Raw genomic sequence first — 57,671 nt, 5'->3', positions numbered from 1 at the left:
ATGCCATCCATCTCGGGCATTTTGATATCGGTAATAATAAGATCAAATCGTTGGTGGACCAGCAGCTCCCACGCCTCGTATCCATCGGCAGCCTCTGCGGTAACCGTCCATTGGTCATGAAGAAAGGGAATATTGGTCTTCAGATATTCCCTTGTCAGTGGTTCGTCTTCAACAATTAGCAAGTTGTACATAGCACGCCACCTTATTTAAAATAGGAGAATAAATTTGTTTCACACGATATTCGACAGCGTCTTTCTGGATTCCTTTGCAAAAGTCAGCACCTAAAAAGATCGCACCTTTACCTAAAAAAATCGGTGTCTAATTAGGCGATTTCGAAGCGGGCATGATCATTCTATTAGCCCAAAATATGATATATTGATAGAACAACTAGAATAGCTCGTAAGGTTCGAATTTACCCACTAAGACACTGAGGTGCTCTTCATGATCCCATATATTCGACCAAGAAAGTATAAGGATTGGAGTATTAAGTCAAAATTACTGATCATGACGGGTATGCTTATCCTCTGTTCGGTCATCGTGGTATCGCTGCTTTCTTATATTCAATATACAGGTGATTTTGAGAAACAATCAGCGGATAGTGTGCAGCAGATTATTGAGCAAGTATCGTTAAATATTGATTCTTATTTAGATGATTTATCTCGTTTGTCCGTTGCCCCTTATCGGAATCGAGAAGTGATGGCTGCCTTAGAAAAAAATACAGAAGGTTCTGAAATAGATACATTAGATAAAACGAGAACTATTGAGAGCTTTCTAGATGAGATCATGATCATACCTAGAAATGATATTCTGAACGTATTTGTGTTAACGGATAATATCTATGCTAGTGGTAAAGAACAGATTAATCTCAATACGACAATCGATTATAAAAATTTCGACTGGTATAGAAATGCTTACTCCACGCGTGAATCCATTTTCATTCCGACACATCTGCAGCAAATTATTAAGAACCCGAAGAGAAAAGTGTTTTCCATTGTCAGGCAGTTGAGAAGCACGAAGGATACGGAGAGAATTATCGGGGTCATTAAAGTAGACGCAAATTATAGCGGAATTGAGTCGATCTGTAACAAGGTTCGGATGGGGGATAGAGGTGGACTTTTTATTATCGATGGCAACCGAAATCTGATTTTCTCTAATATTTCAGAGGGAAATGAACAGGATTTCTATAACACTATTCACAGTCATGGGATCTCCAACACGAAAATCAAACAAGGCAACGAATCGTATTTGCTGAATGCCGTTCCCATTCCCCGTTCCAATTGGACGATTGTCGCGATAAATTCTGTATCCGAACTCAACAAGAACGCCTCCCAAACCCGGAATAAAGCCTACTTAATGGCCTTGTTCTCCTCACTGCTGGCTATCTTGGTTCTAATTTTTTTTATCAAAAGATTCTTAAATCCCTTGTTACACATTGTGAAATTGACAAAAGAGATCAATCGCGGTAATTTGTCCATCACGTTTCCTGAACTTAGAAATGACGAAATTGGCTATTTGAGCTCATCTTTTAATAAGATGATCCTTAGAATTAAGGATATGTTTGAACAAAACTCGCGACTTGTAGGCGAAGTCTATGAAGCGAATTTCCTGCAAAAAGAAGCCCAAATCACAACGTTATTTAATCAAATCCGTCCTCATTTTATATTTAACACCTTAAACATGATCAGTCTGCTCATGCAGAGCGGCAAACAAGAGCAAGCCGTGGATCATATCAATAAGTTAAGCAGCCTCTTAAGAAGCATGGCAACTTGGGATACTGAAATTACAGTTGGGCAGGAGATCAACTTGCTTCATGCTTATCTCAGTATTCAAAAAGGTCGTTTTGAAGGAAGGCTTACGTATGCCATTTCCATTGAGGAATCGTTATTTGATTATCAAATTCCTTCCTTTTTACTGCAGCCAGCAGTAGAAAACGCAGTTATTCACGGTTGCGAAAGGAAGAAAGGAATGACAAGCATCACCATCACAAGTAAGGTGGAAGATGAGCTGCTTTACTTTTATATTGAAGATGACGGCAAGGGTATGGACGCAACTGTGTTGGACAGGCTGAGGAGCAAGGTAGAGCAGCTGAATGTTCAGGATGTAGTGCTGGTTGATAGCCGTAAGTCTGGGACGGGTATTGGACTCGTCAACGTGAATAAACGCATAAAAATGAAATATGGCGCGATGTATGGGCTCACGATTGACAGTATTCCTGAGAAAGGGACGTGTGTAACGATTGCACTTCCTAGACATGATCCTGACATGAGATTGCTTTCTCATAAGGAATAGGATAGGGTTTGGGGGGAGCGCAGCTTACCCCAGTGCACGATGTTTTCCTTAACCGGTGAATATAAATAATTTTTCGCGTGAAGCAAACGCCGCTATCTCCTATTTGTCGGAGCTGGCGGCGTTTGAATTTTATAGGAGACGGTCGGAGTATTCGAGAAGATCAGCTTCGTCCCTAACGCCGAGAAAACCACGAGTAATGAGGTAGGCGTCGTTGAGTTAGTCGAAAAAATCGACTAATTCTTGAGAAGCAGTGGCAGTGGGTGTGAAGTTAGTCGGAACCACTCTTAACTATCAGTAGAAGGCATAAATCCAAGGCACATCTGATCAATAGAAGCGGTTAACCACCGCTATTTCACTCCTAAGTAGCCAATCCTTTAAAATAAGAGTGGTCAACCACTCTTAACTATAGGCATAAATTCAAGGCACATCTGATCAATAGAAGCGGTTAACCACCGCTATCCCACTCCTAAGTAGCCAATCCTTTAAAATAAGAGTGGTCGACTAATTCGTGAGAAGCAGTGGCAATGGGCGAGAAGTTAGTCGGTTATATTCAAAATAAACGCAACCGTCCAAGAAGGACGGTGCGTTTATTTTGGTCACATAAGAACCAGGTCTAGTACTTATTTTTGGGCTGAGAGCCAATTTGCTAATGCTTCGATGTCCTCCGGTTTCAAAGTGTCTTTGAAAGGGGGCATTTCGACCTTGCCGTTCATAATTTGCGCGACGATTTGATCCTTGGTCTTACGCGAACCGACTTTCGTCAGGTTCGGACCGTAATCTCCTGCTAAGCCTACGCCATGACAGACTAGGCAATTATCCTTGTACAGCAGCTCGGCTTTTGCACTGCTGCTGCCCGTGCTGCTTACCGTCGCCTGCGGCTTAACGGAAGGCGTCGGCGCCGGCGTCGGCGTGGCGCTTACCGGAGACGGCGTTGATGTCGGCTTCGGCGAGGAAGGCGTAGGTGACGCCGAAGCTTGTGGCTGCGGCGCTGCGCTGGCTACAGCTGCCGGGCTTGCCGTTGCCGTAGGCACAGGCGACGCCGAAGGCACGATCGTTGCCGACACCTGTGGAGTCGGCGATGCTGCCACCGCCGTTGCCACAGGTGACGGCGTGTTCATTACAGCGGCCGGCGAGCCTGTCGCCGGCCCGGCTTCTTTCGCGCTGCACCCCGTGGCAGCGAGTATGATCATGCCACAAATGCTTGCTTGCATCCATTTGTTCAAAGCTACCAACTCCTTAACGTGTATTCTAATTAAGGTAACGGAGCATAAACGATTTTGGTTTTCTTGGTGTATGCCAATTCTCCTAATTAGCATGACGCTATAGTGGATGGAAAGGAAATCGTCATCGGACCACACGGATGTGCTAGGATTTTGACGAGCTATCACAATGTTCAGGTTGGACCAGTCTCCGGTAGCTGCAGTTCCCGTACTGGAAAGTGTGGATAATGCCAGTCGATTTGGACGCAGCTGCGCTGTTCTTCAGGTCTGTTCCATACACGTACATCCCGAATTTAGGCGTTGCACCGGAAGCTGGCAATAATCCGCTTTTATTTTTTATACGGACATAGAGGTTGTTTGCGTCATTCGAAACGTACACCTTTGCGATATCTGTATCCGCAGACGTGGAGGCTGTATCAGCTTTCACATCTTGATAATAAGGAACATTGCTCCACTGCGACAGATCAGAGGACACGTTCGTTGTCACATTAATCGTTTTGTAAGCACCCACATTGACTTGTATAGGAAGCACACGAACATCGGATTTCCCTTCATAGGCAAGTGCGCCTAAGTCGAACCATGCGGCCGTAACAGGCTCAACGGCTGTGCTGATTAGCGGTTTTCCATCAAAGCATAAAAAACCGTACCATGATCATGAAAAAATGGTGTATTCAACGCCGCTCAGATCGAAGTAAGATTAAGCTGTAGCAACCAAACATCGCAAGCATAAAAGGGAGGAAGCAGCGTGATTAAAAAATCATTGTCGTTGGCTGCAGCCAGTGCGTTACTCGTATCCACATTAGGGGCATGCAGCAGTGGAAGTTCAACGCCTAGCAGTACGCCGGGGGCAAGTACGGCAGCAGCCACAGCAGCACCAACTCCAGCGCCGGCGAAAGAAAAAGTGAAGCTGAAATTTTTTACGGGCAAAGTAGAAACAGTTGAGTTAATGAATGATCTGATTAAGAAGTTTAACGCAGCAAATCCAGGAATTGAAGTTGAACAGGAATACCAGAAGGACGCGAGCAATGTCATTAAAGTTAAATTTGCCTCCGGAGATGTCCCTGATATCACCACGGTTGTTGAACAGGATTATATCGATCAGGGCAAATATTTAGATCTGTCGGGCGAGGCATTCTGGTCTAGAGTGTTACCATCCGTGAAAGAATTGTCCACCGATGTGAAGACAGGGAAGCAGTTCCGTGTAGCGACCAACGTTACAATGGCAGGTATTTTCTATAACAAGAAATTGTTTGGGGAGCTAGGCTTGAAGGAAGCGCTAACCTGGTCGGAATTCGAGTCCAATCTCAAAGCAATCAAAGCCAAGAAACCAGATATCACACCGATGTTCTTAGCTGGTAAAGATTCATGGACACTTGGACATTTGATTGAGTTTATGGCGCATGGTGTTGTGAAGCAGAAATACGGAGTGAACCCTGCACGTCTAGCTTTCATCAATAATGAGAAAGACAAATTGGCATTTGATGCGCCTAACGGCAGTATCGATACCTTTGCGGCAAGACTGCTCAAATTGAAAAGCGATGGTCTGATTAACAAAGACGCGCTGACAGCAACCTATGACAACCAAAAAGAATCGTTTGCTGCAGGCAAAACGGCTTTGATCTCTCAAGGCATGTGGGTACTCGGCGATTTACTCAAAATTAATCCAAATCTGAAGGACGATATCGGATTTAGCCCATTCCCGGCGCTGATTGACGGAACGAAGCCAGTGGTTATCTCGGCTGACGATTCCAGATATGCGATCACAGCAGATTCCAAACACAAACAAGAAGCCAAGCTTTTCTTAGACTTTCTCTTCAAACCTGAAAATCTGAAAACCTACAGTGAATTCTTGAAAACGCCTCCTTCCTTCACAGATGTGAGCGCAGACTGGGGTCCACTGAAGGATCAAGCGTCAGCTGCCTTGAAAACCGGTGTGAACATTGCATTCACAGATACACCTTCCGGGTTCTCCGGTGATGATGCGGGAAGAATGGTGCAGGAGCTGTTGGCAGGTAAATATAAAACATCCATCGACTTCGCCAAAGAGTACACAGCTACATGGGACAAAGCTTGGAACGCTACGAATAAAAAATAGCACATCAAACAAAGTCAGGTAATGTGGGGGAGAATTCACGGGAATCTAGGGTGAATTCTTCCCACATTAATCAGATAGGAGAGAACACACTTATGCTGCTTCGTAGAATTAGCACTCATTTGCATAAATTCATGGCACTGCCGGCCATTCTGTTGTTTACTTTCTTTTTCATATATCCCCTCACGCAGGGAATAGGCATCAGTTTAACCGACTCGAACGGAATCAAGGCAGCCACGTTCATCGGATTGGATAACTTTATCGCATTTTTTCATGATGATCGTGCCATGACTGATGTGAAGAACACAGTTCTATTCGCACTAGGGAGCGCTCCGCTGCTGAATCTTTTTGGCTTTTTGTATGCGTTACTGTTAGACCGTCAATTTAAAGGCAAGAGTATCGTTCGTACGATTGTCTATTTGCCTGCCGTAATTAGTCCGCTCATTATGGGCTATATCTGGTATTTCATTCTTCAACCTGAGCGGGGCTTTCTGTATCATGTGCTGAATCAGCTTCATCTTGGCTTTTTGAGTGGGGATTGGCTTGGTGACAGCTCTTCGGCTTTAAAAGTATTAGTTTTGGTCAACGTCTGGCAATATGTAGGCATCACGATGGTTGTCTACTTAGCTGGACTTCAATCGATCCCAAAGGAAATCTACGAACAAGGCAAAATAGACGGCGCTAGCTACCTCGCAACTTTGCGGTATATCACCATTCCCATGTTGTACCCTTCGATCAAAATCAATATCGTGACCAATATCATTGGCTCCCTCTCCGTATTTGACGTGATCATAGCACTCACGGACGGTGGACCAGGCTACAGTACGGAATCCTTAAGTATTTATATCCTGCGAATGTTATATGGCAGCTTTACGGGCTATTCGACAGCAGTGGCTCTCATTTTGTTCGCCATAATTATCATACCGGTCTATGTGTTTCTTCGAACAACCAAATCGAAAGAGTACGAAATGTGAGAGGGCAGTCCTATGAAATTAACCAACCATATTAGTAAATATGTAATCGTATTCATGATGGCTTTGCTTTCGATTATTCCTTTCTACGTCTTGTTATATTTAGCCTTGAATCCGCCATCGCGCACCATGTTTGATGGGATCAATCTCCTTCCGGATTTCCATTTCCAGAATTTTAGCAGTGCTTGGAAATCATCGAAGCTAGGCAACGCGATCATCAATTCTCTCATTATCACAGTGGGAGCGGTGCTCGCGATCGTTCTCGTATCTAGTACGGCGGGCTATTCAATCGCTAGGTTTAAAAACAAGTGGAACTCGGCGATCTATACGACGTTGCTGTTGTGTATGATGATTCCTGCAATTATCATTACGGTCCCCCTGTATACGTTGATGAAAAACATTCATGGAATTAACTCGCATTGGGCGATGATTTTACTGCTTGCAACCAATTCACTGCCTCTTGCCATCTTTCTGTACACCAGCTTCATCAAGGCGCTGCCACGAGAGGTAGAGGAGTCGGCTATCATGGACGGCTGTACGTATTTCTCGGCTTTTTGGCGAATCACCTTCCATTTCCTAAAGCCTGTGACCGCGTCTGTGGTCATTATTTCGGGCTTATCCATCTGGAATAACTATGGGCAGGCTGTATTTTTTCTGCAAAGTCAGTCCATGAGAACCGTACCGCTGGCGATCAACATGTTTTTCCAAAGCTATGGTGCACAATGGAACCTGATGGCAGCGGCAGCGGTTATTGGCGTATCGCCTGCGGTCATTACGTTTCTTATTTTCCAAAAGTATTTTATTAAGGGCATAACCGCAGGAGCGGTGAAAGGATGAACACAGTGAATCCAGCGCAGCCTTATATTCATGATACCTACCCGAAGAAGGCACAGTTTATTCGAAATGAGAGCATTACCATTGTCATTGAGATTGCCAATCCCACTGATGCATCTCTAATGCTCCATTTGGGCACCAACCTGACATTTTTACAGCAACAATTGGAGGTGTACACGAGAGATGTAGTGGCAAAGCCTTCTGGGATAACGATGATTGAACTGGCGATTGCCCCTAAGGATGCTGCGTGTAACGGCTACGGGGTGGATGTATTCCTCTATGAGAAGGGCGTTCTGATTGATGAGCACGCGACATCCTTCGATGTTGTTTCCAATTGGCGTAAATCCATCCGCTATGGATTTCTGAGTGATTTCTACACCTCAGAGGCGGGCGTTACGGCGGATGTAGACTATATCAACAAGCTGCATTTGAATGTTGTGCAATTTTACGACTGGATGTATAAGCATGACGATCTTATTCCGCCACAGGATGAATTTCGTGATTTAATGGGACGCGATCTCAGTATAGGAGTTGTGAAGGAAAAAATTGCGCTTTGCCATCAGTACGGCATGAAAGCGATGGCCTATGGTGCGGTGTATGCGGCGAATAAGGGATTCTACGAGAGGCATCCAGAATGGGCACTTTATGACAGCACGGGGAAAGTGCATACATTTATCGATATTTTCTACATCATGAATACCTCGCTGGAATCCCCATGGCACCAACATATTATTGGGGAGTATGTCAAAGCCGTCGAGCAGCTAGACTTTGACGGTATCCACATGGATACGTATGGATTTCCGAAAACGGCCATATCACGGCTGAACGATGTTGAGAAATTAGAGCGGCTGCAGGAGCATTTCCCGATATTGATCGATAACACGAGAAGGGCACTCGAACAGAGCAAGGATGATATTTGCCTCATATTCAACAATGTCGGCAATTGGCCTGTGGATACGGTCGGTTTGGCGGAGCAAAATGCGATCTATGTGGAGGTGTGGCATCCTTATGAGCGTTACCATCACATCCAGGGGATCATTTCTCGTGCGAAGCTGGTCAGTCAAGGGAAGCCAGTTATTCTGGCTGCTTATCTCAAGCCATTTAAGGAAGCTGCACCAGAGACAATTGAGCAAGCTAATGTGTCGGCGCTCCTCTTAACGGCCGTTATTACGGCTAACGGGGGCTCTCATCTCCTTCATGGGGAGAAGAATGGAGTGCTGACACAAGGTTATTATGTGGATCATACTACGCTGGAGGATCCGGCATTTATGAGGCAAATCCGAGATTATTATGATTTCATCATTCGCTATACCAATGTGCTGCATGATGATTCCTTGCGAGACGTTTCGATGACGCACACAGATGGCGATAATTTCGAATATATGTTCGAAGGTTTGGCACGCAGCTCCTACGGTGAAGCGGGGAAGGTTTGGACGATTATTAAAGAAAACGAGAGATATAAGACAGTTAACTTCATTAATTTGACTAATAATGATGATTTATGGAATGAAGGCAAGAACCTCCCCCTAACGCAAAAGGCATTTAAGGTAAGTATACTGCTAGATGGAGATGTAAAGTCTGTTTTTATGGCGTCGCCGGATAGCCATCTGGGACGTCCTCAGGAAGTGGACTATTCCATGCATACAGGGGAAAAAGGGAAGGTCCTGACGGTTACGATTCCGGAATTGCAGATCTGGGAATTGTTGGTAGTCGAGATGGAGGTGTAGATTGATGATCTATTGGCGAGATGGGGAACCTAGAGCTTTTATTTCAGCGGAAAAAGGGGCAAAACCGACTAAATCGGACAAATGCGCATCTACGTTCCGCCTCGGCGTCAATTGAGGTCTAAAAGAAAAGGGGCTGTTTCAAAAGAGCAATTTCTACTTCGGAGCGGCCCACTTTGAGTAGGGATAAGAGTGGTTGACCACTCTTATTTTAAAGGATTGGCTATTTAGGAGTGAAATAGCAGTGGTCAACCGCTTCTATTGATCAGATGTGCCCTGAATTTCCACCTTCTACTGATGTTTAAGAGTGGTTGACCACTCTTATTTTGGAATGATTGGCTACTTAGGAGTGAAATAGTGGTGGTTGACCGCTTCTATTGTGTATCTATGACCTAAAGGAGCACCTACTTTTGGCGCTTAGTGATGTTTCAACGTTATATTACATGCAGATTATTTCCGTGCCTCTGTATGGATGGTTTTCACGCTTTCAGCATATGTGTGAGTCTATCCCCTTAAACAAAAAGGCCGTCCCTAGAGGTTAATTTCACCTTTTGGGACAGCCTTTTGCCGTTACCCAGAGCTACACCGTAGCTCCGGTCAAATCAAGCCAGGCTAGCTCCTGCGCCGACAGCACAAGTTCTGCGCCGTCGCGGCAGGAGACCATCTCCGCCTCTGTGCGCGGACCGATGAGCGCGCACGCCGGGAACGGCTGGCTCAGCACATAAGCCAGCGCAATCTGGATCGCGCTGACGCCCTTCTCCTGACCGAGCTGCTGCGCCCGCTGTAGCCGCGTCCAATTCTCGTCGCTGTAGAAAACGCGGACGAGATCGGCATTGTCCCGGTTCTCCGTCGAGAACCGGCCGGTGAAGAAGCCGCGCGCCTGCGAAGACCAGGATAGCAGCGGAAACTGCTGCTCTTCGTACCAGCGCAAGGCCTCCGCATCTGCCGACACGCAGCCAGACCAGAAAGGCTCGTTGGGCTTTGCGAGACTAAGATTTGGCGAGCTGAAGCTAAAGCCTACAAGGCCATGTTGAGCGGCGTACTCGTTCGCTTCCTGCAGACGCTGATGGGTCCAGTTGGAGCCGCCAAAAGCGCGAATACGTCCTGCTTCCAGATGCTCATTCAGTGCTTCGACAATGATACCAACAGGTGTTGCAGGGTCATCACGATGCAGACCGTACAAATCGATGTAATCCGTACGCATCCGCTCAAGACTTGTCATCAGATCATGGCGAATCGCTTCAGGATTCACGCGAGGGCCATTCTGATCATGATGAGCGCCTTTGGTGAATAGCACCATTTCTTCTCTTTTACCCGTTTCCTCCAGCCAAATGCCTAAGGCTTGCTCGCTTTGCCCCCCGCAATAGATGTGAGCGGAATCAATCGTATTCCCTCCAATGGCTAGATAGTGGTGGAGAATTTCGCTAACTTCGTGACCATTGTTCAATGTGAAGAAATCTGATCCCATAACCAGTTTGGATACTGGTTTATCCAATCCTTTAATCTGAATGTGATTCATATCTTAATCCCCAGCCTCTCGATTACAATTATTGAATCTCAACACGTGAACGTTCTGTAGCCGATTTCAGACAAGCATCAATGACTTTCATATTAGAAATGGCATCTTGCGCAGGGAAGCGCTGGGCTTTCTCGCCCCAAGCGGCATACGCCAAATCGTCAACCTGCAGAGCATATTGGTTAAGGAAAGGCACTTTCTCCTCGCGCTGCTCGTTGCCAACATACACTTGGAAATGACCGGATTCTTCGGTAGGTGTAATAAAAGCCGAAGGAATTACGATCCGTCCCTTGGAGCCGAGAATCTCAAGCGTGTTTCGGAACGATGCCCACATGCCGCAATCGAAGGTGAGTGCCACATTGCCGCTGAATTCAACGAGTCCAGACATCATCATATCGACGTTATCATGTTCGGGGGAGAAGAAAGCATGCGTAGTGACTGCCTCAGGCTCACGTTCTAGAAGAAATCTAGCCGCACTCAGCGGATAGCAGCCTACGTCATAGACCGAGCCGCCGCCCCATTCACGGACGTAACGAACATTTTTGCTATCATCAGGGTTGCTGAAGGTGAATGTGCCGTGAATACCGCGAATATCTCCGATTTCACCGGATTGCATAATCACTTTGACACGCTCGTAGCGTGGGTGATGACGATACATAAACGCCTCGGCAAATAGAACACCAGCTTCTTCAGCTGCCGAAATCATTTCCCGGACCTCAGCTGTCGTCAAAGCAGCAGGCTTCTCACATAACACATGCTTACCTGCCTGAGCCGCGCGGATCGTCCACTCTTTATGTAGATGGTTTGGAAGGGGGATGTAGATCGCATCGATATCCGGATCCTCGATTAATTCTTCATAGCTTCCATAGGCCTTAGGGATCTCAAGTCGAGTGGCAACCTCTTGTGACTTTTCCAAGCTTCGGCTCGCGATTGCGCTTACAACACCCGTTTGTGATTGCCCAATTCCCGGAATACAGGCACGGATTGCAATATTCGCGCAGCCTAGAATTCCCCAACGTAGTTTAGTCATGACAGCAGTTCTCCTTTGTCTTGCGGAATGTGTAACGTTATATTGCTATTATAAAATGAGTTATTTAAAATGAATATAATAATATATTGAAGAGACTATCGTAATATTGTCATTAGAGATGAGGTGTGAACTTATGCAGCTTATGCATCGGCAAGTCATGTTACCTACCCTACAAAACTCGACTTATTTCATATTTCCTGAATCCGTAGGCTGGTACAGCAACCAAACGAATCACGATGTTGAGAGACCGGAAGGCCTATGGACGACGTATAGCTTGCATTTTATCATCTCAGGTAAGGGCTATGTAGAGATCGAGGGGCAGCAGTACACCTTGCAAAAGGGGGATGCTTTCTTATTTTTGCCTTATCAAGCGCAGCGCTACTACAGTTCCAAGGATGATCCGTGGGATATCCGTTGGGTACATTTTTATGGGGATCACATTAAGGAGTTTCTCTTGGAAAAAGGCTTCCTACGCAATCTATGGACGTTAAAAAGAAGTGCTGAACTTGAGAAAGCTTTCAATGAGCTGCTCTTAGAAGCAGAAGCACATCAAATTCTTCGTCCTACCCAGTTGAGCACGCTGAACTACATGATTTTGTGTGAGTTTATGAGCTATGCGACGCCATTAACAGTCAATCGAGGGACGGAATCGGTCGATCGGATTCTAGCCTTGCTGCCAACCATGCAGAGTAAAGCATGCGAACCTTTCAATCTCGAAGAGTGGGCGGAGCTCACGGGTGTGAGTACGTACTATTTTTGCAAAATATTTCGAAAAGCTACCTCGATGACGCCGTTGTCGTTCATCACGCTGTGCCGTATTCAATTCGCTAAGCAGCGCTTAATTGAGAAAGAAAATTGGCCGATTAAGGACATCGCGGTTGAAGCGGGCTATACCTCTGCGAGCTATTTCAATCAGCGGTTTCATGAGCATGAAGGGATGACGCCAAGTGAGTTTCGGAGCTTATATGTAAGAGGATTATTTAGCTAAATGAGCGAGTTTGAGGCTCGGTACTAGAAAAAGTTAGTACTTTTGGTAAGTGCGGCAGCACGGTACTCTAAGTCTGAAGAGACGATAAGGGGGGCTGTGCACATGCAAACAAAAGCGAGTACAATAACGAAATCAAAAGCGATAACGAAACCTTTCAAAACGAACTGGATTTTGCAAATGATTATCATAGTTTGGCTTGGTGTGTGGGGATGGTTAGCGATTACGCCGCATAGTCGAGGGGATTGGGTGCTTGAAAATTTATTGATCTGGGCAGCCCTGATTGGGCTGATCGCTACGTTTCGCGTTTTTGCATTTTCGAATCTATCCTATGGATTGTTTGCGAGCTTTCTGCTGCTGCATAGTGTCGGAGCCCACTTTTCCTACAATGGAACCTGGTTTGATCATTGGTTAAGTATCTTAGTTGGGTCAGAACGCGATAATTTCGATCGGCTCGTTCATCTGAGTTTCGGGCTTATGTGTGCCTATCCCATTTGTGAGGGATTGCGCGCCTGGACAACACTTGGGAGAAGATGGATTTATGGGATGACGTGTGTTATCGTTTTGGCTATGGGTGCTTTTTATGAGCTTATCGAGATGTGGGTGGCGAAGATCGTAGCCCCAGAGATGGGTACTCTATTTGTTGGTGCACAGGGGGATCCATGGGACGCCCAGCATGATATGGAGCTTGCGCTGTATGGTGCGATTATCGCCATGTGTGTGACAGCAATGTGGAATCGTTGGAAACTGAGGAACAAATCATAGAGATAATTGGGAGGCAGAGTTGCAAATGGCAAATGAGCGTACGAGTGCAAATACGAGTGCAAATGCAAATGTAGATAAGAAAAACGGTGTTTCTTATGTTTATATCGGTTCATACACGGATGAACAGCATCCGGTGGGGATTTCATTATATAGCTTTAATGGGCAAAATGGCGAGATGACACTGGTTGAAACGTACAGCGATTTGCCGAATGCCTCGTTTCTAGTGGTGAACAAGGACAAAACCGTCTTATACGCTGTGAGTGAAACAGAAACGTACGAGGGACGTTACGGCGGTTCGGCTGCAGCCTACGCAATTGAAGCGGGTACAGGTCGATTGAGCAAAATCAATCAACAGCCAGCAGACGGCTCTGCCCCTTGTTATATAAGCTTGGATGACACAAATCGCAGGGTGTATGTGGCGAATTATTTAAGCGGTGATGTGACCGTGTACCCCATAGAAGCGGGTGGCGGTTTAGGTGTACATACGCAGCTGGTTAAGCATGAAGGCGAGCTTGGACCTCAGGCGGATCGCCAAGAAGCGCCGCACGCGCACTCGATTGTTCCGTCACCGGACAATCGATTCACGGTCTCGGCCGATCTAGGCCTTGATCGGCTGGTCATTAGCCGCATTGACGCGGAGAGCGGTGACTTGCTGCTGCATAGTGCAGCAGCGCTGAAGCCGGGCGCGGGCCCGCGGCATTTGGTTTTTAACGCGGACAGTACGTACGTGTACGCGATCAATGAGCTGGATAGCACAGTGACTGTGCTGTCTTATGAGGCGGACGCGGGCAGCATGACCGCGGTGCAGACCTTGTCGACGCTGCCGGAGGACTTCAGCGGCGTGAGCTTCTGCGCGGACATCCACCTCTCCGAGGATGGCCGCTTCTTGTATGGATCAAACCGCGGACACGATAGTATCGCGGTTTATGCAGTTGACCGAGACAGCGGCACGCTGTCGGTCGTGGGTTGGCAGTCGACGCGGGGGCGGACGCCGCGGAACTTCGCGCTTTCGCCGCAGGACGAGTTCCTGCTCGCGGCGAATCAGGATTCGAACAGCATCGTTATCTTCCGCAGGAACGCGGAGACAGGGATGCTGCAAGAAACGGAGCAAACGGCAGCGGTATCGCGACCGGTATGCGTGAAGTTTCTTTAAGAGCGTTGAAAGTGTAACGGCAGGCGCTATTTCTGATAATGAAGGGGCAAGTATCCACTTGCCTCTTCATTTTTTATTTGGCCATAACAATGAAATCCTGCTGTAAGGATGAAATTCATTGCTATAGTAGTCGAAAAAGTAAAATCAAGCGCTGTAGTGATGAAAAACACACTTACAGCCGCTAAATCGCCTCAAAACGTCGAACCTCCCTGCATAGATGAAGTTCCCTCCTTAACAAAGTTCCGCCAAATTTAGTTGCACTTGCAACGTATTCGGCGTACACTAAATTAGTGGCAAGTGCAACGATTTAGTGTTTTTTTTGTAAATTACATGAAGGTTTACTAAGTTATTACAGAGTTCCTTTAAAATTTTTTAGTTAGTCAAGTTTCCATACATCAGACTGAAGGAGGGGTTACGATGATTGAAACGCGAAATTCGATTCCAAGGTGGGTCTCGCTGATTTACCGATATGGACAGATGTATATCGGTGACCACTTAAAGCAATATGACATCGGCAGGGGTCAGCATATTTTCCTCAATGCGTTGTATAAAGAGGACGGTTTGACGCAGGAAGAGCTGTCCGACTATTTGAAAATTGATAAAGGTACGACCGCGAAAGCATTAAAAAAGCTAGAAGAGCAAGGCTACATAACGCGCACCGTCAGCGAAAAAGATAAGAGATGCAATGAGGTTTTTTTGACGGATAAAGCACGGGGAATTAAAGAAGATGTTCGCAAAGTGCTCACCGACTGGCGTGAGCGATTGACGTTCGGCTTATCAGATGAAGAGAAACAGATGGCTTTAATTATTTTAGAAAAAATGGGTCATAATGCTGCTCACTTTGCAGAGGAAGAGGTAGACATATGAATATGAGGGCTGCTGGGTCCGTGTTCATTGATCGTCATTTCCATGCTCTAACCCACAAGAATTATCGGTATATGTGGTTTGGTCAATGTGTATCGCTCATAGGGACTTGGATGCAAAATATTGGGCAGTCCTGGCTCGTGCTAACCCTGACAGGGTCCTCACTTAAACTGGGGATCGTCGCTGCGTGTCAATTCCTCCCTATTCTGTTGTTTTCCTTGTTTGCCGGCATTATCGTGGATAAATTCCCAAAGAAGAAGATCCTTATTTTGACCCAAACGGTTTCAATGATTCTCGCCTTTGCTTTAGCAGCTCTTGTGCTGACAGATACGGTGAGATATGAATATATTCTTGTACTAGCGCTTCTACTAGGTCTGAATAACACGCTGGATATGCCAACCAGACAGGCATTTAATGTGGAAATCGTGGGTAAAGAAGATCTGATGAATGCGATCGCACTTAACTCTACGACGTTTAATATGGCAAGAATCGTTGGTCCATCGATTGGCGCTGTGATGATGGCTTGGTTAGGCGCAGGCTGGTGTTTCTTGCTCAATGGTGTCAGCTTTCTAGCTGTTCTCTATGGCTTATTTCATATTGAAGCTGCCCCCTATGTGCGTAAGCTGAGATCGAAGGAAGGTATCCTGAAGGAAATTAAGGACGGTATCATCTATATTGCCAAGGATCCGCTTCTGTCTCCAACTGTGCTGCTCGTAACTGTTATTGGTACGCTTGCCTTTAACTTTAATATTCTAATTCCCGTGTTTACGAAAAATGTCTTACATATGGGAGAGACGACCTACGGTACGTTGATGTCCTGTTTGGGCGTGGGATCGCTAGCGGGAGCACTCACGATGTCATTCCGGAGTAAAAAGGGGCCAAAACTTAAGGTGAGCATGCTTGCTAGTTGCATGGTTGCGATTTGTTTAATTCTAAATGGGTTGAGCGGTTCGGTTTGGGTGTGTGGGACACTGCTTGCGTGTACCGGTTTCTTTAACATTTTATTCGCTACAAATAGTAACTCCGCCTTGCAAATGTATGCCAAAGATGAGTATCGCGCGCGTGTCATGAGTGTGTATGCGCTTGTATTCGCGGGCTCTACACCGATTGGTAGCCTGTTCTCGGGATTCATTGCGGATCGATTTGGAGCAAACGGCGCATTTGTGGCTTGTGGGGTATTGACGGGGCTTCTCTGTTTGTTCATCACTTGGAAATATAAGTCGTCGCTGTCATCCAAATCTCTTAACGAGCAGGGAGCAGCTTGAAATGAGAGAAAACTCGTCTTTACATTATAAAGATTCTACCATTTGGGTTGTCAATTAACTAGGGATTCGCTACAATATGAGAATAAGTTCATGTGTGAGGAGGGATCTTGTGCTGGGGATATTGAAGAAATGGATGCAGAAACCAAAACAGGAACCGAAGCACACAGTGGATTACAAAACGATGGAAATCGACGTTGTCATTAAATGTTTTGTTTCGGATAAGGAGAAGCCGTTTCGAGTCATTTTTAAAGTGGAGAAACAAGGCTCATTCTTTTCGAAAGATATTTTTGTGAAAAATGTGGATACCAAAACTTCCTACGAGCTCGTTCATAACTTTTCCACACTTGGCATGAACAATGAAGAGTTGAACAAGTATGAAAGCACAGATTATGCTGAGTACAGCTTCGCTACTTTAGAAGAAGCCAAAAAGGTAAAAGATACAACCGTCGATTACATACGCTTTCTGATCCGCGAGCATCAACAAGAGACACTCGCCAAAATTTCATAAGGTTCTACAAAGAAAGGAGCTGGCGATGGATTCGCTAGCTCCTTTCTTCTCGTTCTTATATCCGCAGATTGGATGTCTAAGCTTCTGCCTTCTGCAGTTGCACGATCTCTTTCAAACGATGCTGGCGAAGCTTCGTAATCGATGTGTATTTGGATTCGGAGCCCCTGACCTCGAAAAATACTTTGCCATCTTGAATATGTTGAATTTTTCTTGTATTCACATAGCAATCGGTGTTCACTTTGAAGAAGCTGCTGTCTGAGGTCATACTTTGGATTTCCTCCGTATTTAAGCGCTTCTTGATATGGTAGTTCTTCCCGTGGAAAGAGACAAGTCCATGTTCACCAACGCGGAAATACATGATATCCTTTTCTAAGATAAAATCCTCATACGTGTTTTGTACTTCGAGCGCTACATTCATTTTTTTGCCCCCTTTTTAAAATGATAACGCTTACATGATTTGAGACGGTTTTATCTTACCATAATCTGTGGGGAATGAAAAGGCTTTCGCAACTAAAAAAACCAACATATTTCTCCCGCAAGGGAAGATTATGTTGGTTTTCCGCTGTTTTTGACGAACGAACACTTATTTCCTCGGAAATAATTTATAGTGGAATGTTGCGTGCAACCCAAACCCCAGCAGCACCCGCTTGAGCTAGGCCTCTCGTAATTCCAGCCCCATCGCCGCCGCAAAATAGGCCTTTGATTTCGGTTTCAAAGCTCTCACTTAGCTTAGGACGAGCGGAGTAAAACTTCGCTTCAACACCATAGAAAAGGGTATGCTCGGATGCGATACCAGGGGTTACTTTTTCAAGAGCATGGATCATCTCAATCAAGCTTTTCATCGTATTGTAAGGAAGAACTAGTCCTAGATCTCCAGGTACTGCTTCCGATAAAGTGGGTTCTAGGAAGCCTTCGCGAATCCGTTCAGCCGTTGATCTGCGGCCTCGCATAATATCCCCGAACTTCTGAACGATGACACCGCCGCTTGATAAGTCATTCGCATGTTTACATATTTCTCTCGCATATTCGTTGGGCTTATCGAACGGTTCAGTGAATTTATGAGATACAAGTAAGGCGAAGTTCGTGTTGTTAGAGCCAAGTGCAGGATCTTTGTAGGAATGTCCATTGGCTGCCATGATACCGCTATGATTCTCAACCACAACGTGTCCAGAGGGGTTACTGCAGAAGGTCCGTACGCGTGTACCTACGGAAGTGTTATACACGAATTTACCTTCATACAAATGTTCGTTTATTTCACGCATAACGACATCAGAGGTTTCGACGCGGACACCGACATCGACTTGATTGTTCGACATTTTGAGGCGGCGTTTTTTGAGCACCTGTGTTAACCAGGCCGATCCGTCTCGTCCGGGAGCCAACATCACATAGTTACTTAGATACTCTGTACCATCCTTCAAACGAATCCCTTGAATGACATTCTTATCTTCTTTTTTCGTGGTGATAATATCATCGACTTCGGTTTTGAACTGCATATCAATACGCGTTTTCAAATATTCATAGATGGACTTCAAGATCATGAGGTTCTGCTCCGTGCCCAAATGACGAACCTGAGCGCGAAGCAGTTTTAAGCCAGCTGCATAGGAACTTTGTTCAATATCTTTCACCGCTTCGGTTGTAGGATCCGTTATGTTTTCTGTTGCCCCGTGCTGAAGATTGATGCTGTCCACATATCGAATAAGTTCCATGACTTTACTCGGTGCCAAATAATCCGTCATCCAGCCGCCGAATTCGGTCGTGATGTTGAATTTACCATCACTATAGGCACCTGCTCCGCCAAAGCCAGAGGTGATCGAACACGCAGGAAGACAACCGGAGAAGTCTTTCTTACCAGCTGGAGGCGGGCAAAGCTTGATTTTATTTTCAAGAATCGGACAACTGCGCTTGTAAATATCGTGGCCTTTGTCAACGAGTAATATTTTCGCATTCGGGTGAAGCAAGGTCATCTCATAGCAGGCAAAAATGCCGGCTGGTCCTGCACCTACAACGATAAAATCATATGCATTCATGGCAGCGATCTCCTTCGGAACAGTCATTTTTGGACGCAAAAAAACCTAGCCACACGGGTATGCCAAAGTGAGCACCCGTCGTAGCTAGGAAGTTATGGCTTCCTCTAGAGACCCTTAAGCCAATTCTCAAGGATATACGAACGTTTCATACATATGCGGCTGTTTGTTATCGACTTGACTATCATAATACGAACATTTGGTGTTGTCAATCTGTTAATGTTCGTGAAATCACAATATCAATATCATAAGCGAAAAAATTAAGCAGCCAAAGTGTGTCGAAACTAAATCGGTCCGCGTTGGCTGCTTAAATTAAATTTTATGAGTTGACATAAGGTTGTTTAACCGGTTTTAATTTGTCTTGTAGAAGTCTTTTTCTTGGGGAATTTGCTAATCAGATCTGACAAGTAATTTATTGTTTTTTCTGTATTGAAATTTGAAATATTGCTTTCGTTACTTACTTCTGTAAGTAGTTTGTTTGCCCACTCTGCGCCATCTTCGTAAAGGCTCTCATTGGTAAGATGACTGTGATTATTAAATAATTCAATTACTTCTGTAGAATCTGAAATTAGTTCCTCTAGATGATTCGCAAATAATTGTAAGTAATTCTCAAAAAATAATTTTTCCTTTGAATCTATTTTTAATGACTGTGCGTATGATTCAGCCGCTTTGAAGAAATACTCCTCTGCTTTTTCATTATCTAATTCGATTAGCTTTGTAAAACAATTCCCAATATTGTTAAAGGCTCCTGAGTATTTACTCAATTTAAGACTATCCGAATAAATGCTGATAATTTCTTTATAAAGCTCAGTGCTCGCAGTATCTAATTTGTCCGTTTCGTTATGAAGTAAAAATGCTTTATTGAAATATGCATCTGCAACCAGCTCTTTTTCCCCGTTTTTCAACAATTCGTCCGTATTTGTTAATACTTGATCGTAAAGTCCCAATTTAAAATAATGATTGCCCATGATTTTAGTATCGTTTTCAATGTCGTCAATCGCTTTTTGAACTAGGTTGGACGTTGATTCGTTAAGGTTAGTCGCTATATTATTGTTTTCTTCTTCAGGTAACATAGGTACGATATTATCTACGATGTTCTTTACATAAGTAAATGGTTTCAAAACATAAGAGGGAGGAAAAATGCCCAATTTAAGTACTAATTTGCATAAAAAACTGTCAGAATCATACCCTTTGACATAAAAGGCATACCTATCTTCAGACAAAAAGTTTTCTAACAATTCTTGATGTGGTTCATTGTCTTTATAACCTATCCAATAGAGGCGATAATCAAAAACGGGAACCTGCTTTAACAAGCTATAGATTACATCATTTATACCGCTATAACCGATAATAATCCAAAGACTATTTTCATTGATTCGCTTAAATAGTTTTTTTAGTTTTTCAGCTTGTTCTTCCACCTCTTTGACGGTATTCATGATTTTAAATCCAGTATATTGCCCATGCAGATAGAAAATACATTTATCAGGGATATTCTCCGGCTTGAATTCCTCATATGCCGCTAAATCATAGATTGGAGGGAATTCATCAGCCATACTGCATGCCCTGATCAATAAATTATCAAAGTTCGGAGTTAAAATCCTGTGTACATATCCTTCTTTCAACAGTTGGGCAATGGCGAGATGACCCATATTCACTTTAGCTTCTTTGACTAGTTTTGTTATTAATCTTTTTCTTTCCCCCGGAGAAAGTTTATTCATTACGTTGCCATAGGTTTTTTCTTTCACTGAACTGTAAATAGCTGGATAATCTTTTTTGATTATTTCAAGAATACCTTCGGCTGTTGGAATATTGGCAGAAGCTGAACATCCAGCGCCTATCAATAGATTGCACTTAATATTATTTTCTTTAGCATTTCTCAAGACATCAAATAGTCCATCTAAGCTTGAATAAAACGACACATAATCAGCTCCAAATAAAGATTTGTATCAAGTATGTATAGAATTCCGTAATCTTCCATTTTATATAGTATCATTATTCAAGTCCAAGTAAAGTATTTTATTTGGCTTTTTTCTCTTCAGATTCCGGTACATGCACTTCTAGGCTCTAACCCACATACACTAATACTAATCTCAAAGCGGAGGCTACCGAAGCCATCATGCTCCGCAATACACTCAAGGGGGTAGCTGGAATGCCAGGATTGTTTGGTACTATTGCTATGTTGATTAAGCAGCTCACATTGCTTGTGTCCTACGTCAAAAATAATGCGTTTCCACAACCTTTGACTGAGGAAGAAGAAGAAAAGCACTTACGGCAAATGGCTGAGGGGAACGAGCACTCCCGTAATAAGTTAATTGAACATAATTTAAGACTTGTTGCGCACATTGTGAAAAAATTCGACAATACAGGGGAAGATTTGGAAGATTTGATCTCCATAGGGACGATCGGTCTGATCAAAGCTATCGAATCCTTCTCCCCTAACAAAGGGACAAAGCTGGCGACTTTTGCAGCACGTTGTATCGAGAATGAGATCCTGATGCACCTGCGGTCTTTGAAAAAAACTCGCAAAGATGTGTCTCTGCATGATCCTATCGGCACAGACAAAGAGGGGAACGAAATTACGCTCATCGACATACTCGGCAGCGAGGCGGATGATGTGGTGGATGCGGTGCAGTTGAAGATTGAGAAGAGCAAAATATATCGGAACTTAGAGATTTTGGACGACCGGGAGAAGGAAGTTGTTGTCGGTCGGTTTGGGCTTGAATTAGGTGGCGAAGAGCGGACGCAGCGAGAGATAGCGAAAGAGCTAGGGATCTCACGGAGCTACGTTTCGCGGATTGAGAAGCGGGCACTGATGAAGCTTTATCATGAGTTTTATAAAGCGAAGAGGTAAGGAATAGAATCGCATACTTCATTTATTTGGCATCAGATAATGGAGGCGAAGACAATGACAACCTTAATTCAAATTGAGCATGTTAGTAAATTTTACTATATGGGCGGGGAAACGATTCGAGCGCTAGATGACATTTCGCTGGATATCGAACAAGGTGAGTTTGTCGCTATAATGGGGCCTTCGGGCTCCGGGAAGTCCACGCTGATGAATATTATCGGCTGTTTGGACGTTTCGGATGAAGGCTTGTACGTTCTCGATGGGAAGCAGATTCACTCACTGAAGGATTCACAATTGGCCGAGATTCGGAATCGGAAGATCGGGTTCGTTTTTCAGAATTTCAATCTGCTGCCGAGATTAAGCGCATATGAGAATGTGGAGTTACCGTTGATTTATCGGGGATTATCGAGAAAGCAGCGGGAGCCGCTGGTTTTGCAAGCGTTGGAAGCGGTTGATTTGCTGGATCGCAAGAAGCACTTCCCTTCGGAGCTGTCTGGTGGGCAGCAGCAGCGTGTTGCGATTGCGCGCACGTTGGCTGGTGATCCTTCGATTATTTTGGCGGATGAACCAACGGGAGCATTGGACTCGAAGACAGGTGTGGAGATTATGGATATATTCAGGCGGTTGAATGAGCAGGGCAGGACGATTATTGTGATTACGCATGACCGGCAGGTTGCGGAGCAGGCGAAGCGGATTGTTAGGTTCCGAGATGGGCGGTTGGTTCATTAAATTGGTACTAAATATACAATAACTGATATTGGCCTTACGATAACTCGTAGGGCATTTTTGATTTTACAGTATGCTACCAATAGTTTGACATAGGGAGACTGAGGCTGTAAAGCGCTTTAATTGTACTTGGAGAAATCCGATGACTAACATTGTCAATCCCATATTGCGCGGGTTTAATACCGATCCATCGATTGTTCGGGTCGGAGACGATTATTTTCTAGCTACATCCACCTTTACTTCCATTATTTCCAAACAGAACCTACGTGATAAGCAAAGACATTTCGGATGAAGGGGTCTACACCCTTGATGGGAAACAGATTCACGCAATGAAGGATTCACAGCTGGCCGAGATACGGAATCGGAAGATCGGGTTTGTTTTTCAGAGCTTCAATTTACTACCGAGATTAAGCGCATATAAGAACGTGGAGCTACCGTTGACCTATCGGGGATTATCGAGAAAACAGCGAGAGCTATTAGTTTTGCAAGCGCTGGAAGCAGTGGATTTGTTGGATCGAAAGAAGCACTTTCCTTCAGAGCTATCCGGAGGGCAGCAGCAGCGTGTCGCAATTGCACGCACGTTGGCTGGAGATCCGCCAATTATTTTGGCGGATGAGCCTACGGGGGCGCTGGATTCGAAGACTGGCGCGGAGATCATGAATATTTTCAGGCGATTGAACGAGCAGGGCAGGACGATTATTGTGATTACGCATGATCGGCAGGTAGGTAATGGTGAAAGTAATCTTGATCAATTATTTGGTTTGAGGCTCATTAATTCGTTCTTACTCTGTAAAACCCGTGCAAAATTGCGCGGGTTTATTTTTAATGTATATTGGTAGTTAAAAGATAAATGCAAGGCAGCAATAAAATAAAAGGGTTGTGGTGCAAAAATAAAAATGGATAGCAAATACCCAACAAATTGTAATTTAACTATGCCACTATACCAAATATTTTATTGAGCCAATCAACAGCAGAATGGACAGACGAATTATTTTTCGCCTGTCCTTTACTTATCATATGCATGGCCTCGATTCCCTTCAACGTCTGTTCTGCAGTGTGAAACGATTTGAAACCAAGCATCGGTTTTGTGATTTTCTTTATGAATCGATGATCTTGTTCAACAATGTTGTTTAGATACTTAGTTTGTCTAACCAATGTTTCTTTTGGCAGGGCTTTTTCATTTATTAATTCTTGTATGGCTGGTGGATATACCGGGTTTTTGTCCAAAGTAATCACACGTGGAAATTGATTATGTGGTGAGGTCAATGCTTTTGTAAAGAAACGCTTAGCTGCCGGCATATCTCGATTTTCAGATAGCATAAAATCAATCGTATTCCCCATAGAATCAACTGCTCTATATAAATACTTCCATTGACCTTTGACTTTGATGTACGTTTCGTCCGTTCTGTACGAATCATTTGTGGGTTTTAAATAGGGGCGGATTCGTTTGTCTATTTCGGGCCCAAATTCATGGACCCATCTCATGATCGTCGTATGGGAAATCTCTAATCCCCGCTCGCTCATTATTTCTACGATATCTCGATAGCTTAAACTATATTTTAAATACCATCGCACTGTTAGTAAAATGATTGCTGATTCATACTGCTTCCATTTAAATAAATTCATTTTGGTTTCCATAGTAACTTGCTCCATCCCATGACTTAATTATCAGTTACGTTATCATGAATTAGAGGTTTGCACCACAACCCAATAGGTCGTATAGGCTAATTAATGTATTAAATATAGTTCTAAAGTAACATCAATCATAAATGAAGTGCTATATATATGGCATATTTACTAAAAATTTATCAAAATTTTTTCATATTCGACAAATAGTTGCATTTATAGCTATGTACGCTTTCGTAATAGTAAAGATATACTCAGATAGTTCCTCTTAATAGGAAATAAATTCCAATAGAGTGAACTACTAAAGTATGGGGGTTAATTAATGAAACATTCGCGATTCGCACGAAAGCTTCTTGTCATTACCTGCACTGTCGCTCTGATGGCAACAAGCGCCAACGTAGCATTTGGAGCTAGCGCTAATCAGTCCAGTGCAGGTCAACTTAAAGGTAGTACTATATCGCCTCTTCAGCAAGTGAGCCATAATCCTTCTGTTGATCTAAACAAACCACAAAAGTATATTGTCAAGTACAAGAATCTTAGTAAAACTCCCAAGTTTAAAAACCATCCCGACAATCAACAACCAAAGCTGCACCAAATTCACCAATTTAAAAACGCTAAGCACAGCAAGAATGCTAAAGTATTGTCTGGTGCGTTAGATCCAACTGATGTTCAGACACTTAAGCAAGACCCTGATGTCGAATACATTGAACCTGATTTACCCGTTTCCATGGCTGACGATCAAACGGCCCAAGATCCGAGTGTAACTGCATCCACATATTCTGGAGAGACGTTGCCGTGGGGGATAAGAGCAATCGGTGCAGACCTTACATTGAATGCTCCTAGCGCGGATACGCAACGGACGGTTAAGATTGCGGAGCTCGATACGGGAATTGCAAATCATCCTGATCTCAATGTTGCTGGAGGCGTTTCCTTTGTCTCTGATGGCGGCAGCTATGCAGATGACAATGGACACGGGACTCATGTTGCGGGTACGATCGCAGCACAATATAACGGAATTGGTGTCGTAGGCGCGGCTCCTAACGCGCAATTGTATGCGGTCAAAGTGCTCGATAACACAGGAGCAGGTACATACAGTAAAGTCATTGAGGGTATTCAGTGGAGTATCGATAATAACATGGACATTATCTCCATGAGCTTTGGTGGGACTGATGATAGTCTTGCTTTGCATGACGCGATTCAAAATGCCCTTGACCATGGCATTCTCGTTGTTGCCGCTGCCGGTAACCAAGGGGCAGGGCAAGAAACCGAGCTCTACCCAGCTCAATATGATGGTGTGCTATCCGTAGGTGCTATTGGTCAAGATCAGCAACGCGCACCCTTTTCCAGTACGGGCTTGCATTTATCATTAGTTGCCCCAGGCGTAAACATTTTCAGCACCACGATGGATGGAAATTATGGATCAATGTCAGGCACATCCATGGCTGCGCCTCATGTAACAGGTGCGGCTGCTAGACTATGGGCATCTAATGGTAGTTGGGTGAATACCCAAATAAGAGACCAATTACTTCAAACGGCAACTCCACTTGGCGATGCGCAACAATATGGGCAGGGTGAACTGAACCTGGCTAAAGCGTTAGGACTCGTTAATGGACCTATAGCACCGATCATAGATTCAACTTCTACATCGACACCTGTCTTAAATGATCATTTCGATGTTAGAGCCGAAGACGACAGACTGGTTGCACTTTCTAATTCCTTGCAATCCCTCTCAGTTACTGCACTAACATACGGTAATACCGATCTGGCTGCGCAGCTCACCCAACAATACAATGATCTCATTACGACAAGCTATAATCTTCATCAACTTCCGAACGATACAACAAGTCAATTGAATAAAGACGATGCTGCTCAGTCTGCAAGTGTAGAAGATGACTATTTCCAGTCTCAAGCGGATGCCTTTAAAAAGCTAGATGACACACTCACGCAGACCGTTGTATCCGGTATGAGTCAACTGCCTGGAAATCAAAATAGCGGCGATGCAACGGCTGAGAGTTACAACAAGACGGGTAACGGGCAGTCCATAGTGGCAGGAAATGTTGCGATTGTCGGTGTTACGCTGGATACTCCAAAATCGAGGATCAACGTCACGGTTTATCCGCAATCTAACCCGAATAATATCGTTGCAAGTCAAACCTATAACAACTCACCTGCCAATGTGACGCTAGGGTATGCGTGGTTGACATCGAGTACAACACTTGCCGGTACCTATATCGTAAGGTGGAATTATCCAGAAGCGCCAGGATATGATGACTATTGGACGGTGTACGTTACCAAACCTGTGACACCGCCTTTACCAACATATCCGACGTTAATTGTTAACAGTCCGCTTGATGTCAACCTTCCAACAGGTCAATCTCGCGTGTATGCATTTACCCCAAGCAGTACAGGTTCGTATAATTTGTTTACAGGACCATATGGCGGGACCGGTGGAGATAACGATACCGTGCTAGAACTTTATTCAGACTCATCTTTAAGCAAGTTGTTCATTTCGCCGAATGATGACTATAATGGAACACACTTCTCACAACTTTCTGCAACCTTAACTAAGAGCACCACCTACTATCTGAAATTACGCCCTTTTAACAGCAGCGGCGCTGTCAATGCGAGGCTTACTGCTATTGTAACCCCACCACCGGCACAGTCGATCAGTTTGAGCTCAACTGTGGATGTGAATTTACCTTCGGGTCAATCGAAAGTTTTCTCTTTTACTCCTTCCGCATCTGGTGTATACAATATTACAACGAATTTTTTCGGAGGAACTAGCAACAGTGGTGTAAACGATACAGCACTTTATCTCTATAGTGACCCCAACCTGGGTACACAAATTACCTACAACAATGATGCGAATGGGACAAAATTTTCTGAAATCGACTACGCCTTGACAGCCAATAAAACGTACTATATCAAGGTTGCTGGTTATAATAACGGAGCAGTTTATACAAGATTCTCTATCAATCCGGCACCACCACCAGTTACAGTTCTTAACCTTAACACACCGGTGGATGTTGACAAACCTGCAGGCTCATATCAGGTCTTCAAGTTAACACCAGCGACAACGCAAATGTATAAGATTACTACAAGCTATTATGGAGGAACAAGCAGCAGTGGGACCAACGATACGATGTTGTATGTGTATAGTGATGCTGCTTTGACGACACAAATCCCAAATGGCTATAACGACGATGCGAACGGAACGACCTTCTCGGAAGTGAAGGTAAACCTGACAGCGGGAACTAGCTATTACATCAAGATTGTCGGTTTCGCAGGACGGAACGTTCATGCTAGACTTACGGCGAGCATGTTTCAGTTGACCACAGACCACCTCATTTGGCCAACCTCGTCCGACCAGATTACACAATATTTTGGAGAATTGTCCGACAAATTCCCTGGCACATATAGTTCGGGACTTGAAGTGCAGGGTATAGCAGGAGGTAACGTCACATCCGCCGTAAACGGTTTGGTAACCTTTAGTGGTACTTTAACAGGTTATGGGAATGTCATATTCATCAACACGCTGTACAACGGCAAAAATATACAAACACGTTACGGCCATTTGCAGGATCGGATCGTAAAGGTTGGAGATGCTGTATCGGTCGGACAACTGATCGGCCATATGGGAAGCACAGGAAGCACAGTAGGTGGCGCTGTACTCCATATCGGGGTGTTGGAATCTACGGATGGGAATTCGGTCCGTGTAGATGCAAGCAATGCGGCAAGTCGAGCGAATGCCAAAGATAAAAACCCGATCGCGTATTTCACTGTTCCCAACTCGGGAAATCGTAGCTATTTAGCGCGACCCTTCGCGATAGGCCGAGTGCCAGGAGATAACTTCCATCTGCTGAGCGGAAGCAGTGCAGCATCCGTTGAAACAGGCACTGTTTACGGGGCTCAAGACCCTGCGGATGGCTATGAACCCGAGGATCGTTACCAGCGTAATGAAAACATTAACAGCGGAGAAGCGTACCTGAAAAAAAGGGTAAAGCGTTATTTGGTAGATATGCAACTCATAACGTTGCAGGATTCTGCGAACGAAGTCAAATTCGACAACTATTTGACTAGAAATTCTGTATTGGTTTGGTATTCGGCACGAAACGTGGCAAAAGTGAGTCTGTCAGGTAGAACTAGATTCTTTGGTCCTGACATCGGCAACGCAACGAATCAAAACGGCCATCTAGTAATTAACGAACAAGATTTCGATGATTATTTTGAGGGTTATCAACCGACAGAGCTGAGTCTGCTGAAGAAATCTGCCAACGGCGAATATGCGTTGGAGTGGGATGGGACTTTCTTATACGGTGTGGATCCGAACCAACTCTACAGCATGAGTGTATACAATCCGAACAGTAACCACTTAGCGATTTTGGATTTTATCAACGCCATGGGCCGTCAATGGGAAGGCAAGCATTGGGGCAAAACCTACCAAGACGAGTTGAACGAGCTACAATTGTCGTTAGATGTTATGTCCATGTTACCGATTCCAATTATTTTCGCCGTTTCGCAAGGCTCGAACCTTATTATTGATGTGGCCCGAGGCAAGAATGTAAGCGCGTTGCTCCGCTCAGGAGGACTTGCACTAGGGGTTGTTGGCGGCAAAGTCGTTGGGCGACTTACGGGTACGTTAGGAGGAAAGGTCACTCCAAGCTTAAGCGCGGCAGAAAATCAGATTATCATTGGGACTGTTGCGGAGGCTGGTCATGAAGTCTATTATACTGGATATAGAAATCTTTCTGAGCTTGATTATTGGTCCAATAAAGCGTATGAATATATTAGAGGCGGTGCACCTTTATCACAATCAGCTCTTACAAAAGCGATTAACAATTTGAAGGCAACCGGGTTTAGTGCAAGTGATATTACAACAATAATGAATCACGTATTCGTAGAAAACCACGAGATTTTTGGTGTAACAATGCAATTCCATCCTGACGAAGCATTAGCTTACATGTGGCTACGGGCAATACAAGGCAATTTAACAAATACAGAAATTAGTTTCTTTAAAAGTTTGATGTCGCACGAATTAAATGAGGCAAATTACATGGAACAAGGTTTGCCCTATCGTTATGCAGACCCAAGCTTAAAGGGGGCTCATGACCTAGCGGGAAAAATTGCTGAAATTTGTGTTGATTTTTACGATACACGGCAATTAAGAGATCTTATCGAAGCTGTTAAAAATATTTTAAAATAACATTCATGAGTTCTCGCTCGCTAACTCAGCGTGATAAATAGCGGACTTTATCGCTGACCCGTAGTTTGCCTCACTGATAATAACATGACGCAAAACACGTTTCTTTTTATGGTGATTTACCTCGTCAAATTAACTGTTGAGGTTGAGTTCTGTGCACAAACCTGTGCTGGCTCTGAATGTCTATTCAGAGAACCGCGAACAGAAAAATGCCCACGCTCGAAGAAGCGAGAGCAATAATCCGTGCTTCGACCACACTTGTGATTTGCGAAGGACGAGCAGGCTCGGCACGTTCACGGTAACGTAGTGTCTCATGACCCTCGCGCTCAGTAGTCCTTGACCGTATTATACATCGTGACTTCGCTGACGCCTGCGCAGTGGGCGATTTCGGCTTGAGAGATAATCGTGCCCTGACCTTCGTTTGCCAGAAGAAGCATGAGACAACGACGCCGAATTTCTTTGGATGTAGACTCGTTGTGAAGCAGTTTCTCGATAAGTCTCACGTTCCTCTGCTTGGAGTCTACTTCGTACTTTTTGTTCATTTTAAGCCCTCCCAAATTTTCCTTAGGGAGATTTTAAAGGTCCAAATCTGATTTGGTCAAGGTACTGCATCGGTCAAGCGAGTATTAGATTTTTACAGAAAAAGAGAAGGAGAGGTGCTATATCAATCATATGAATGATCGTTTGGAAGTTGCAATACAACGGATTAATAAGATTTCTTGGGATAAGCTTAGCTATACTGACAGAAAATCGGATTTAATATTGGGTAAAGAGTACATTAGAAGAGCAGCTTTTTTTCTGCTAAACGTATCTCAAGACAGTACAACTGCTTTGTTTAGAGCTGCGGACGTTTATTGTAAAGATGATATATTAGATATTGATAAAGTATGTCCTGAATTATCGACACGGGGGTTATATAATAGAAGCTGGTGTAAATTTTATGCCGAATGGGCTTCATTAGCAGATAAGGGAGAAGCTTTAGCACTTCAATTTGAAGATCTTTACGAACCACTGATTAAGCTCCTTGAAAGAGGAGTGATTGTAAAGATGCATAAAGGATGTTTTGAAATTGGTGACCACAATTTCATAAGTTTATATCAAGGAATTCGAAGTTATGCATCAGATGTATCTTTTGATATTGATGATAACGCATTAGAGAGATATGATAATGTTAAGGAATAGATGGTAAATGTTTTTATGAAAAATGATGTCGAATTGCTAGTACAAAAAATTAATGCGAGGCAAAATCCTTCATTGATAGCTGCTGATATTACGAGTTATATTAGTCATGCGCTCAGAGAAAAGAAAATAACTCTCTATGAGGCATTCATGGTTAACAAGGAAGCAATTAGATTTGAAAGATTGGCCTATATACAACCAGCTTGGGTAGAGAAAGTTGGGATCGAAGCTTGTTTGACCATCATGAATCAAAAATTGCTGGCAGATGTATTCGATGAAAAGATATGCGTTGAGAAACTAAGAGATTGGGGAATGGAGGCATATAATCTTTATAATCGAAACAGAAACCATTATATCATGGATCGATATTCTATATTTTTAGATGCAAACAATTCTCCTGAAATGTTGAAAGAATTACAGAATATAAGAAGTAAAACAGAAACATTGAGTTTTGATCATGGACCTTATCATATTGAAGCTTTTCCCTATCTTTTTTACAGTCCAGAAGAAATGCTTTTAAATCAGGAGGAAAAAAGGAACTTTTGTAACAACAAAGTTTTAGATGAAAATATTGAAAATTTAATTATTGAATTAAATCTGATTTAAGTTTCTTTCGAGCGATAGTGTCCCTGTCAATTCGCCGCCCCGCTTCCGTAATCAGGAAGTAGGGCGGCGATTCTCCTTTACTATATATAGAAATTATTATAATAAAAACCTGCGGTAACGGTTATGGTCTTACACCTACCGTTAATCCTGATTACAAGATTAACGGTCAAATATTTGATTGCTACTATCCCTATTGTGGTAATATTAGAAAAATTTTGATTGCATTTCAGAACAAAACTACATTACAGGCAGACTGTATTGTATTAAATCTAGACGATTTTCCTGGTACACTAGACGATATAGCAAAACAATTTTATGATTGGCCAATTGATACATTGTATGAAATGTTAATTATTAAAAATGGAAAGATTGCTAGATTGATAATTAATTGAAGAAATGAGGAGGTGCGCAGTGAGTGTATTTCATCTGTTTTTTTTATCTTCTAATTGTATGAGCAGCTTTGAGCAAATTAAGAGAACAATTATTGACATTATACCTAAAGTGTCCTCAGACAATGCTAAAGATGTAACCCAAATATCAGAAGATACAGATAGCTTATTGAGTATTTGGTGTGAAAATTTCTCGCTACAGGTCAGAAATGGAGGACAGTCAGTAAAATTTAGAAGCGAAGATTATGGAATGAATTTTCAATATGAATTTTGGTTTGATATTTATACTGCAACACCAAACTGGTTAGGCGGACTGTTATCTTTCGTAGGCAAAATCATGAAGACATACGATGGCGATTGTGTTTTAGAATCTAATGGGGATACGCCAATATTAATACGAAAAAATAATACAGTAATTGTTGATGAAGAGCAGCTGAAGGAAACCCAAATAACACCGTTACATGAGTTAGGTTTGGAATATCGAGTAGGAGACTTGAAAAATGTATATGATTAACTAAAAATATAATATATGTTATTAAACTCCGAATGTAGCAAATACATCCTCGGAGTTATTTTTTTAAATAAAATGGACCCGTTGTGGGCGAACGTCGCAGTTGCATATTTAGCAAAGTACCTCGGAGTTGAAGTTATGGCGCCAACAGACATTGTGTATGTATATTCTGATGGTGTAATGGGTATTGGCATCAACAATACTGGCGCCTGGAAAGTTTTTATCCCCTAATTGGAAAGATTTATTTAAGGAGATGATGCTATGATTGTCATAGGGCAGACTTGTGAAATCTATAAAGACGACAAGTATCCATCAATAAAAGATTTAATAAATAAACCGATTAAAGAAAAGGAAAAAGTCATTCAGTACATGAAAAAATGCAATATCATAGCAGCTGCACCTGCGATAGTTACAGATTTAATAAATCCTAACATTAAATTTGCTGAACTTTACCTAATGACCGATGGCAAATACGAATGGCGCTCTGATGTTATTTACTACGTTGAAAAGTATGACATGGAGTTACCAGAAGAATTTATCTTGCATATTTTAACCCAGATATAAGCAGACGAAAGAACATCCCCCAAAACCACTGACAAAGTGAGGTTGGGGGGCTTGTATTTTAGGGATATCCTTGCTTATTAACTTGAATGAAAAGGCTTATTACTTCGAAGGGGCAGAGTGGGGGCTTGAAGCCGGCGTATAAAGCGTCCGTGACATCAGGGGAAATTTGTATTAGTGAATGGTTTCATAAAATACGGGCCGCACATCTCTTAACGTACAAAATCTGCATAATGTTGACTCTACTCCATGAACCAAGTATGGAAGAGTCATCACCTTGCCTTTTAAGTCGTTATAAGGCATTCGCTACTATCGCCGAACGCTGAGGATCGTTAGCATGGTATGTACTAGATAGGCAATACGTATACCCCCATAAAACTGGAGGAATAAACCTACCTTTGGAGTTGGATAAGAAGATATATTACCGCATGATCCAAGACTTAAATTGGATAGATTTCATGTTTGATGATCGCAAGGATCTCAGCATGGCTGTCAGCCGGTCCTGTTCATGAAGGACGTTTCTACGAGAGGAACGTTCTTTTCTTTTCTTTTCTTTTCACCTCACTGGTATCACTACTTATAATTTAAGCTACCTCTCCAAAAAGCCTAACCATTAAGCGGCGGATTGAGGATTTGTACAGCCACGGCTCGCTTTTCTGAACCCTTGTCCATGCAAAACCACAAAATTTAAGTGCTGGACAGGGGTTCAAAACCCTGCATTACCAATCATTACGACAGTCTCGTCAGTTGCGTAATGGTAGCGCTTCTGATGGTTCTTTTGCTTTGCATGGATGTTGCAGGACTAGATTCATTTATCGAAACCATCTAATAAGAATACGGTTTGGCGTGTTGAGGGTGCTTCGTAGGTTATGATAAGATTATAAGATATCAAGAGAGAAATTGAGGTGAGAAGCTTGGACCGACTTTATGATATGTTACACTTTAACTCGGAATTTGTAGAGAAGAAGGAATTTGAAAAATATAAAGCATCTAGATTCAAAGATAGAAAGATGGTTGTTGTAACTTGTATGGACTCAAGGCTTACCGACCTTCTTCCCCGAGCGTTAAATATTAAGGATGGAAATTCCAAAATCATTAAAGATGCTGGAGCGATTGTTTTGCATCCATTTGGTAGCGTTATGCGTAGCGTTATTGTCGCTGTATATGAATTAAAAGCCGATGAAGTGTTTGTGGTCGGACATCATGATTGCGGGATGAGCTGTATTGACCCTGGCGAAACCATAAATAAAATGAAGGAGAACGGCATATCTTCCGAAACTATCGACACCCTCGAAAGATCCGGAATTAATTTGCAACAGTGGCTACACGGTTTCGATAGTGTTGAGGATTCCGTCAAAGGAAGCGTGCAAACTGTCAAGAACCATCCCCTCCTGCCAAAACACATTCCAGTTCATGGCCTTGTAATCGACCCGGAAACAGGAAAGTTGGATTTAATAGTTGACGGTTATAAAGATAAGGAATAGTAGGGAAATCCAAATTGAATGAAGCCTTCCTAGATAACGAAACGCTATTCTGGGGAATACTGAGCTATCGAGAAACGTTAGTTACATACACTATCAAGATAAGGCTGCCGGCATAATCGGCAGCCTTTGCTCAGCGATTGGGCAGGATAACGCAGCAAAATGTTGAATTCTCTGGAAGAAGTAAATCACTAGAGGTGAGATATGAAACAATTTGAAGGTAAGGTAGCGGGAAATGCAATGATTGACTCATTGGCGGGTATTGATTGGCATGAAACACCCCCAATTTTGAACAACCTGTTTACTTCAGGGACTGAACTGACGCTTAGCCCGCTTTCGCCGGGGCTTGAGGCGGATGTGGTTAAGATCACGCAGGGGGAGAAGCATTTTGTGCTGAAGGTGTGGAACAAACGTTCGAAACCTGACGTCCTGCGCCAATATCGCCTTTTGGAAGCTCTTCATCGTCAGGGAATCCACGTATCCGAGCCGATCGGCTATGGGCGAACCGAAACTGGGGACGCTGTGCTGTTGACCCGCTATCCCGGGACTTACAGTAACGAGGGTTGTGGTGCAAGAATATAAAATGGATAGCAAATATCGAGAAATTGTGATTTTACTATGCCACTAAACCAAATATTATATTGAGCCATTCAACAGCAGATAGGACAGACGAATTATTTTCCGCCTGTCCTTTCCTAATCATATGCATGGCCTCGATTCCCTTCAACGGCTGTTCTGCAGTGTGAAACGTTTTGAAACCAAGCATTGGTTTCGTAATTTTCTTTATGAATCGATGATCTTGTTCCACAATATTGTTTAAATACTTTGTCTGTCTAACCAAAGTTTCTTTTGGCATAGCTTTTTCATTTATTAATTCTTGTATGGTTGGTGGATAGGCAGGGTTTTTATCCAAAGTGATCACGGGTGTGGAGATTTTAAACATTTTAAAGAAATTAAATGCACAAGGTCGGACGATCATTTTGATTACGCATGACATTTCGATTGCTCAGCAGGCGAAGCGGATTGTTCGGTTTCGGGATGGGCGGTTGAATGAAGTTGGTTAGTATTTATAAGGCCGGAATTCCAAATAGGGGGTTCCGGTTTATTTATATTCTTTAGGGAATTATTTTTTGTTTCGAAAACTCATTGCTTGTCCCATCGCGAAGAGTTTCGGCATTTCAACCGCTCAACGACTTGGGGAGGCTCTCCTCCGATAAATTGTCTACGTCAGGTGAAATTGGGAATACTGAATAAATTATAGCTATATTTATTTCCAGCAATATTGTGCTAGTAATCCGAATTATTATCTAGAGCGCAATCCATAATGAGCGATTATAATTTGTTTACATAAGCGTATCTCAAAGGAATATTGCTATTTTGAAAACGCTTAAATTGCTTTGAAACAAAGAAAAGGAAATGGGTTGTATCCCTTTATTAGTCAAGATCAGAAATGATCAGATCAGCCTGAATCTAAATTGGAAAGCAAAATCGTGCTAGTGTTTAGCAATATTGTTTAGTTCCATCCATCTGTTTTGAGAGTATTCTAATGTTAATAAAGTTAACATTAGTATTCATTTTAATGATTTTATTCATTCCGTGTTAAGTTGATTGACACTATGAAGGGGGCCATGGACTCTAAACTTGATAAAATTGTAGAAAAAGATGAACCAGACAAGTAATTTTAAAACGATTTCCATAAACGGGGGGTTACTCTATGTCGGTACAACTATCCACGAAATCTTATAAGATCGATGACGCTCCACTCAATAAGTTTCATCTGAAAATTACAGCACTTACGTTTGGATCTAATTTTTCTGATGGCTATGCTCTTGGTATCATAGGGATGGCTTTGACTTTAATTGGTCCTCAAATGAACCTAAGCCCAATTTGGAGTGGTTTAATAGGAAGTTCAGCGTTGATCGGACTCTTTTTCGGCAGTCTGCTCCTCGGAGGATTATCTGATCGTATAGGCAGGCAGAAAATCTTCCTTGCTAATTTCGTAGTCATTGCTTTAGCATCATTTTTACAATTTTTTGTACAAGATCCTACGATTCTGTTCATCCTGCGTATATTGATTGGTTTTGCTTTGGGTGGCGATTACGCGATTGGGTCGACGCTGCTTGCTGAGTTCGCGCCTAAAAAAAATCGTGGTTTTCTACTTTCTTTCTTGAATGTCATGTGGACTGTTGGATATGTAGTATCCAACATTGTCGGATATTATCTGCTTAAGACCGGCCCGGATTCCTGGCGGTGGATGCTAGCCAGTGCGGCTATCCCGGCAGTAATCGTTCTTCTAATGCGGATCGGAACACCTGAATCCCCAAGATGGCTCATTAGCATGGGGCGTGTGGAGGAAGCAAGGGAAATCGTGAAGAAGCATATCGGTCCACTTGCGGAGCTTGATGAAACGCGTTTGGAGCATACCTCCAAAACGTACCGTTTTCAAGATCTTTTCGGAAAACAGCTTTGGAAGCGTACTGCTTTTGGCGGACTCTTTTATGTATGTCAAGTGATTCCCTACTTCGCCATCTATACTTTTCTACCGGATATTCTGGCTAAAATGGGATTTGAAGAAACTTTCTTTATGGACACAGTACTGAATTTATTCTTGCTTGTCGGTTCGATTGCTGGCCTGTGGTTTACAGAGAAATATTCGCGTAGAAGCTTTACGATTAACACGTTTATTGTCCTTACTATCTCCTTGCTTGCGCTTACTCTTTTACCAGCAGGTTCTCATATCGTGGCAATTACAATCTTTTGTTTATTTACCTTTGTCATGTCAGCCGCTTCCAATCTTACCTTAGTATATCCAGCCGAGCTCTTTCCAACCGAAATCCGGGGATCTGGTGTCGGTGTTGTGACGGCAATAAGCCGCATCGGTTCGGCAGTTGGAACATTTCTGTTGCCGGTAACAATTAGTTCCATGGGACTAACCCCTTCCATGATTGGGATGACAATAGTTCTGCTAATTGGGACAGTTGTTTCCATTGCCTGGGCTCCGGAGACGAAGTCGCTTGCTCTGGATGATACTATCCATTATCATTAATCAAACTTTGACAAGAGATGTCTTCTGACATCTCTTGTGTGCATATTTAACCGACAACTATTGTATAGTATGTATTGGTTTTAAAGGAGATGTTTTTCATGGAAATTGGTGCTGGTCCCCTTCACCCTAAAGACATAAATAAAGTGATTCTTGGCGATCATCCGATCTCCACTTCCGAATTTGTCGCGGTGGCCTGTTATGGGGCAAAAGTGTCCTTTTCACAAAGCTATTGCGATCGCGTCAAGCAATCCAGACAGCTTATCGAGAAGTTTTTAAACGAAAACCGCATCATTTATGGCGTAACGACTGGCTTCGGGAGCAATGTGAAAGAGATCATCTCAACCGAAGATGCCGAAACCCTGCAGCGCAACATTGTTAGATCGCATGCTGTTTCCGTAGGGGATCCTCTTGAGAAAGAAGTAGTAAGAGCCATTCAACTGATGATTCTTATTCATTTGGGTCATGGATATTCTGGGGTTCGCTTGGAACTATTGGAACTTGTGGCATCGCTATTGAATCAAGGAATCACGCCTTTTGCTCCAGGCGATGGATCTGTAGGTTATCTTTCTCCGGAAGCTCATATGGCGTTGGTGCTGATTGGGGAAGGAAAAGCATGGTACAAGGAAGAACTTATCTCAGGCAGTGAGGCTCTTGAAAGAGCAGGATTAAAATCTACTACTTTAAGCTGTAAAGAAGGACTGGCTCTGACCAGCGGGACATCCTCCGTTACGGCAATGGCCATTCTAACCTTATATAATGCCACTCAAGCGGCAAAAACCGCGGATATTGCGAGTGCCATGTCACTTGAAGCTTTGAAAGGAACGATTAACGCCTTCGATCCAAAACTCCATTCCTTAAAAAAACATGAGGAACAGGCCAAGACGGCACAAAATATCATCCGAATCCTTAAAGGCAGTGAAATTGCGGAAACCTATAAAAACTATCGCTTGCAGGATGCGCTAAGTTTACGATGCATTCCTCAAGTACATGGAGCTTCCAAAAAAAATCTGAGGGATGCAGCCTTTACAATTAATAATGAGCTAAACTCTGTAAGCGATAATCCTATTATTTATCCCGAAGACAATGACGGAATTGCCCTAATGGGAGGCAATTTTGACGGTACCTATGTCGGTATTCAGTCAGATATTATGTGTATAGCCATGGCTAATCTGGCCAAAATAGCAGAGAGAAGAATAGACCGATTAGTGAATTATCACCTGAGTGAACTGCCAAGTTTTTTAGTGAAAAATCCGGGATTAAACAGCGGATATATGATCCCGCAATATACGGCTGTAGGACTGCTTGGAGAGATTAGAATTCTTTCTCAACCAGCCTCCGTAGATAATGTTCCCACTTGCGCCAATCAGGAAGATGTTGTCAGCTTCGCGTATGCTGCCTCAAAGAAATCTTATCAGGTTTCGAAGAAGCTGTCGTATATTTTGGCGATTGAATTAATGACTGCGGTACAAGCTCTCGATTTTCATCGGCCGATGAAATCTTCTCCGGTTATTGAGAAAGTCTATAACCTGATACGAACGCAAGTGCCAACGGTGGAGAAAGATCGATTTTTCTATCCAGACATCGTAACGATCTATCATCAAATTCATGAGGGCGACATCGTAAAGGTTGTTGAAGACATGATTGGTGAGATAGAATAAAATATCATGGAAGCAGTTTTCTCTGGAATTTAGGAGCAAACGGCTTCCTTTTTTAAGATAGGGGAGGTGATTAGTCAATGAAATTGGATACGGTGCAAGCATCCTTTTCGCAACTTCTCATTTCCGGGACGTTAATCCATGAAGCGGATTTTGAAGAAATGCGTGAGCGGCTTGGCATCAATGCGCGACCTCAAGTCGTTATTGTTTTGTCCATCGACCGTTATACGGATTTGGCTTTGGACAAGCCATTGCAATGGAGTATTGAGATGGGGCAGGTGCTGGTGGAAGCCATTTTTGAGAGTATCACCGTGCCATTCCTGTGGGTGTGGGTAGGAGAAGGTGTGTTAGCTGTATTGTTGGAACTCCAATCGGTTCAACCTGTAGGACCGTCCTTTAAGCAAATTACGTATGGCATGGTTCGGAAAATTCAAAACTTCGTAGATACGAAGGGCTTTTCCGTTTCAGCCGGAATAGGCAGTTATTACGAAGATCCTTATAAACTTCATCTTTCCTATTGCGAGGCCAAAGAATCATTAATCGACCGTTTCTTTCAAGGAAACCGGATGATTTTTCAATATGAAGGACAAAGAAGTATTCAGGAAGGAAGTTCAAAGCCGGTGACGAATGAAGAGAAAATCGAATTGCTGTCACGTGTCCGCATCGGCGATGAAGAAGGCTCGATTGCTTATTTGGTCGAGTTATTAGAAAATCTTTCTCGATCGTATAAGCACAATATTGATCTATTTAAGTCGGAAGCCTATGATCTAGTACTCTCTTTATCAAGAATGGTTGTCGACTTAGGCGGTAATGCTTCTGAAATTTTATCTGAAAATGCGAGAATGCTTCAAGACTTATACAGTACCATTCGATACGACAAATTTGTTAAAAAGCTATGCGCATACTGGAGGAAGCTAGCCAAGCAAGTATCGGACGATCATGCCTTAGAGGTGTCCCCCATTGTGCGATCCGCCATTGTTTATATAAGAGAGCATCATCAAGACAAAATGTTATTAAAAGAAATTGCCCAGCATTGTTACTTAAGCACCCATTATTTTGCCCATGTATTCAAAAAAGAAGCGGGTGTAAGCTTTGTCGATTTTCTAAATAAAGTTCGTATTGAGAAGGCGGTCTATTTGCTAGAGAAAACGGAATTGACTATGAAAGAGATTGCCGCGCGAGTCGGTTTTCAGGATGCGAACTATTTTGCGAGGAAATTTAAAATGATTATGGGATGCAGCCCGACGGACTATCGGTCATCAGACCAGTGCTAGTGTTATAGGTATAGCCACTTTAAGCCAACCCGCTCAGGGGTTGGCTTTTAAGTGTTTTCATCGGCGTGTTCAATTCCAGGTTAAACCGTAATATCGTGCTACCTTTCAGCAAATTCGACTAGATTCAGATACCATTTTTTTAAGTATGATGGAGTCATAGAAACAAACAAACTTTGTATCATCTACCTACAGGAGGGAAGTAGCTTTGAGACAAATTGAACTGCTGAATCAGCCAGAAATCGTGCGACACTCCAACTGGCGGGATCGATTTGAGACCAAGGTTTCACAGTGGTTGACCCCTTGGGAAGGCGTAGAAGACGTCCACATTGGTTTCATCGGCGTTCCACTTTCTAAGACGTCAATCAGTATTTCAGGCGCTTCGATGACACCGAATGCATTACGGGAATTATTTGCAAATGTCACGACGTACAGTATCGACCACGGTGTCGATTTGCAGGAATTACAAGCACGTGATCTTGGTGATATTCAGATGCATGTGACGGATCTGCTGCGCTGTCATGCCAATATCGAACAAGGGATGAAGAACATTTATGCAGCAATGCCTCATTTGTTCCCGATTATTGCTGGCGGCGATCATTCCATTACTTGCCCCTCTGTGAAAGCGTTTAAGCACCATGTCGGTGGAAAGGTAGGCATCGTTCAGCTTGACTCCCACATGGATGTCCGGAATCTGGAGGACGGAGGTCCTTCCAATGGAACGCCAATCCGCGGGTTGATTGAATCGGGGACGGTTGAAGGCCGCCATATTGCGCAAATCGGACTTCACAGCTTCGCCAATTCAAGAGAATATCATGAATATGCCATGGCGCAAGGAATTACCCAATATACGGCGCGTCAGGTTGCCAAAGAAGGAATCGACGCTTTGGTAGAAAAGGCGCTGGAGGTTGCTGCTGACGGGACGGATGCTATTTATGTAACCGTTGACATGGATGTACTGGATCAAGCTTATGCACCTGGCGTGCCAGCGCTCGTTCCAGCCGGCATGACATCTTGGCAGTTGTTGGAAGCCGTATTCTTATTAGGACAGCATCCTAAGGTACGAGGCTTTGATATTGTTTGTGTAGATCCCATGCAAGATCCCCGCAGAGCGACGGTTAGGACCGCATTGCATGTCATCTTAACTTTCTTGACGGGATATTTGAAACGAAATTAAATTGAACACAACATAGAGGAGTGACTATTCATGGAACAAACAATTAAACGTACTATTCGAGCAGCACACGGAACGAAGTTAACGGCAAAAGGCTGGCAGCAGGAAGCTGTCCTGCGTATGTTGATGAATAATCTAGACCCTGATGTAGCAGAACGTCCGGAAGATCTCGTCGTCTATGGCGGAATCGGCAAGGCTGCACGGAATTGGGAATCTTATGACAAGATCGTAGAATGTTTAACGAATTTGGAGGCGGATGAAACGCTGCTAGTACAATCCGGGAAACCGGTTGGGGTGTTCAGAACGCATTCTCATGCGCCGCGGGTTCTCATCTCCAACTCGGTTATTGTTCCGGCCTATGCCAATTGGGAGACTTTCCATGAACTCGATAAACAGGGACTTATGATGTATGGTCAAATGACAGCTGGCAGCTGGATTTATATCGGAACGCAAGGCATTTTACAAGGAACATATGAGACCTTCGCTGAGGCAGCTAGACAGCATTCGGGAGGCACTTTAAGAGGTACCCTGACATTAACGGCTGGACTTGGCGGTATGGGTGGCGCTCAACCTCTCGCTGTGACGATGAACGATGGCGTAGTTATCGGAGTAGACGTAGATCCAACTCGTATTCAACGAAGAATTGATACGCGTTATTGCGACGTCATGGTTTACGATCTGGATGAAGCGTTGAAGCTTGCGAACGAAGCGAAAGCTGAGGGCAAAGCGCTCGCTATTGGGCTAGTAGGAAACGCAGCAGAGGTGTTCGCGGAATTTGTAAATCGAGGAATTGTGCCTGATTTCGTTACCGATCAAACCTCGGCTCACGATCCGCTTAACGGCTATGTGCCGGTCGGCTATTCATTGGAAGCTGCGGCTGACTTGCGTAAAAACGATCCGACGCAGTATGTGAAGCTTTCCAAAAAGTCGATGGCTGCCCATGTGCAGGCGATGCTTGATCTTCAAAAACTTGGGTCAACTGTATTTGATTACGGCAACAATATCCGTCAAGTGGCTCTTGATGAAGGGGTTAAGGATGCCTTTAATTTCCCTGGATTTGTTCCGGCTTACATTCGTCCGCTCTTCTGCGAAGGGAAGGGACCGTTCCGTTGGGCAGCATTGTCTGGTAATCCAGAGGATATTTATAAAACGGATGAGCTTGCTTTGAAGCTATTCCCAGAAAATGCGCATCTGCGTAAATGGATCGAATTGGCCAGAGAAAAAGTCGCGTTTCAAGGTTTGCCTGCTCGTATTTGCTGGTTGGGTTACGGAGAACGTGCTAAGATGGGTCTGGCGATTAACGAAATGGTACGCAATGGAGAATTATCCGCGCCGATCGTTATCGGACGTGATCACCTGGATTGCGGTTCCGTAGCTTCGCCTAACCGTGAAACCGAGTCCATGAAGGACGGCAGCGATGTAGTTGGCGACTGGGCCATCTTGAATGCGCTTGTGAATACAGCATCCGGTGCGAGCTGGGTTTCCGTCCATCATGGCGGCGGCGTAGGCATGGGTTACTCCCTGCACGCAGGTATGGTTGTCGTTGCGGACGGTTCCAAAGAAGCGGATGAAAGATTAGCGCGCGTCTTGAACACGGACCCTGGAATGGGCGTCATCCGTCACGCCGATGCCGGCTATGACATTGCCATTCAAACGGCGAAGGAACGCGGCGTTCGCGTACCGATGATGGGTATCTAAAGTTTCTGAATATACAAAAGAATGAAGATAACTCGCAGCAAGCCCGATCGGGCTTGCTGTATTTCGAGGGGGAGAAACGATGGAGAACAATCGGATTGACCTGCTGATCCATAACATTGGTACGCTGATCACGATGCAAGGAACTCAGGAACCGCGCCGAGGCGATGAAATGTCAGAGGTTGCGGCGGTTCGCAGGGGAGCTGTGGCAATCACAGACGGTATCATTGTTGCAGTTGGAACGGAAGAAGTTGTTTTGGCTCAAATCGGTGAACGGCCGGTAACTCATAAATATGATGCAGAGGGTAAGCTTGTTACCCCTGGACTTATTGACCCTCATACGCATTTGGTTCACGGCGGCTCCCGTGAGAATGAATTAGCCTTAAAGCTGAAGGGAGCTTCTTATTTAGAAATTTTAGCTCAAGGCGGCGGGATTCTCAGCACAGTCCGTTCAACCCGTCAGGCTTCGGAAGAAGAGCTGTACGTAAAGGCTAAAAAAAGCTTGGATACGATGCTTTCATATGGGGTTACCACAGCAGAAGCCAAGAGCGGATATGGTCTAACTCTGGAGGATGAGCTTAAGCAGCTGCGGGTCACTCGCAAACTAAATCAGGAACATCCGGTTGATCTGGTGTCTACGTTCATGGGTGCTCATATGGTGCCGGAAGAATATAAGGGCCGGTCACAAGAATTCGTTCAGCTTATCATTGAAGAAATGCTCCCCGAAGTGAAACGTCAGGGACTTGCTGAATTTTGCGATGTGTTTTGTGAGCACGGCGTATTTTCCGTAGAAGAATCGGAGCAAATCCTGTTGGAGGCAAAAGTGATGGGCTTCGGATTGAAAATTCATGCGGACGAAATCGAGCCGATGGGCGGCGCGCAGCTAGCCGGGAAACTGGGTTGCACATCTGCCGAACATTTGATTGCCGCATCAGATGAAGGATTAGAAGCGATGCAGCGCGCTGGCGTCATTGCTGTCTGTCTGCCAGCTACCTCCTTTAATTTAAGGCTGAAGCATCACGCCCGTGCGCGTAGGATGATTGAAATAGGACTCCCTGTAGCATTGTCCACGGATTATAATCCGGGAAGTTCGCCAACGGAATCCATACAGCTTGTCATGACACTGGGCTGTCTGAACTTAGGGATGTCGCCGGAGGAAGTTCTGACGGGAGTGACTATTAATGCGGCTCACGCGATCGGAAAAGCGGATAAAATAGGCAGTTTGGAAGCGGGCAAACAGGCGGATTTGGTTATTTTCAATGCGGATAACTTGGCCTATCTGCCTTATCACTTTGGGATCAACCATGTTCATTCCGTATTCAAGCAAGGCAAAATGGTAGTTTCGGATGGCAAACGGATTCATTAAATGGTTACATTCTGTACGAAGACTCGAGGGGGATCATCATGGAAGCTCCGACGGAAGTAAAAGAGAAGCCTTTGCAAGCGGAAAGCTTGAATGTTTTGAGTAGAACGCAGCTTGTAATCCAAGCTGCTCTCGATAAAATGGGATGCGCGGAATCCTTATATGAATTGCTAAAGGAACCGCTTCGGTTGTTAACCGTACGCATTCCTGTGAAAATGGACGACGGTTCGGTAAAGGTCTTCACAGGGTACCGTGCGCAGCATAATGATGCGGTCGGACCGACCAAGGGTGGGATTCGCTTTCATCCTGGGGTCACCGAAGACGAAGTGAAGGCTCTTTCCATGTGGATGACCATTAAATGCGGTATTGCGGATCTACCTTATGGCGGAGGCAAAGGCGGGATCCAGTGCGATCCGCGCACGCTATCCTTCGGCGAGCTGGAACGATTAAGCCGTGGTTACGTAAGGGCAATCAGCCAACTTGTCGGGCCGACCAAGGATATTCCGGCGCCGGACGTGTTCACGAATTCACAAATCATGGCGTGGATGATGGATGAATACAGCCGGATTCGGGAATTCGATTCGCCAGGTTTTATTACCGGCAAGCCGCTCGTCTTGGGCGGATCGATTGGAAGAGAATCGTCTACCGCCATGGGCGTGGTGCTGTTGCTAAGAGAAGCGGCTCATGTCGCAGGGATTCCGATTGAGGGCGCGCGAGTCATTATCCAAGGCTTTGGCAATGCAGGCAGCTTTCTTGCTCAATTCCTTCACGAGGCTGGAGCTAAAGTGGTAGGCATTTCGGATGCTCAAGGGGCTCTTTACGATCCTGAAGGCTTGGACGTGCAGTATTTATTAGATCGACGGGATTCTTTCGGAACGGTGACGAATTTGTTCCCGAATGCGATCTCGAACCAAGAGCTGTTAATCCAAGATTGTGATATCTTAGTGCCGGCTGCGATTGAAAACCAGATCACAGAAGACAATGCGCATGACATAAAGGCGAAGATTTTGGTGGAAGCGGCCAACGGACCGACGACTTTGAAGGCTACTGAAATTTTGACCAATAAAGGCGTTTTGATCGTTCCAGACGTGCTTGCCAGCTCGGGCGGGGTAATTGTATCTTACTTTGAATGGGTCCAAAACAATCAAGGATATTATTGGAATGAAGAAGAAGTAAGTGAAAAGCTTCAACTAATATTGAAAAAATCGTTTTACAACGTCTATCAGTTATCCTTGGAGAAGCAAGTTGACATGAGATTGGCGGCCTATATTGTTGGTTTAAAGCGGATGGTCGAAGCCATAAAATGGCGCGGCTGGATCTAATGTATGCTCTGATCAAAATGTCTTGGAAGGTGATGAATCATGAACAATTTACGTGAAGATGCTCTTCACATGCATAAAAAGTATACCGGAAAGCTTGAGGTTATTGCCAAGGTTCCGGTAGGCACTGTCCGTGATTTGAGCCTTGCTTACTCTCCGGGAGTTGCAGAGCCTTGTAAAGAAATTTTTATTGAAGAAGATAAAGTATATGATTATACGATGAAAGGAAACCTGGTTGCCGTCGTTACGAATGGAACGGCTGTGCTCGGTTTGGGAAATATCGGTCCGCATGCAGCTTTGCCGGTGATGGAAGGAAAAGCTTTGCTTTTCAAAGTATTTGCCGGCGTCGATGCGATTCCGATCTGTTTAGATACCAAGGATAAAGAGAAAGTTATTGAGACGGTCAAGCAGCTTTCACCTTCATTCGGCGGAATTAATTTAGAAGACATCGCAGCCCCGGATTGTTTTGAAATTGAAGAGAGATTGAAAAAGGAATGCGCTATTCCTGTTTTCCATGATGACCAGCATGGTACAGCTATTGTCATTACGGCGGGATTAATCAATGCTCTCCAATTAGTCGGCAAAACGATGGACCAAATTCGTGTGGTTATTAATGGGGCAGGTGCAGCAGGCATAGCGGTCATGAAGCTTCTGGGCCATATGGGTGCTAAGGATATCATCGTATGCGATACGAAGGGGATTATCCATGAAGCAAGACAAGAAGGCATGAATCCATTCAAGCTGGAAATAGCACTGATGACGAATAAAGATAATCTAACAGGTAAGCTCGCTGATGCGGTGAGAGGCGCCGATGTTTTCATTGGTGTTTCTGCGGCTGGCGCGCTGACGAAAGAAATGGTCAGCTCCATGAATCGCGATTCCATCATATTTGCATTAGCGAACCCGGTGCCAGAGATTATGCCGGAGGAAGCGAAAGCCGCCGGAGCTGCGATCGTGGGCACAGGTCGCTCCGATTTCCCTAACCAAATCAACAACGTATTAGCGTTCCCGGGCATTTTTCGCGGCGTCCTGGATGTACGTGCCAGTGAGATTAATGAGGCAATGAAATTAGCCGCTGTGCACGCCATTGCCGGTTTGGTTCCTGCTCATAAGTTGAATCGGGACTATGTGATTCCACATTCGTTTGAGCCGATGATTGCACCGAATGTGGCTGCTGCCGTTGCTCAAGCAGCCATGGATACGGGGTGCGCAAGCGTATACGTGAATGCGGAGGAGGTTAAGGATAGAACAAAGAAACTGATCCGCAAAAACGATGCGGTAGGCTCGTATTTTTCTTGGTACGCTGATATGACAGAGAAAGTATAGGCGTTGTTCAGACTTCTACGTGGGACTTGGTATTTCAAGGTCCTTTTTTTCATTAGTCAGAGAATAAATTCAAGGAGATACTTACATGTCTTATTCGATCAAAGTCATTAAAAAGCAAATGCAAATAACGTCCGCTTGGTCAGGTGGAACGACAACGCAGCTAGCTATATATCCTGAGCACGCGGAGTATAATAAACGAAATTTTCTATGGAGAATCAGCACGGCCAGCATTGAAGATGAGCAGTCATTGTTTACATGCCTTCCTGAGTTTTGGAGAAAGCTTATGATTGTAGAGGGAGAGGTGATTCTCGAATATGAAGGATCAAATCAGGTACGGTTAAAGCCCTACGAGCAGGAGAGCTTCAGCGGAGGATGGGTCACCCGGAGTATGGGGAAAGCAACAGACTTCAATCTCATCACAGCGGCGGGATGCCGGGGAGAATTAGAAGCTTTTTTTATCAAAGAAGGAAGTTCTCATGAGATCAATTGTCAAACGGATAATGTGGAATTTCCATTAGTGACAGAAGCTTTTTATTGTACAGACGGCCGAGTAAGCGTTCATATAAATGAAGTTCAGTGTTTCTGGTTAGAGAAAGGAGACTTCTGCGTATTCTCATGCCGAGCTTCATTGGACAAGGTGAATATTAGAATTAGCCATATTGGTAATGAATCGGAAGCATATGTCATTCGAGCCAGTATTGCAAGTTGAATTTTTTCGGAGGAAGTGATGAAAGGATGAACTATGACGTAATCATTGTAGGTGCCGGTTCGATGGGGATGGCTGCAGGCTATTATTTGACTCTTGCAGGGAAAAGCGTTTTGCTATTGGATTCATTTAACCCTCCGCACGATCGTGGGGCTCATCATGGTGACACCCGTATTATCCGGCATGCCTATGGAGAAGGGACGAGCTATGTCCCGTTAGCCCTCAGAGCCCAAAAGCTTTGGTTCGATCTGGAGCGTGAGTCGGGTAGAAAACTGTTCTACCAAACCGGAGTACTGAATGTAGGCACTCGTGATTCTACCTTTTTACAACAAGTTGTTTCTAGCTCGGAAGCCTATTCACTACCGCTACAAACAGTGGATTCCAGTAAAATTCATACGATATGGCCTGGGATTTCGCTCCCAGAAGACTATGTGGGCTGCTTCGAATCGGAATCAGGTGTGCTTAAGAGCGAGGAATGCATTCGTGCTTATCGGGAGCAGTTAGAGCTTCATCAAGTTAACATCGTAACAAATACATCTGTACGGGGGTTGTCAATCGATTCAGCCGGGGTGAAGATCCAAACCGCCGATGAAAGTTATCAAGGACGCGCCCTAATCGTTACAGCAGGGGCTTGGTCTTCCAAGCTGCTTTCTCTGATGAATATTCATCCTCCACTTGTAACGAAAAGAAAAACGTTTGCCTGGTTTGAAGCAGATGACTTTTTATTCGGAGAGGAACGATTTCCGGCGTTTACGTTCGAAACCTCCTTGGGACATTATTACGGTTTTCCCAGCATGGAAGGCACTGGTCTTAAGGTAGGACGACATGATGGGGGACTTCGGATCAATCCGGATGAAGCCATTCCCGAGTTTGGGGTATTTCAGGAGGATGAAGAAGACGTAAGGATGTTTTTAAACCGGTTTATGCCTCTCGCCAATACGAAATTGCTCAAAGGAAAAACCTGCACGTATACACTCACTCCCGATGAAAATTTCATTATAGATGCACATCCAGAGTATCCGCATATCGCCTTTGCTGCTGGATTTTCCGGACACGGGTTTAAATTCAGCAGTGTAGTCGGCGAAATCTTATGCCAGCTTATTACGACTGGCAGAAGCGAGCATGACATTTCGTTATTTTCAATGAATCGCTTCAAGACCGGTGAATTGTCTTAGTTAGAAGGATGAGTAGAATGTGCAACGATCGCTGTTCACGGGACTCATTCGGATCCAATTAGGCATGACTACTTATGACTCGAACTACAAAGAGCTGTAATGTTTGGATAACACAACGAAGGGAATTGGTGAGGATGGAAGCCAAGTTGCAGCAGTTACAAATAGGTATGGTAAGTAACAATTTGCCTGTATCTCAGCTGGTCGAAATTGCATTACAACGGAAGGAAGGGGTTCTTGCTTCCTCAGGAGCCTTACAAGTAAACACAGGAAAATATACCGGACGTTCCCCCAAAGACAAGTTCATTGTCCAAGAGCCTTCCGTCATGGATCACATAGATTGGGGGGCTGTGAATCAACCCATCTCACAGCTTCAGTTCGAGCGGCTCTACCAAAAAGCGCAAGACTATATGTCGGATAAGGATTTGTTCGTATTCGATGGCTATGCCGGAGCGGATTCGGAGTATAGGTTACCCATTCGCATCGTGAATGAATATGCGTGGCATAATTTATTTGTACGGCAGCTTTTTGTTCGTCCGACACAGGAAGAATTGCAAACCCATAGTGCGGAGTTCACCGTGATCGCACTGCCGGGCTTAAAAGCTGATCCGGAAGTGGATGGAACACGCTCTGAGACGTTTATCTGCCTTTCCTTTGAAAGGAAATTGGTTCTCATCGGAGGGACTGAGTATGCAGGAGAGATGAAAAAATCGATTTTTAGCGTTCTGAATTATTTGCTCCCTTTCCGGGACATTTTTCCGATGCATTGTTCAGCTAATGTGGGCGAGAAAGACGATGTTGCTTTATTCTTCGGGTTATCCGGAACAGGAAAAACGACGCTTTCCGCTGATACAAACCGCCGCTTGATTGGGGACGATGAACATGGTTGGACCGATCAAGGGGTCTATAACTTTGAAGGCGGATGTTATGCCAAGTGTGCCAATCTCTCCGAAGAAAAGGAACCTCAAATTTGGCAGGCTATTCGTTATGGTTCGGTTTTAGAAAATGTCGTTCTGGATCCAGAGACAGGCAGAGCGGATTATAACGATACTCGGACGACAGAAAATACGCGAGCTGCTTATCCAATCGATTTAATTCCTGGTGCAGTCATCCCAGGGAAGGCGGGTCATCCGAACGTCATCATTTTCCTAACAGCTGATGCTTTCGGCGTGCTGCCTCCTATTTCGAAGCTGACGAAGGAACAGGCGATGTATCACTTTTTGTCAGGATATACATCGAAGCTGGCAGGTACCGAAAGAGGAGTAACGGAACCGGAGGCGACATTTTCCACTTGCTTTGGGGCGCCTTTCCTTCCGCTCCATCCAACTGTGTACGCAAGGCAATTGGGAAATAAAATTGAGGAGCACCAAGTTAAAGTTTATTTGGTTAATACAGGGTGGACCGGCGGTCCCTACGGTTTAGGAAAGAGGATGAACTTAACTTTCACCCGTGCGATGGTAACTGCTGCTTTGAATGGAAGTATCGAGCAAGCGACGTTTACTGCCGATCCGATCTTTGGTGTGCTCTGTCCCGATTTCGTAGAGGGTGTTCCAAGCAATGTTCTTGTTCCCCGTCATACTTGGCAGGATCAAAAAGCGTATGAGAAGGCTGCTTGGGAGTTGGCTGAACGGTTTACTCGCAACTTCGAGAAATTTTCCGATATGGAAAAAGAAATTATTACTGCTGGTCCAAGTAAAAGGGATTGAACTTACAAATTTATTTGTAATTCAGCCTTTTTGATCAAAGAGTCCACTTCAACACATTATTTATAAGTTATTTTTACGAAAAAACCAGCAAACCCTTGAGTTTTCCGGTTTCTTACACTGGTATCTACTAATAGAATAAGTTGGAAGACAATAAAATTTTGAAGTATTTAGGCGTTCACTATTTAAGGTGAACGCTTATTATTTTTGGCATCCGGGAGGAGGATGCTATACAAGATTAACGATCACTGTCTTAATAGAATCCATTTTTTCTAGAGTTTTAAAATAGCTACTTTAAAGTCTTGGAACGAAGGCAAGACGTTGACGGTGGTGACATTACAGAAGTCTGAGGATGAAATTTTCACTAAAAACATAAAGCGGCAGCCTGGGACTTCAATTTCTCGTTCAGGAATGCCTCTCTTAATTATTGTAAGTCGGTCAATATGAATTTTCCAAGGAAATTTACGTTGCTTCGTGTTCACAACCTCAAAAAATTCGACAATACAGGAGAAGATCTAGAAGATTTAATTTCGATAGGGACGATCGGCCTGATCAAAGCTATCGAATCCTTCTCCCCAAACAAAGGGACAAAGCTGGCGACTTTTGCTGCACGTTGTATTGAAAATGAGATCCTGATGCATCTGCGCTCCTTGAAGAAAACGCGGAAAGATGTGTCCTTGCATGACCCAATTGGGACGGATAAAGAGGGGAACGAGATTACGTTGATCGACATTCTCGGCAGCGAGGCGGACGATGTGGTGGATGCGGTGCAGTTGAAAATCGAGAAGAGCAAAATCTATCGGAATTTGGAAATATTGGACGATCGGGAGAAGGAAGTCGTCGTTGGCCGGTTTGGGCTGGAGCTCGGCGGGGAGGAGCGGACGCAGCGGGAGATTGCGAAGGAGCTGGGGATTTCGCGGTCGTATGTGTCGCGGATTGAGAAGCGAGCGCTCATGAAGCTCTATCATGAGTTTTATAAGGCGAAGCGGTAAGGTCGACGAGTTGATGAATCGCAGACTTCATTTATTTGGCATCGAATAGTGGGGGGCGAAGAAAATGACAGCCTTAATCCAAATTGAGAATGTTAGTAAATTTTACTATATGGGTGGCGAAACCATTCGGGCGTTGGATGACATTTCGCTGGATATCGCGCAGGGCGAATTTGTCGCAATTATGGGACCATCGGGTTCTGGCAAGTCCACGTTGATGAACATCATCGGTTGTTTGGATGTATCAGACGAAGGCTTGTATGTCCTAGATGGGAAGCAGATACACTCCCTCAAGGATTCACAGCTGGCCGAGATTCGGAATCGGAAGATCGGATTTGTTTTTCAGAGCTTTAACTTGTTGCCGAGATTAAGTGCATATGAGAACGTGGAATTGCCATTGATTTATCGCGGTATGACGAGAAAGCAGCGAGAGCCGCTTGTCTTGCAAGCGTTGGAGGCGGTGGATTTGCTGGATCGCAGAAAGCACTTCCCTTCCGAACTTTCCGGTGGGCAGCAGCAACGTGTTGCGATTGCGCGAACATTAGCGGGTGATCCTCCAATTATTTTGGCGGATGAACCAACGGGGGCGCTGGACTCGAAGACCGGTGTTGAGATCATGGATATATTCAGACGGTTGAATGAGCAGGGCAGGACGATTATTGTGATTACGCATGACCGACAGGTTGCGGAGCAGGCGAAGCGGATTGTTAGGTTCCGGGATGGGAAATTAGTGCAATAAATTGTGATGGAGTGTATAGTAACTGAATGTTAGCCTTACGATAATTCGTAGAGCTTTTTGATGTGAAATGATGCGAGATAAAGCTATTTATTCGGGAGGTTGTGGTGCAAAGCTCTAATTCATGATAACGTAATTGATATTGAAGTCATGGGATGGAGCAACTTGCTTTGGAAACGAAATTGGATATATTTATATGGAAGCAATATGAATCTGCAATCATTTTACTAACGGTGAGATGGTATTTGAAATATAGTTTAAGTTATCGAGATATAGTTGAAATGATGAGTGATCGAGGATTAAGGATTTCCCATACGACGATCATGAGATGAGTGCATGAATTTGGACCCGAAATTGACAAACGAATCCGCCCTTTTTTGAAGCCTACAAACGACTCGTGGAGGACTGACGAAACCTACATCAAAGTTAAAGGTCAGTGGAAGTATTTATACAGAGCCGTTGATTCTATGGGAAAAACCATTGATTTTATGTTATCTGAAAATCGGGATATGCAGGCAGCTAAGCGCTTCTTTACAAAGGCTTTGTCCTCTCCACATACTCAAATCCCACGTGTAATCACCTTGGATAAAAATCCAGCCTATCCACCTGCCATTCAAGAATTAATAAATGAGAAATCCTTAGCAAAAGAAACCTTGATTAGACAGACAAAGTATCTAAACAACATTGTGGAGCAAGATCACCGGTTCATAAAGAAAATCACAAAACCAAATCTCGGTTTCAAATCGTTTCTTACAGCGGATCAGACGCTAAAGGGAATTGAGGCATTACATATGATAAGGAAAGGGCAGGCCGATGATAATTCGACTGTCCTCACTGCTGTTGAATGGCTAAATAAGATATTTGGTTTAGTGGCATAGACAAAGTATAGTTTGTCGGGTAACTGCAAACTTTTTTAAATCCTTGCACCAGAACCGATGTTCCCCTATTTGGGCGGAGCCATGTGTGAGAGGGGACAGCGTAAAGACGCGGATATTTTAAAAGAGGAGTTAGGACTGAATTTTGTTCACTCCTCTCATTATCCAGCGGATCCCTCGTTCCTCGATCGCTGTGATGAGATTGGCTTGCTCGTCTTCGAGGAACTGCCAGGCTGGCAATATATTGGCGATGCGGATTGGAAGAACAAGGCGCTGTATCAGCTAGAAGAAATGATCGTGCGTGATCGCAATCACCCTTCGATCTTCTTGTGGGGCGTTCGTATCAATGAGTCTGAGGACGACACCGAGTTCTATTTGCGGACGAATGCGCTTGCTCACAAGTTGGATCCATCAAGGGCTACCGGTGGCGTGCGCGCCATACATGGCAGCGAGTTTCTGGAAGATGTGTTTACGTACAACGATTTCACGCGCAATCGGGAAGGGAAGATCCTGCAGCCAAACCATTCGCCTTATCTCATTACCGAATATATGGGGCATATGTATCCGACGAAGTCGTATGACAGTGTGGAACGGCAAATCAAGCATGCCCTAGGTCATGCTCATATTCAGAATGGGCAATATGGCGTGCCTCATGTTGCGGGGGCAGCTGGTTGGTGCGCGTTCGACTATAATACGCATCAGGATTTCGGCTCCGGCGATCGGATTTGCTATCATGGCGTCTGTGATATTTTCCGATTGCCGAAGTTTGCTGGACATTTTTACCGCAGTCAGCAGGAGCCTAACAAGCAGCCTGTCTTGTTTATTGCCCGTTATTTGATCCCGTCCTTTAATGAGGATTTTCGGGATGTCGTTCCTGTTTTCACGAATTGTGAAGAAGCGGACTTATTTATTAATGGGGTTAAGATTGCCTCAGAGCGCCCTGACTATGTGAATTACCCTAGCTTGCCCCATCCGCCGATTATGTTCACAGGCTGCAGTTGGTGGGAGTGGGGTTCGAGTCTGCTAATGAGTCTCAAGGTTGTTGGCAAAATCGGCGGTGCCGTAGTAGCCGAACATGAGCTGTTTCCGGTGGGTATTCCACATCACTTGGTCCTGCAGGCGAATGTTCTTGAGCTTATCGCAGACGGTGCAGATTGCACCCGAGTGGTAATTGCTTTGCAGGACAGCAAGGGTCAGACGCTGCAACTTGCTCATCATGCGGTTTCATTCCATATCGAGGGTCCAGCGAGATTGATTGGTGAGAATCCCTTCAGCTTGGAAGCTGGTAGAGGCGCAGTGTATATTCAGGCAACCAGAACGCCAGGAACAATTCGCTGCATAGCGATGGTGAAGGGGGGGATGACTGCTGAGGTGGTAATTCGATCGGGGGCGCTGCAAGCGCAAATCGTTCCTGTTCCACAGCGAAAAATTTATTAATGAATTCAACTGCAGAGAGGGCAGACGAATGGTAGTTACATTCGACCTGCCCTTTCCGATTGATTGTGTGGTGAAGCGCCCGAAAGGAATCATTATTCGACTTCAAATAGGGACAAATTCGCTTGTCTTTTCCGGTTCAAACTCATGAACCCATCGCATGATCGTTGTATGAGCGATATGTAAGCCCCGTTCTTCCAACATCGAAAGAGCTGCTGGGCATTGTGAACAGGATTTACGTTGCTTTGTGTCCACAACCTCAAAAAATTCGACAATACAGGAGAAGATTTGGAAGATTTGATATCGATAGGGACGATCGGCTTGATCAAAGCTATCGAATCCTTCTCCCCAAACAAAGGGACAAAGCTGGCGACTTTTGCGGCACGATGTATCGAGAATGAGATTCTGATGCATCTGCGCTCCTTAAAGAAAACGCGGAAAGATGTGTCCTTGCATGATCCCATTGGAACGGACAAAGAGGGGAACGAAATTACGCTCATCGACATTCTCGGCAGCGAGGCGGACGATGTGGTGGATGCGGTTCAGCTGAAGATTGAGAAGTCGAAGATTTACAGAAATTTGGAAATTTTAGACGATCGGGAGAAGGAAGTTGTCGTTGGTCGGTTTGGTTTGGAGCTTGGCGGCGAAGAGCGGACGCAGAGGGAGATTGCGAAAGAGCTGGGTATTTCGCGTTCGTATGTGTCGCGTATTGAGAAACGGGCGTTGATGAAGCTTTATCATGAATTTTATAAGGCGAAGCGGTAAGAGAAGGTAAAAGAATTGAATCGTATTCTTCATTTATTTGGCTTCAAATAATGGGGGGCGAAGACAATGACAGCCTTAATTCAAATTGAGCATGTTAGCAAATTTTATTACATGGGCGGGGAGACAATCCGCGCCCTAGACGACATTTCATTAGACATCGTGCAGGGGGAGTTTGTCGCTATCATGGGGCCATCGGGCTCCGGAAAGTCCACGCTGATGAATATCATCGGCTGTTTGGACGTTTCGGATGAAGGTCTGTATGTGCTCGATGGGAAGCAGATTCACGGCATGAAGGATTCGCAACTGGCCGAGATTCGGAATCAGAAGATCGGCTTTGTTTTTCAGAGTTTCAACCTGTTGCCAAGGTTAAGTGCTTATGAGAATGTGGAGTTACCGTTGATTTATCGGGGATTGTCAAGAAAACAGCGGGAGCCGCTGGTCTTACAGGCGTTGGAAGCGGTTGATCTGCTGGATCGTCGGAAGCATTTCCCTTCGGAGCTGTCTGGCGGGCAGCAGCAACGTGTGGCGATTGCAAGGACGCTGGCTGGTGATCCGCCGATTATTTTAGCGGATGAGCCTACTGGGGCGTTGGATTCGAAGACAGGCGTGGAGATTATGGATATTTTCAGGCGACTAAATGAGCAGGGACGGACGATTATTGTGATTACACATGATCGGCAGGTTGCGGAGCAGGCGAAGCGGGTTGTGCGGTTTAGGGATGGACGGCTGGTGCATTGAGTACGGAATGCATTAGTGAAATTTAAACATCAAAATTGATATTACACTTTAAACCCGTTCAAATTGCGCGGGTTTATTCTTGATGCATAAATGTATCATACGAAAAAGTCAGGTGAAAATCGTGTGATGATCTTCATTAATTAAGGAAAATAAAGATCATTAGTGGTGATCAAGGAAAATAAAGATCGTTAGTGGAAAATAAAGTTCGTTAGTGGGTGTTCACTTTTGTGAACACCCACTTTTTTAGTGTGCCACGCATGGCGATTAACTAGGTGGTGAAAGTCCACTGTGGGGGTTTGTAGTTACCAACCACTAGCCAAGAGCAAGGGTGTCCATCGTGAGATGGAATCTGAAGGAAGCTGGAGGCAAAATTCCGACCCGAGGAACACGAATATCATCAGGCATTGGACATGGGATGAGTCTGCTAAACAAGACGAAGTCCAATCAACTACACAGACATACCAATGTAAATGATGCGGGTGCATGGAAGGAAAGTGAATCGTCTTACCGTGGGAGATCTCATGGACGTGTAGAGATAAATTTCGAACCACGGTTGAAATAAGATTTATCATGAGAAGTCAGCAGAAGCCATAGTACTCGTTGAAGTCGACAACATCGAGGAAGGGCCGAACCTTAGGAGGTGTTAGTCAATGAAAGTTACCAATACAGGAATAAAGTGCAGCCAACTTCCAAAGGAAGACTCCATGCGGAAAGATAGTGCGGAACACGAAGGATATGCGGGAGAGCACGATCCTGAGAGGATAGCTGAAACGGGCGACACCAACGCAAGCAAGTCGAGGAATGGAATGCTTGAGGAAATTGTGGGCAGAGACAACATGAACCAAGCGTTCAAGAAGGTCAAAGCGAACAAAGGCGCTCACGGGATTGACGGGATGAAAGTAGATGAACTTCTACAATATCTCAAAGAAAACGGAGAACCCCTCAGGCAATCGATTCTGGACGGAACATATCGTCCGAGTCCCGTTCGAAGGGTAGAAATACCGAAGGAGAACGGAAAGAAAAGAAACCTGGGAATTCCAACCGTCGTTGACCGAGTCGTTCAACAAGCAATAGCACAGGTGCTCATGCCGATCTATGAGAAACAGTTCTCAGAGAACAGTTTTGGCTTCCGTCCGAGGCGAAGTGCACACGATGCCATGAGGAAAAGTCAAAGCAATGTAGCGGCAGGGTACAAGTATGTGGTGGACATGGACTTGGAGAGGTATTTCGGTGCGCCTAGGTAAGCTGGGTGCTTTCAGTGGGTGTAATTCCCACCCGGGCAAAGGGAAAAGCCGCCCTACCCGGAATCGAGTCTTGAACACGTAAAGGTAACGATA

The 57,671-nt window shown here is 44.4% G+C and carries 52 protein-coding genes, 2 pseudogenes and 1 riboswitch (1 of these 55 running past the window's edge); of the genes and pseudogenes, 43 read left to right on the top strand and 11 right to left on the bottom strand.

What is annotated here, in order from left to right:
* Window positions 1–191, bottom strand: partial view of a response regulator gene (locus AC58P7_RS28015; protein WP_497348896.1) — the start only. Its footprint begins 1,450 nt before the window's first position; only the first 191 of its 1,641 coding nucleotides appear in the window; it begins with the start codon at window positions 189–191; the stop codon falls past the left edge of the window.
* Window positions 192–504: 313 nt separating this feature from the next.
* Here AC58P7_RS28015 and AC58P7_RS28010 point away from each other — a divergent pair, with 313 nt between their 5' ends.
* On the top strand, window positions 505–2,289 hold the full coding sequence (locus AC58P7_RS28010) for a sensor histidine kinase (protein WP_497348894.1): 1,785 nt from the start codon (window positions 505–507) through the stop codon (window positions 2,287–2,289).
* Window positions 2,290–2,909: 620 nt separating this feature from the next.
* Here AC58P7_RS28010 and AC58P7_RS28005 read toward each other — a convergent pair.
* Together AC58P7_RS28005 and AC58P7_RS28000 are read right to left on the bottom strand one after the other, a co-directional pair.
* The gene (locus AC58P7_RS28005) at window positions 2,910–3,512 is read right to left on the bottom strand and encodes a c-type cytochrome (protein WP_497348892.1); all 603 of its coding nucleotides are present in this window, start codon (window positions 3,510–3,512) and stop codon (window positions 2,910–2,912) included.
* Window positions 3,513–3,654: 142 nt separating this feature from the next.
* On the bottom strand, window positions 3,655–4,041 hold the full coding sequence (locus tag AC58P7_RS28000; protein WP_497348890.1) for a hypothetical protein: 387 nt from the start codon (window positions 4,039–4,041) through the stop codon (window positions 3,655–3,657).
* Between the two features lie 213 nt (window positions 4,042–4,254).
* On the opposite strand from AC58P7_RS28000, the gene AC58P7_RS27995 reads away from it, so the two are divergent.
* The 4 genes from AC58P7_RS27995 to AC58P7_RS27980 all read left to right on the top strand — a co-directional run bounded on the left by AC58P7_RS27995 (window position 4,255) and on the right by AC58P7_RS27980 (window position 9,133).
* Window positions 4,255–5,604, top strand: a complete 1,350-nt coding sequence (locus tag AC58P7_RS27995) for an ABC transporter substrate-binding protein (protein WP_497348888.1) — start codon at window positions 4,255–4,257, stop codon at window positions 5,602–5,604.
* Between the two features lie 92 nt (window positions 5,605–5,696).
* Window positions 5,697–6,575, top strand: coding sequence for a carbohydrate ABC transporter permease (locus AC58P7_RS27990; RefSeq protein ID WP_497348886.1), 879 nt, complete (start codon window positions 5,697–5,699; stop codon window positions 6,573–6,575).
* Between the two features lie 12 nt (window positions 6,576–6,587).
* Entirely contained in the window at window positions 6,588–7,409 is an 822-nt protein-coding gene (locus AC58P7_RS27985) for a carbohydrate ABC transporter permease (RefSeq protein WP_497348885.1), read from the top strand.
* Window positions 7,406–9,133, top strand: a complete 1,728-nt coding sequence (locus AC58P7_RS27980) for a glycoside hydrolase family 66 protein (RefSeq protein ID WP_497348883.1) — start codon at window positions 7,406–7,408, stop codon at window positions 9,131–9,133. Before AC58P7_RS27985 ends, AC58P7_RS27980 begins: the two co-directional genes overlap by 4 nt.
* 577 nt (window positions 9,134–9,710) lie before the next feature.
* On the opposite strand, the gene AC58P7_RS27975 is transcribed toward AC58P7_RS27980, so the two are convergent.
* Window positions 9,711–10,649, bottom strand: coding sequence for an aldo/keto reductase (locus AC58P7_RS27975; RefSeq protein WP_497348881.1), 939 nt, complete (start codon window positions 10,647–10,649; stop codon window positions 9,711–9,713).
* A gap of 28 nt (window positions 10,650–10,677) precedes the next feature.
* On the bottom strand, window positions 10,678–11,676 hold the full coding sequence (locus tag AC58P7_RS27970; RefSeq protein ID WP_497348879.1) for a Gfo/Idh/MocA family protein: 999 nt from the start codon (window positions 11,674–11,676) through the stop codon (window positions 10,678–10,680).
* Between the two features lie 133 nt (window positions 11,677–11,809).
* Between AC58P7_RS27970 and AC58P7_RS27965 the strand changes: the two genes are divergently transcribed.
* The 6 genes from AC58P7_RS27965 to AC58P7_RS27940 all read left to right on the top strand — a co-directional run bounded on the left by AC58P7_RS27965 (window position 11,810) and on the right by AC58P7_RS27940 (window position 17,216).
* Window positions 11,810–12,664, top strand: coding sequence for a helix-turn-helix transcriptional regulator (locus AC58P7_RS27965; RefSeq protein WP_497348877.1), 855 nt, complete (start codon window positions 11,810–11,812; stop codon window positions 12,662–12,664).
* A 102-nt stretch (window positions 12,665–12,766) separates the two neighbouring features.
* Window positions 12,767–13,426 (top strand): DUF2238 domain-containing protein, encoded by a 660-nt coding sequence (locus AC58P7_RS27960; protein ID WP_497348875.1) that lies wholly within the window; start codon window positions 12,767–12,769, stop codon window positions 13,424–13,426.
* A gap of 25 nt (window positions 13,427–13,451) precedes the next feature.
* Window positions 13,452–14,579, top strand: a complete 1,128-nt coding sequence (locus AC58P7_RS27955) for a lactonase family protein (RefSeq protein ID WP_497348873.1) — start codon at window positions 13,452–13,454, stop codon at window positions 14,577–14,579.
* Window positions 14,580–14,996: 417 nt separating this feature from the next.
* Entirely contained in the window at window positions 14,997–15,446 is a 450-nt protein-coding gene (locus tag AC58P7_RS27950; protein ID WP_497348871.1) for a MarR family winged helix-turn-helix transcriptional regulator, read from the top strand.
* On the top strand, window positions 15,443–16,708 hold the full coding sequence (locus tag AC58P7_RS27945; RefSeq protein WP_497348869.1) for an MFS transporter: 1,266 nt from the start codon (window positions 15,443–15,445) through the stop codon (window positions 16,706–16,708). The genes AC58P7_RS27950 and AC58P7_RS27945 overlap by 4 nt, the downstream gene beginning before the upstream one ends.
* A 109-nt stretch (window positions 16,709–16,817) precedes the next feature.
* Entirely contained in the window at window positions 16,818–17,216 is a 399-nt protein-coding gene (locus tag AC58P7_RS27940) for a hypothetical protein (RefSeq protein ID WP_497348867.1), read from the top strand.
* Between the two features lie 76 nt (window positions 17,217–17,292).
* Here the strand turns inward: AC58P7_RS27940 and AC58P7_RS27935 are convergent, their stop codons facing one another.
* The 3 genes from AC58P7_RS27935 to AC58P7_RS27925 form a co-directional block, all read right to left on the bottom strand.
* Window positions 17,293–17,634: a LytTR family transcriptional regulator DNA-binding domain-containing protein gene (locus tag AC58P7_RS27935; RefSeq protein WP_497348865.1), complete on the bottom strand. Its 342-nt coding sequence runs from the start codon at window positions 17,632–17,634 to the stop codon at window positions 17,293–17,295.
* 184 nt (window positions 17,635–17,818) lie between these two features.
* Window positions 17,819–19,243: an NAD(P)/FAD-dependent oxidoreductase gene (locus AC58P7_RS27930; protein ID WP_497348863.1), complete on the bottom strand. Its 1,425-nt coding sequence runs from the start codon at window positions 19,241–19,243 to the stop codon at window positions 17,819–17,821.
* A gap of 61 nt (window positions 19,244–19,304) precedes the next feature.
* Window positions 19,305–19,403: riboswitch (purine riboswitch) on the bottom strand.
* A 178-nt stretch (window positions 19,404–19,581) separates the two neighbouring features.
* Complete coding sequence (locus tag AC58P7_RS27925) at window positions 19,582–21,159, bottom strand: SIR2 family NAD-dependent protein deacylase (protein ID WP_497348861.1); 1,578 nt, start codon at window positions 21,157–21,159, stop codon at window positions 19,582–19,584.
* Between the two features lie 230 nt (window positions 21,160–21,389).
* Between AC58P7_RS27925 and sigK (AC58P7_RS27920) the strand changes: the two genes are divergently transcribed.
* From sigK (AC58P7_RS27920) to AC58P7_RS27905, 4 genes and pseudogenes are all read left to right on the top strand, one after another.
* Complete coding sequence (gene sigK / locus AC58P7_RS27920) at window positions 21,390–22,091, top strand: RNA polymerase sporulation sigma factor SigK (protein WP_497348859.1); 702 nt, start codon at window positions 21,390–21,392, stop codon at window positions 22,089–22,091.
* Window positions 22,092–22,145: 54 nt separating this feature from the next.
* Window positions 22,146–22,817 (top strand): ABC transporter ATP-binding protein, encoded by a 672-nt coding sequence (locus AC58P7_RS27915; protein WP_497348857.1) that lies wholly within the window; start codon window positions 22,146–22,148, stop codon window positions 22,815–22,817.
* A gap of 139 nt (window positions 22,818–22,956) precedes the next feature.
* Window positions 22,957–23,052 (top strand): annotated as a pseudogene (locus tag AC58P7_RS27910) (family 43 glycosylhydrolase); the annotation flags it as partial.
* Window positions 23,053–23,143: 91 nt separating this feature from the next.
* Complete coding sequence (locus AC58P7_RS27905) at window positions 23,144–23,653, top strand: ABC transporter ATP-binding protein (protein WP_497348855.1); 510 nt, start codon at window positions 23,144–23,146, stop codon at window positions 23,651–23,653.
* Window positions 23,654–23,744: 91 nt separating this feature from the next.
* On the opposite strand, the gene AC58P7_RS27900 is transcribed toward AC58P7_RS27905, so the two are convergent.
* Window positions 23,745–24,452, bottom strand: a complete 708-nt coding sequence (locus tag AC58P7_RS27900) for an IS6 family transposase (protein ID WP_497348853.1) — start codon at window positions 24,450–24,452, stop codon at window positions 23,745–23,747.
* Between the two features lie 310 nt (window positions 24,453–24,762).
* On the opposite strand from AC58P7_RS27900, the gene AC58P7_RS27895 reads away from it, so the two are divergent.
* Window positions 24,763–29,643 carry a S8 family serine peptidase gene (locus AC58P7_RS27895; RefSeq protein WP_497348851.1) on the top strand — a complete coding sequence of 1,627 codons (4,881 nt, stop codon included), beginning with the start codon at window positions 24,763–24,765 and terminating at the stop codon, window positions 29,641–29,643.
* Window positions 29,644–29,966: 323 nt separating this feature from the next.
* Here AC58P7_RS27895 and AC58P7_RS27890 read toward each other — a convergent pair whose 3' ends face one another.
* On the bottom strand, window positions 29,967–30,182 hold the full coding sequence (locus AC58P7_RS27890) for a hypothetical protein (RefSeq protein WP_497348849.1): 216 nt from the start codon (window positions 30,180–30,182) through the stop codon (window positions 29,967–29,969).
* Window positions 30,183–30,312: 130 nt separating this feature from the next.
* Here AC58P7_RS27890 and AC58P7_RS27885 point away from each other — a divergent pair, with 130 nt between their 5' ends.
* The 7 genes from AC58P7_RS27885 (at window position 30,313) to AC58P7_RS27855 (ending at window position 34,949) form a co-directional block, all read left to right on the top strand.
* Window positions 30,313–30,822, top strand: coding sequence for a hypothetical protein (locus AC58P7_RS27885; RefSeq protein ID WP_497348847.1), 510 nt, complete (start codon window positions 30,313–30,315; stop codon window positions 30,820–30,822).
* 15 nt (window positions 30,823–30,837) lie between these two features.
* Window positions 30,838–31,425, top strand: coding sequence for a hypothetical protein (locus AC58P7_RS27880; protein ID WP_497348846.1), 588 nt, complete (start codon window positions 30,838–30,840; stop codon window positions 31,423–31,425).
* 86 nt (window positions 31,426–31,511) lie between these two features.
* Entirely contained in the window at window positions 31,512–31,817 is a 306-nt protein-coding gene (locus AC58P7_RS27875) for a CdiA C-terminal domain-containing protein (protein ID WP_497348914.1), read from the top strand.
* A gap of 19 nt (window positions 31,818–31,836) precedes the next feature.
* The gene (locus AC58P7_RS27870; RefSeq protein ID WP_497348844.1) at window positions 31,837–32,328 is read left to right on the top strand and encodes a hypothetical protein; all 492 of its coding nucleotides are present in this window, start codon (window positions 31,837–31,839) and stop codon (window positions 32,326–32,328) included.
* 258 nt (window positions 32,329–32,586) lie between these two features.
* Complete coding sequence (locus AC58P7_RS27865) at window positions 32,587–32,889, top strand: hypothetical protein (protein WP_497348842.1); 303 nt, start codon at window positions 32,587–32,589, stop codon at window positions 32,887–32,889.
* A 911-nt stretch (window positions 32,890–33,800) separates the two neighbouring features.
* Window positions 33,801–34,370, top strand: a complete 570-nt coding sequence (locus tag AC58P7_RS27860) for a beta-class carbonic anhydrase (protein WP_497348840.1) — start codon at window positions 33,801–33,803, stop codon at window positions 34,368–34,370.
* A gap of 201 nt (window positions 34,371–34,571) precedes the next feature.
* Window positions 34,572–34,949, top strand: a complete 378-nt coding sequence (locus AC58P7_RS27855) for a phosphotransferase (protein WP_497348838.1) — start codon at window positions 34,572–34,574, stop codon at window positions 34,947–34,949.
* A gap of 34 nt (window positions 34,950–34,983) precedes the next feature.
* On the opposite strand, the gene AC58P7_RS27850 is transcribed toward AC58P7_RS27855, so the two are convergent.
* On the bottom strand, window positions 34,984–35,310 hold the full coding sequence (locus AC58P7_RS27850; RefSeq protein ID WP_497348836.1) for a DDE-type integrase/transposase/recombinase: 327 nt from the start codon (window positions 35,308–35,310) through the stop codon (window positions 34,984–34,986).
* Here AC58P7_RS27850 and AC58P7_RS27845 point away from each other — a divergent pair.
* The 20 genes and pseudogenes from AC58P7_RS27845 (at window position 35,294) to AC58P7_RS27750 (ending at window position 57,578) form a co-directional block, all read left to right on the top strand.
* Window positions 35,294–35,431 carry a hypothetical protein gene (locus AC58P7_RS27845; RefSeq protein ID WP_497348834.1) on the top strand — a complete coding sequence of 46 codons (138 nt, stop codon included), beginning with the start codon at window positions 35,294–35,296 and terminating at the stop codon, window positions 35,429–35,431. The genes AC58P7_RS27850 and AC58P7_RS27845 overlap by 17 nt on opposite strands.
* A 650-nt stretch (window positions 35,432–36,081) precedes the next feature.
* On the top strand, window positions 36,082–37,413 hold the full coding sequence (locus AC58P7_RS27840) for an MFS transporter (RefSeq protein ID WP_497348833.1): 1,332 nt from the start codon (window positions 36,082–36,084) through the stop codon (window positions 37,411–37,413).
* 98 nt (window positions 37,414–37,511) lie between these two features.
* The gene (hutH, locus tag AC58P7_RS27835) at window positions 37,512–39,071 is read left to right on the top strand and encodes a histidine ammonia-lyase (protein ID WP_497348831.1); all 1,560 of its coding nucleotides are present in this window, start codon (window positions 37,512–37,514) and stop codon (window positions 39,069–39,071) included.
* A 77-nt stretch (window positions 39,072–39,148) separates the two neighbouring features.
* Window positions 39,149–40,342, top strand: a complete 1,194-nt coding sequence (locus AC58P7_RS27830; RefSeq protein WP_497348829.1) for a helix-turn-helix domain-containing protein — start codon at window positions 39,149–39,151, stop codon at window positions 40,340–40,342.
* Between the two features lie 205 nt (window positions 40,343–40,547).
* Window positions 40,548–41,516, top strand: a complete 969-nt coding sequence (locus AC58P7_RS27825) for an agmatinase family protein (RefSeq protein WP_497348827.1) — start codon at window positions 40,548–40,550, stop codon at window positions 41,514–41,516.
* A gap of 30 nt (window positions 41,517–41,546) precedes the next feature.
* Window positions 41,547–43,211 (top strand): urocanate hydratase, encoded by a 1,665-nt coding sequence (gene hutU / locus AC58P7_RS27820; protein WP_497348825.1) that lies wholly within the window; start codon window positions 41,547–41,549, stop codon window positions 43,209–43,211.
* 79 nt (window positions 43,212–43,290) lie between these two features.
* Window positions 43,291–44,574 (top strand): imidazolonepropionase, encoded by a 1,284-nt coding sequence (gene hutI / locus AC58P7_RS27815; protein ID WP_497348823.1) that lies wholly within the window; start codon window positions 43,291–43,293, stop codon window positions 44,572–44,574.
* Between the two features lie 38 nt (window positions 44,575–44,612).
* Window positions 44,613–45,893, top strand: a complete 1,281-nt coding sequence (locus AC58P7_RS27810) for a Glu/Leu/Phe/Val family dehydrogenase (protein WP_497348821.1) — start codon at window positions 44,613–44,615, stop codon at window positions 45,891–45,893.
* A gap of 39 nt (window positions 45,894–45,932) precedes the next feature.
* The gene (locus AC58P7_RS27805; protein WP_497348819.1) at window positions 45,933–47,216 is read left to right on the top strand and encodes an NAD(P)-dependent malic enzyme; all 1,284 of its coding nucleotides are present in this window, start codon (window positions 45,933–45,935) and stop codon (window positions 47,214–47,216) included.
* Between the two features lie 85 nt (window positions 47,217–47,301).
* The gene (locus tag AC58P7_RS27800) at window positions 47,302–47,925 is read left to right on the top strand and encodes a HutD/Ves family protein (RefSeq protein ID WP_497348817.1); all 624 of its coding nucleotides are present in this window, start codon (window positions 47,302–47,304) and stop codon (window positions 47,923–47,925) included.
* 26 nt (window positions 47,926–47,951) lie between these two features.
* Window positions 47,952–49,097 carry an N-methyl-L-tryptophan oxidase gene (solA, locus tag AC58P7_RS27795; protein WP_497348815.1) on the top strand — a complete coding sequence of 382 codons (1,146 nt, stop codon included), beginning with the start codon at window positions 47,952–47,954 and terminating at the stop codon, window positions 49,095–49,097.
* 134 nt (window positions 49,098–49,231) lie between these two features.
* Window positions 49,232–50,800: a phosphoenolpyruvate carboxykinase (ATP) gene (pckA, locus tag AC58P7_RS27790; protein ID WP_497348813.1), complete on the top strand. Its 1,569-nt coding sequence runs from the start codon at window positions 49,232–49,234 to the stop codon at window positions 50,798–50,800.
* Window positions 50,801–51,240: 440 nt separating this feature from the next.
* Complete coding sequence (gene sigK, locus AC58P7_RS27785; RefSeq protein ID WP_497348811.1) at window positions 51,241–51,789, top strand: RNA polymerase sporulation sigma factor SigK; 549 nt, start codon at window positions 51,241–51,243, stop codon at window positions 51,787–51,789.
* Between the two features lie 64 nt (window positions 51,790–51,853).
* Window positions 51,854–52,525 (top strand): ABC transporter ATP-binding protein, encoded by a 672-nt coding sequence (locus tag AC58P7_RS27780; protein ID WP_497346998.1) that lies wholly within the window; start codon window positions 51,854–51,856, stop codon window positions 52,523–52,525.
* Between the two features lie 152 nt (window positions 52,526–52,677).
* Window positions 52,678–53,400, top strand: a pseudogene (locus tag AC58P7_RS27775) (IS6 family transposase).
* Window positions 53,401–53,481: 81 nt separating this feature from the next.
* Entirely contained in the window at window positions 53,482–54,834 is a 1,353-nt protein-coding gene (locus AC58P7_RS27770) for a glycoside hydrolase family 2 TIM barrel-domain containing protein (protein ID WP_497348810.1), read from the top strand.
* Between the two features lie 237 nt (window positions 54,835–55,071).
* On the top strand, window positions 55,072–55,596 hold the full coding sequence (gene sigK / locus AC58P7_RS27765; RefSeq protein WP_497348808.1) for an RNA polymerase sporulation sigma factor SigK: 525 nt from the start codon (window positions 55,072–55,074) through the stop codon (window positions 55,594–55,596).
* Window positions 55,597–55,662: 66 nt separating this feature from the next.
* Complete coding sequence (locus AC58P7_RS27760) at window positions 55,663–56,334, top strand: ABC transporter ATP-binding protein (protein ID WP_497348806.1); 672 nt, start codon at window positions 55,663–55,665, stop codon at window positions 56,332–56,334.
* Window positions 56,335–56,671: 337 nt separating this feature from the next.
* Window positions 56,672–56,896, top strand: a complete 225-nt coding sequence (locus tag AC58P7_RS27755) for a hypothetical protein (RefSeq protein ID WP_497348805.1) — start codon at window positions 56,672–56,674, stop codon at window positions 56,894–56,896.
* Window positions 56,897–56,984: 88 nt separating this feature from the next.
* Window positions 56,985–57,578 (top strand): reverse transcriptase domain-containing protein, encoded by a 594-nt coding sequence (locus AC58P7_RS27750; protein WP_497348803.1) that lies wholly within the window; start codon window positions 56,985–56,987, stop codon window positions 57,576–57,578.
* The last annotated feature ends 93 nt before the right edge of the window (window positions 57,579–57,671 follow it).

The organism is Paenibacillus sp. J22FR5 (assembly GCF_059691975.1).
The sequence above is the reverse complement of the archived record's forward strand: the minus strand, read 5'-3'. Positions and strand labels throughout refer to the sequence as shown.

Excerpts from the sequence above, each read along its gene's own strand:
- AC58P7_RS27945 (WP_497348869.1), top strand. The coding sequence starts at position 15,443 with ATGAATATGAGGGCTGCTGGGTCCGTGTTCATTGATCGTCATTTCCAT.
- hutI (WP_497348823.1), top strand. The coding sequence starts at position 43,291 with ATGGAGAACAATCGGATTGACCTGCTGATCCATAACATTGGTACGCTG.
- AC58P7_RS27865 (WP_497348842.1), top strand. The coding sequence starts at position 32,587 with ATGATTGTCATAGGGCAGACTTGTGAAATCTATAAAGACGACAAGTAT.
- AC58P7_RS27830 (WP_497348829.1), top strand. The coding sequence starts at position 39,149 with ATGAAATTGGATACGGTGCAAGCATCCTTTTCGCAACTTCTCATTTCC.
- AC58P7_RS27895 (WP_497348851.1), top strand. The coding sequence starts at position 24,763 with ATGAAACATTCGCGATTCGCACGAAAGCTTCTTGTCATTACCTGCACT.
- AC58P7_RS27805 (WP_497348819.1), top strand. The coding sequence starts at position 45,933 with ATGAACAATTTACGTGAAGATGCTCTTCACATGCATAAAAAGTATACC.
- solA (WP_497348815.1), top strand. The coding sequence starts at position 47,952 with ATGAACTATGACGTAATCATTGTAGGTGCCGGTTCGATGGGGATGGCT.
- hutH (WP_497348831.1), top strand. The coding sequence starts at position 37,512 with ATGGAAATTGGTGCTGGTCCCCTTCACCCTAAAGACATAAATAAAGTG.
- AC58P7_RS27800 (WP_497348817.1), top strand. The coding sequence starts at position 47,302 with ATGTCTTATTCGATCAAAGTCATTAAAAAGCAAATGCAAATAACGTCC.
- sigK (WP_497348811.1), top strand. The coding sequence starts at position 51,241 with ATGAATTTTCCAAGGAAATTTACGTTGCTTCGTGTTCACAACCTCAAA.
- sigK (WP_497348859.1), top strand. The coding sequence starts at position 21,390 with ATGCCAGGATTGTTTGGTACTATTGCTATGTTGATTAAGCAGCTCACA.
- AC58P7_RS27960 (WP_497348875.1), top strand. The coding sequence starts at position 12,767 with ATGCAAACAAAAGCGAGTACAATAACGAAATCAAAAGCGATAACGAAA.
- AC58P7_RS27760 (WP_497348806.1), top strand. The coding sequence starts at position 55,663 with ATGACAGCCTTAATTCAAATTGAGCATGTTAGCAAATTTTATTACATG.
- AC58P7_RS27935 (WP_497348865.1), bottom strand. The coding sequence starts at position 17,634 with ATGAATGTAGCGCTCGAAGTACAAAACACGTATGAGGATTTTATCTTA.
- AC58P7_RS28010 (WP_497348894.1), top strand. The coding sequence starts at position 505 with ATGACGGGTATGCTTATCCTCTGTTCGGTCATCGTGGTATCGCTGCTT.
- hutU (WP_497348825.1), top strand. The coding sequence starts at position 41,547 with ATGGAACAAACAATTAAACGTACTATTCGAGCAGCACACGGAACGAAG.
- AC58P7_RS27965 (WP_497348877.1), top strand. The coding sequence starts at position 11,810 with ATGCAGCTTATGCATCGGCAAGTCATGTTACCTACCCTACAAAACTCG.
- AC58P7_RS27880 (WP_497348846.1), top strand. The coding sequence starts at position 30,838 with ATGAAAAATGATGTCGAATTGCTAGTACAAAAAATTAATGCGAGGCAA.
- AC58P7_RS27850 (WP_497348836.1), bottom strand. The coding sequence starts at position 35,310 with ATGTTTAAAATCTCCACACCCGTGATCACTTTGGATAAAAACCCTGCC.
- AC58P7_RS27930 (WP_497348863.1), bottom strand. The coding sequence starts at position 19,243 with ATGAATGCATATGATTTTATCGTTGTAGGTGCAGGACCAGCCGGCATT.
- AC58P7_RS27900 (WP_497348853.1), bottom strand. The coding sequence starts at position 24,452 with ATGGAAACCAAAATGAATTTATTTAAATGGAAGCAGTATGAATCAGCA.
- AC58P7_RS27750 (WP_497348803.1), top strand. The coding sequence starts at position 56,985 with ATGAAAGTTACCAATACAGGAATAAAGTGCAGCCAACTTCCAAAGGAA.
- AC58P7_RS27975 (WP_497348881.1), bottom strand. The coding sequence starts at position 10,649 with ATGAATCACATTCAGATTAAAGGATTGGATAAACCAGTATCCAAACTG.
- AC58P7_RS27770 (WP_497348810.1), top strand. The coding sequence starts at position 53,482 with ATGTGTGAGAGGGGACAGCGTAAAGACGCGGATATTTTAAAAGAGGAG.
- AC58P7_RS27980 (WP_497348883.1), top strand. The coding sequence starts at position 7,406 with ATGAACACAGTGAATCCAGCGCAGCCTTATATTCATGATACCTACCCG.
- AC58P7_RS27950 (WP_497348871.1), top strand. The coding sequence starts at position 14,997 with ATGATTGAAACGCGAAATTCGATTCCAAGGTGGGTCTCGCTGATTTAC.
- AC58P7_RS27810 (WP_497348821.1), top strand. The coding sequence starts at position 44,613 with ATGGAAGCTCCGACGGAAGTAAAAGAGAAGCCTTTGCAAGCGGAAAGC.
- AC58P7_RS27915 (WP_497348857.1), top strand. The coding sequence starts at position 22,146 with ATGACAACCTTAATTCAAATTGAGCATGTTAGTAAATTTTACTATATG.
- AC58P7_RS27855 (WP_497348838.1), top strand. The coding sequence starts at position 34,572 with ATGAAACAATTTGAAGGTAAGGTAGCGGGAAATGCAATGATTGACTCA.
- AC58P7_RS27905 (WP_497348855.1), top strand. The coding sequence starts at position 23,144 with ATGAAGGATTCACAGCTGGCCGAGATACGGAATCGGAAGATCGGGTTT.
- AC58P7_RS27970 (WP_497348879.1), bottom strand. The coding sequence starts at position 11,676 with ATGACTAAACTACGTTGGGGAATTCTAGGCTGCGCGAATATTGCAATC.
- AC58P7_RS27840 (WP_497348833.1), top strand. The coding sequence starts at position 36,082 with ATGTCGGTACAACTATCCACGAAATCTTATAAGATCGATGACGCTCCA.
- AC58P7_RS27780 (WP_497346998.1), top strand. The coding sequence starts at position 51,854 with ATGACAGCCTTAATCCAAATTGAGAATGTTAGTAAATTTTACTATATG.
- pckA (WP_497348813.1), top strand. The coding sequence starts at position 49,232 with ATGGAAGCCAAGTTGCAGCAGTTACAAATAGGTATGGTAAGTAACAAT.
- AC58P7_RS27955 (WP_497348873.1), top strand. The coding sequence starts at position 13,452 with ATGGCAAATGAGCGTACGAGTGCAAATACGAGTGCAAATGCAAATGTA.
- AC58P7_RS27890 (WP_497348849.1), bottom strand. The coding sequence starts at position 30,182 with ATGAACAAAAAGTACGAAGTAGACTCCAAGCAGAGGAACGTGAGACTT.
- AC58P7_RS27985 (WP_497348885.1), top strand. The coding sequence starts at position 6,588 with ATGAAATTAACCAACCATATTAGTAAATATGTAATCGTATTCATGATG.
- AC58P7_RS27885 (WP_497348847.1), top strand. The coding sequence starts at position 30,313 with ATGAATGATCGTTTGGAAGTTGCAATACAACGGATTAATAAGATTTCT.
- AC58P7_RS27990 (WP_497348886.1), top strand. The coding sequence starts at position 5,697 with ATGCTGCTTCGTAGAATTAGCACTCATTTGCATAAATTCATGGCACTG.